General features: G+C 58.2%; 51 protein-coding genes, 2 tRNA genes and 3 pseudogenes (1 of these 56 running past the window's edge). 29 read left to right on the top strand and 27 right to left on the bottom strand.

Annotated elements, in window-relative coordinates; genetic code table 11:
- Both AC4ANK_RS09085 and AC4ANK_RS09080 read right to left on the bottom strand, forming a co-directional pair.
- Positions 1-208: the 5' portion of a patatin-like phospholipase family protein gene (locus AC4ANK_RS09085; RefSeq protein WP_002552657.1), read on the bottom strand. It extends 974 nt beyond the left edge of the window; only the first 208 of its 1,182 coding nucleotides appear in the window; its start codon is at positions 206-208; the stop codon falls past the left edge of the window.
- A gap of 33 nt (positions 209-241) precedes the next feature.
- Positions 242-1,174 carry a lipid A biosynthesis lauroyl acyltransferase gene (locus AC4ANK_RS09080; protein WP_002552656.1) on the bottom strand — a complete coding sequence of 311 codons (933 nt, stop codon included), beginning with the start codon at positions 1,172-1,174 and terminating at the stop codon, positions 242-244.
- A 120-nt stretch (positions 1,175-1,294) separates the two neighbouring features.
- On the opposite strand from AC4ANK_RS09080, the gene minC reads away from it, so the two are divergent.
- The 5 genes from minC (at position 1,295) to AC4ANK_RS09055 (ending at position 6,048) form a co-directional block, all read left to right on the top strand.
- Positions 1,295-2,035: a septum site-determining protein MinC gene (gene minC / locus AC4ANK_RS09075; RefSeq protein ID WP_002552655.1), complete on the top strand. Its 741-nt coding sequence runs from the start codon at positions 1,295-1,297 to the stop codon at positions 2,033-2,035.
- Positions 2,036-2,266: 231 nt separating this feature from the next.
- The gene (gene minD / locus AC4ANK_RS09070) at positions 2,267-3,079 is read left to right on the top strand and encodes a septum site-determining protein MinD (RefSeq protein ID WP_002552654.1); all 813 of its coding nucleotides are present in this window, start codon (positions 2,267-2,269) and stop codon (positions 3,077-3,079) included.
- Positions 3,079-3,333: a cell division topological specificity factor MinE gene (gene minE, locus AC4ANK_RS09065; protein WP_002552653.1), complete on the top strand. Its 255-nt coding sequence runs from the start codon at positions 3,079-3,081 to the stop codon at positions 3,331-3,333. Before minD ends, minE begins: the two co-directional genes overlap by 1 nt.
- Before the next feature lie 90 nt (positions 3,334-3,423).
- Complete coding sequence (locus AC4ANK_RS09060; RefSeq protein WP_002552652.1) at positions 3,424-4,059, top strand: RluA family pseudouridine synthase; 636 nt, start codon at positions 3,424-3,426, stop codon at positions 4,057-4,059.
- A 699-nt stretch (positions 4,060-4,758) separates the two neighbouring features.
- Positions 4,759-6,048, top strand: coding sequence for a M18 family aminopeptidase (locus tag AC4ANK_RS09055; RefSeq protein WP_002552650.1), 1,290 nt, complete (start codon positions 4,759-4,761; stop codon positions 6,046-6,048).
- Between the two features lie 252 nt (positions 6,049-6,300).
- On the opposite strand, the gene AC4ANK_RS09050 is transcribed toward AC4ANK_RS09055, so the two are convergent.
- Together AC4ANK_RS09050 and AC4ANK_RS09045 are read right to left on the bottom strand one after the other, a co-directional pair.
- Positions 6,301-8,958 (bottom strand): beta strand repeat-containing protein, encoded by a 2,658-nt coding sequence (locus tag AC4ANK_RS09050; RefSeq protein WP_460414685.1) that lies wholly within the window; start codon positions 8,956-8,958, stop codon positions 6,301-6,303.
- A 658-nt stretch (positions 8,959-9,616) separates the two neighbouring features.
- Positions 9,617-10,339 (bottom strand): UTRA domain-containing protein, encoded by a 723-nt coding sequence (locus AC4ANK_RS09045; protein WP_002552648.1) that lies wholly within the window; start codon positions 10,337-10,339, stop codon positions 9,617-9,619.
- A gap of 354 nt (positions 10,340-10,693) precedes the next feature.
- Here AC4ANK_RS09045 and AC4ANK_RS09040 point away from each other — a divergent pair, with 354 nt between their 5' ends.
- From AC4ANK_RS09040 to AC4ANK_RS09015, 6 genes are all read left to right on the top strand, one after another.
- Positions 10,694-11,761, top strand: coding sequence for an ABC transporter substrate-binding protein (locus tag AC4ANK_RS09040; protein ID WP_460383122.1), 1,068 nt, complete (start codon positions 10,694-10,696; stop codon positions 11,759-11,761).
- Between the two features lie 78 nt (positions 11,762-11,839).
- Positions 11,840-12,643, top strand: a complete 804-nt coding sequence (locus AC4ANK_RS09035) for an alkaline phosphatase family protein (RefSeq protein ID WP_002552646.1) — start codon at positions 11,840-11,842, stop codon at positions 12,641-12,643.
- The gene (locus AC4ANK_RS09030) at positions 12,640-13,482 is read left to right on the top strand and encodes an ABC transporter permease (RefSeq protein WP_460383125.1); all 843 of its coding nucleotides are present in this window, start codon (positions 12,640-12,642) and stop codon (positions 13,480-13,482) included. The genes AC4ANK_RS09035 and AC4ANK_RS09030 overlap by 4 nt, the downstream gene beginning before the upstream one ends.
- Entirely contained in the window at positions 13,469-14,266 is a 798-nt protein-coding gene (locus tag AC4ANK_RS09025) for an ABC transporter permease (RefSeq protein ID WP_002552644.1), read from the top strand. Before AC4ANK_RS09030 ends, AC4ANK_RS09025 begins: the two co-directional genes overlap by 14 nt.
- A gap of 1 nt (position 14,267) precedes the next feature.
- Positions 14,268-15,257 carry an ABC transporter ATP-binding protein gene (locus AC4ANK_RS09020; protein ID WP_002552643.1) on the top strand — a complete coding sequence of 330 codons (990 nt, stop codon included), beginning with the start codon at positions 14,268-14,270 and terminating at the stop codon, positions 15,255-15,257.
- 110 nt (positions 15,258-15,367) lie between these two features.
- Positions 15,368-16,021: an HAD family hydrolase gene (locus AC4ANK_RS09015; protein ID WP_002552642.1), complete on the top strand. Its 654-nt coding sequence runs from the start codon at positions 15,368-15,370 to the stop codon at positions 16,019-16,021.
- Positions 16,022-16,040: 19 nt separating this feature from the next.
- Here the strand turns inward: AC4ANK_RS09015 and AC4ANK_RS09010 are convergent, their stop codons facing one another.
- Positions 16,041-17,003 (bottom strand): NAD(P)H-quinone oxidoreductase, encoded by a 963-nt coding sequence (locus AC4ANK_RS09010; RefSeq protein WP_002552641.1) that lies wholly within the window; start codon positions 17,001-17,003, stop codon positions 16,041-16,043.
- Positions 17,004-17,141: 138 nt separating this feature from the next.
- Here AC4ANK_RS09010 and AC4ANK_RS09005 point away from each other — a divergent pair, with 138 nt between their 5' ends.
- Positions 17,142-19,223 carry a carboxy terminal-processing peptidase gene (locus AC4ANK_RS09005; RefSeq protein WP_004657761.1) on the top strand — a complete coding sequence of 694 codons (2,082 nt, stop codon included), beginning with the start codon at positions 17,142-17,144 and terminating at the stop codon, positions 19,221-19,223.
- Positions 19,224-19,340: 117 nt separating this feature from the next.
- Entirely contained in the window at positions 19,341-21,113 is a 1,773-nt protein-coding gene (locus tag AC4ANK_RS09000; protein WP_002552639.1) for a bifunctional diguanylate cyclase/phosphodiesterase, read from the top strand.
- A gap of 136 nt (positions 21,114-21,249) precedes the next feature.
- Here the strand turns inward: AC4ANK_RS09000 and AC4ANK_RS08995 are convergent, their stop codons facing one another.
- From AC4ANK_RS08995 to AC4ANK_RS08975, 5 genes are all read right to left on the bottom strand, one after another.
- Complete coding sequence (locus tag AC4ANK_RS08995; RefSeq protein ID WP_002552638.1) at positions 21,250-21,621, bottom strand: hypothetical protein; 372 nt, start codon at positions 21,619-21,621, stop codon at positions 21,250-21,252.
- Complete coding sequence (locus AC4ANK_RS08990; protein ID WP_002552637.1) at positions 21,618-21,959, bottom strand: helix-turn-helix domain-containing protein; 342 nt, start codon at positions 21,957-21,959, stop codon at positions 21,618-21,620. Before AC4ANK_RS08990 ends, AC4ANK_RS08995 begins: the two co-directional genes overlap by 4 nt.
- A 100-nt stretch (positions 21,960-22,059) precedes the next feature.
- A complete protein-coding gene (locus AC4ANK_RS08985) occupies positions 22,060-22,512 on the bottom strand; it encodes a YkvA family protein (RefSeq protein ID WP_002552636.1) in 453 nt (150 codons plus the stop codon).
- A gap of 365 nt (positions 22,513-22,877) precedes the next feature.
- Positions 22,878-23,651: a BamJ family beta-barrel-assembly machinery protein gene (bamJ, locus tag AC4ANK_RS08980; protein ID WP_002552635.1), complete on the bottom strand. Its 774-nt coding sequence runs from the start codon at positions 23,649-23,651 to the stop codon at positions 22,878-22,880.
- A gap of 206 nt (positions 23,652-23,857) precedes the next feature.
- The gene (locus AC4ANK_RS08975; RefSeq protein ID WP_002552634.1) at positions 23,858-25,267 is read right to left on the bottom strand and encodes a DUF4329 domain-containing protein; all 1,410 of its coding nucleotides are present in this window, start codon (positions 25,265-25,267) and stop codon (positions 23,858-23,860) included.
- Positions 25,268-25,513: 246 nt separating this feature from the next.
- Between AC4ANK_RS08975 and AC4ANK_RS08970 the strand changes: the two genes are divergently transcribed.
- A complete protein-coding gene (locus AC4ANK_RS08970) occupies positions 25,514-26,032 on the top strand; it encodes a cupin domain-containing protein (RefSeq protein WP_002552633.1) in 519 nt (172 codons plus the stop codon).
- Positions 26,033-26,042: 10 nt separating this feature from the next.
- On the opposite strand, the gene AC4ANK_RS08965 is transcribed toward AC4ANK_RS08970, so the two are convergent.
- Positions 26,043-26,963: a LysR family transcriptional regulator gene (locus AC4ANK_RS08965; protein WP_002552632.1), complete on the bottom strand. Its 921-nt coding sequence runs from the start codon at positions 26,961-26,963 to the stop codon at positions 26,043-26,045.
- Positions 26,964-27,097: 134 nt separating this feature from the next.
- Here AC4ANK_RS08965 and AC4ANK_RS08960 point away from each other — a divergent pair, with 134 nt between their 5' ends.
- The gene (locus AC4ANK_RS08960; protein WP_002552631.1) at positions 27,098-28,153 is read left to right on the top strand and encodes a tartrate dehydrogenase; all 1,056 of its coding nucleotides are present in this window, start codon (positions 27,098-27,100) and stop codon (positions 28,151-28,153) included.
- A gap of 105 nt (positions 28,154-28,258) precedes the next feature.
- A complete protein-coding gene (locus AC4ANK_RS08955) occupies positions 28,259-29,602 on the top strand; it encodes a dicarboxylate/amino acid:cation symporter (protein WP_002552630.1) in 1,344 nt (447 codons plus the stop codon).
- 1 nt (position 29,603) lies between these two features.
- Here the strand turns inward: AC4ANK_RS08955 and AC4ANK_RS08950 are convergent, their stop codons facing one another.
- From AC4ANK_RS08950 to AC4ANK_RS08930, 5 genes are all read right to left on the bottom strand, one after another.
- Positions 29,604-29,981 carry a VOC family protein gene (locus tag AC4ANK_RS08950; RefSeq protein WP_002552629.1) on the bottom strand — a complete coding sequence of 126 codons (378 nt, stop codon included), beginning with the start codon at positions 29,979-29,981 and terminating at the stop codon, positions 29,604-29,606.
- A 55-nt stretch (positions 29,982-30,036) separates the two neighbouring features.
- Positions 30,037-31,227, bottom strand: a complete 1,191-nt coding sequence (locus tag AC4ANK_RS08945) for a CaiB/BaiF CoA transferase family protein (RefSeq protein WP_031594860.1) — start codon at positions 31,225-31,227, stop codon at positions 30,037-30,039.
- Positions 31,228-31,349: 122 nt separating this feature from the next.
- On the bottom strand, positions 31,350-31,730 hold the full coding sequence (locus tag AC4ANK_RS08940; RefSeq protein WP_002552627.1) for a hypothetical protein: 381 nt from the start codon (positions 31,728-31,730) through the stop codon (positions 31,350-31,352).
- Positions 31,731-31,911: 181 nt separating this feature from the next.
- Positions 31,912-31,988: transfer RNA gene (locus tag AC4ANK_RS08935), tRNA-Asp, on the bottom strand.
- Positions 31,989-32,009: 21 nt separating this feature from the next.
- Positions 32,010-32,085, bottom strand: a tRNA-Val gene (locus tag AC4ANK_RS08930).
- A 171-nt stretch (positions 32,086-32,256) separates the two neighbouring features.
- Here AC4ANK_RS08930 and rdgC point away from each other — a divergent pair.
- Positions 32,257-33,177: a recombination-associated protein RdgC gene (rdgC, locus tag AC4ANK_RS08925; protein WP_002552626.1), complete on the top strand. Its 921-nt coding sequence runs from the start codon at positions 32,257-32,259 to the stop codon at positions 33,175-33,177.
- A gap of 90 nt (positions 33,178-33,267) precedes the next feature.
- Entirely contained in the window at positions 33,268-34,215 is a 948-nt protein-coding gene (locus AC4ANK_RS08920; RefSeq protein WP_002552625.1) for a bile acid:sodium symporter family protein, read from the top strand.
- Between the two features lie 97 nt (positions 34,216-34,312).
- Here AC4ANK_RS08920 and AC4ANK_RS08915 read toward each other — a convergent pair whose 3' ends face one another.
- Complete coding sequence (locus AC4ANK_RS08915) at positions 34,313-36,187, bottom strand: MFS transporter (protein ID WP_002552624.1); 1,875 nt, start codon at positions 36,185-36,187, stop codon at positions 34,313-34,315.
- A gap of 243 nt (positions 36,188-36,430) precedes the next feature.
- Between AC4ANK_RS08915 and AC4ANK_RS08910 the strand changes: the two are divergent.
- Positions 36,431-39,904: pseudogene (locus AC4ANK_RS08910) on the top strand (hybrid sensor histidine kinase/response regulator).
- Between the two features lie 55 nt (positions 39,905-39,959).
- Here the strand turns inward: AC4ANK_RS08910 and AC4ANK_RS08905 are convergent.
- A complete protein-coding gene (locus AC4ANK_RS08905; protein ID WP_002552622.1) occupies positions 39,960-40,898 on the bottom strand; it encodes an aspartyl/asparaginyl beta-hydroxylase domain-containing protein in 939 nt (312 codons plus the stop codon).
- 177 nt (positions 40,899-41,075) lie between these two features.
- The gene (cysK, locus tag AC4ANK_RS08900) at positions 41,076-42,050 is read right to left on the bottom strand and encodes a cysteine synthase A (RefSeq protein WP_002552621.1); all 975 of its coding nucleotides are present in this window, start codon (positions 42,048-42,050) and stop codon (positions 41,076-41,078) included.
- 126 nt (positions 42,051-42,176) lie between these two features.
- Here cysK and AC4ANK_RS08895 point away from each other — a divergent pair, with 126 nt between their 5' ends.
- The gene (locus AC4ANK_RS08895) at positions 42,177-43,244 is read left to right on the top strand and encodes a DUF748 domain-containing protein (RefSeq protein WP_002552620.1); all 1,068 of its coding nucleotides are present in this window, start codon (positions 42,177-42,179) and stop codon (positions 43,242-43,244) included.
- Here the strand turns inward: AC4ANK_RS08895 and AC4ANK_RS08890 are convergent.
- Together AC4ANK_RS08890 and AC4ANK_RS08885 are read right to left on the bottom strand one after the other, a co-directional pair.
- Complete coding sequence (locus tag AC4ANK_RS08890) at positions 43,241-43,729, bottom strand: DUF2442 domain-containing protein (RefSeq protein ID WP_031594859.1); 489 nt, start codon at positions 43,727-43,729, stop codon at positions 43,241-43,243. The genes AC4ANK_RS08895 and AC4ANK_RS08890 overlap by 4 nt on opposite strands.
- Complete coding sequence (locus tag AC4ANK_RS08885) at positions 43,726-43,956, bottom strand: DUF4160 domain-containing protein (RefSeq protein WP_044317730.1); 231 nt, start codon at positions 43,954-43,956, stop codon at positions 43,726-43,728. The genes AC4ANK_RS08890 and AC4ANK_RS08885 overlap by 4 nt, the downstream gene beginning before the upstream one ends.
- Positions 43,957-44,161: 205 nt before the next feature.
- On the opposite strand from AC4ANK_RS08885, the gene AC4ANK_RS08880 reads away from it, so the two are divergent.
- Together AC4ANK_RS08880 and AC4ANK_RS08875 are read left to right on the top strand one after the other, a co-directional pair.
- Positions 44,162-45,007 carry an AAA family ATPase gene (locus AC4ANK_RS08880; protein WP_002552618.1) on the top strand — a complete coding sequence of 282 codons (846 nt, stop codon included), beginning with the start codon at positions 44,162-44,164 and terminating at the stop codon, positions 45,005-45,007.
- Between the two features lie 39 nt (positions 45,008-45,046).
- The gene (locus AC4ANK_RS08875) at positions 45,047-46,225 is read left to right on the top strand and encodes a vWA domain-containing protein (RefSeq protein WP_002552617.1); all 1,179 of its coding nucleotides are present in this window, start codon (positions 45,047-45,049) and stop codon (positions 46,223-46,225) included.
- A gap of 61 nt (positions 46,226-46,286) precedes the next feature.
- Here AC4ANK_RS08875 and AC4ANK_RS08870 read toward each other — a convergent pair whose 3' ends face one another.
- The 5 genes and pseudogenes from AC4ANK_RS08870 to AC4ANK_RS08850 all read right to left on the bottom strand — a co-directional run bounded on the left by AC4ANK_RS08870 (position 46,287) and on the right by AC4ANK_RS08850 (position 49,057).
- A complete protein-coding gene (locus tag AC4ANK_RS08870) occupies positions 46,287-46,811 on the bottom strand; it encodes a DUF2937 family protein (protein WP_002552616.1) in 525 nt (174 codons plus the stop codon).
- Between the two features lie 45 nt (positions 46,812-46,856).
- Positions 46,857-47,315, bottom strand: a pseudogene (locus AC4ANK_RS08865) (class II glutamine amidotransferase); the annotation flags it as partial.
- 14 nt (positions 47,316-47,329) lie between these two features.
- Positions 47,330-48,079, bottom strand: a complete 750-nt coding sequence (locus AC4ANK_RS08860; RefSeq protein WP_460382697.1) for an IS5 family transposase — start codon at positions 48,077-48,079, stop codon at positions 47,330-47,332.
- 92 nt (positions 48,080-48,171) lie between these two features.
- A pseudogene (locus AC4ANK_RS08855) lies at positions 48,172-48,504 on the bottom strand (class II glutamine amidotransferase); the annotation flags it as partial.
- A 76-nt stretch (positions 48,505-48,580) separates the two neighbouring features.
- Positions 48,581-49,057, bottom strand: coding sequence for a hypothetical protein (locus tag AC4ANK_RS08850; protein ID WP_002552614.1), 477 nt, complete (start codon positions 49,055-49,057; stop codon positions 48,581-48,583).
- Positions 49,058-49,188: 131 nt separating this feature from the next.
- Between AC4ANK_RS08850 and AC4ANK_RS08845 the strand changes: the two genes are divergently transcribed.
- The 7 genes from AC4ANK_RS08845 to AC4ANK_RS08815 all read left to right on the top strand — a co-directional run bounded on the left by AC4ANK_RS08845 (position 49,189) and on the right by AC4ANK_RS08815 (position 56,060).
- The gene (locus AC4ANK_RS08845) at positions 49,189-51,249 is read left to right on the top strand and encodes a S9 family peptidase (protein ID WP_460383137.1); all 2,061 of its coding nucleotides are present in this window, start codon (positions 49,189-49,191) and stop codon (positions 51,247-51,249) included.
- A gap of 80 nt (positions 51,250-51,329) precedes the next feature.
- On the top strand, positions 51,330-51,806 hold the full coding sequence (locus AC4ANK_RS08840; RefSeq protein WP_002552612.1) for a cyclic nucleotide-binding domain-containing protein: 477 nt from the start codon (positions 51,330-51,332) through the stop codon (positions 51,804-51,806).
- Positions 51,807-51,872: 66 nt separating this feature from the next.
- On the top strand, positions 51,873-52,247 hold the full coding sequence (locus AC4ANK_RS08835; RefSeq protein ID WP_002552611.1) for a YajD family HNH nuclease: 375 nt from the start codon (positions 51,873-51,875) through the stop codon (positions 52,245-52,247).
- Positions 52,248-52,333: 86 nt separating this feature from the next.
- Complete coding sequence (locus AC4ANK_RS08830) at positions 52,334-54,112, top strand: copper resistance system multicopper oxidase (RefSeq protein ID WP_002552610.1); 1,779 nt, start codon at positions 52,334-52,336, stop codon at positions 54,110-54,112.
- Positions 54,113-54,123: 11 nt separating this feature from the next.
- The gene (locus AC4ANK_RS08825; RefSeq protein ID WP_002552609.1) at positions 54,124-55,008 is read left to right on the top strand and encodes a copper resistance protein B; all 885 of its coding nucleotides are present in this window, start codon (positions 54,124-54,126) and stop codon (positions 55,006-55,008) included.
- Positions 55,009-55,080: 72 nt separating this feature from the next.
- Complete coding sequence (locus AC4ANK_RS08820) at positions 55,081-55,581, top strand: RNA methyltransferase (protein WP_460383140.1); 501 nt, start codon at positions 55,081-55,083, stop codon at positions 55,579-55,581.
- A 98-nt stretch (positions 55,582-55,679) separates the two neighbouring features.
- A complete protein-coding gene (locus AC4ANK_RS08815; protein WP_002552607.1) occupies positions 55,680-56,060 on the top strand; it encodes a YgaP family membrane protein in 381 nt (126 codons plus the stop codon).
- Positions 56,061-56,064: 4 nt separating this feature from the next.
- Here the strand turns inward: AC4ANK_RS08815 and AC4ANK_RS08810 are convergent, their stop codons facing one another.
- Entirely contained in the window at positions 56,065-56,514 is a 450-nt protein-coding gene (locus AC4ANK_RS08810) for a YcgN family cysteine cluster protein (RefSeq protein WP_002552606.1), read from the bottom strand.
- Between the last annotated feature and the right edge of the window lie 168 nt (positions 56,515-56,682).

Below are 56,682 nucleotides of genomic sequence, written 5' to 3'. Positions count from 1 at the left end.
CGCTGGCCAGTTTCACCGCGTTGATTGCCCCGGCTGACGTACCGACAATGACCGGAAAGGGATTGGGAGAACCGGGCGGCAGCAAGTCGGCAATGCCTGCAAGTACGCCAACCTGATACGCAGCACGCGCACCGCCACCTGACAAAATAAGCCCGGTCACGGGCTCGACTTCGGTTACAGCCTGGGTCACTACTGCGGTATCTGGCATCTACAACTGGCCTCGATGGTCAACGACGCTTTTTTATCTACGTTTGTTATATAGCTTCGGTTCGCCAGCCGGTCGACTCTTGAAGCGCCGATGCGCCCAAAGATACTGTTCCGGGCATTCAGTGATAGCACTTTCTACCCATTGATTGATACGCAAGCAATCGGCTTCGTCGCTTTCACCCGGAAAATCCTGCAGCGGTGGGTGAATCACCAGCCTGTAACCGCTGCCGTCAGCCAGACGCTGCTGAGTGAACGGCACCACTTGAGCACGGCCCAGACGCGCAAATTTGCTGGTAGCGGTCACGGTCGCGGCCTGAATGCCGAACAGCGGCACAAAGATGCTCTGTTTAGCGCCATAGTCCTGATCCGGTGCATACCAGATGGCCCGGCCGGCACGCAGCAACTTGAGCATGCCGCGCACGTCATCGCGCTCGACAGCCAGCGAATCAAGGTTGTGCCGCTCGCGTCCGCGACGCTGGACGAAATCGAACAGTGGGCTCTTGTGTTCGCGGTACATGCCGTCGATGGTGTGTTGCTGGCCCAGCAGTGCCGCACCGATCTCCAGCGTGGTGAAGTGCAGCGCCATCAGAATCACGCCCTCGCCTTTCTCCTGAGCATTCTGCAGGTGCTCGAGCCCTTCGATATGGGCAAGTCTGGCCAGACGTTTTTTCGACCACCACCAGCTCATGGCCATCTCGAAGAAGGCGATCCCGGTGGAGGCGAAGTTTTCCTTGAGCAGACGCTTGCGCTCGGCGGCGGACAAATGAGGAAAACACAGCTCAAGATTGCGTGACGCGATATTTTTTCGATCAGTGGCCACTCGGTACATGACCGCACCCAATGCCCGACCGATGGCCAGCAGGGCGCGAAACGGCAACTGGACAACCAGCCATAAAAGCCCCAGCCCCAGCCACAACGGCCAGAAACGGGGGTGAAGGAAACTGGCTTTAAAGCGCGGGCGATCCATTTGGGCTTCCGTCAGAACAAAGGCCGCGCATTCTACAACGGTTCTACCTGCTTGCGGCTCGCGGGCGTTCTCGCTATAAGTCTCGGCACTTTTAGCGACAAGCTGTTGTGTATATCAACCATGAGCCAGATTGAATCGCAAAACCCGGAACCTGTATTTCAGCTCAAGGGCAGCATGCTCGCCATCACTGTGATGGAGCTGGCCCGGACCAACCTTGAAGCGCTCGACAGGCAACTGGCGGCGAAAGTGGCACAAGCCCCCAACTTCTTCAGCAATACGCCGTTGATCCTGGCTCTGGACAAACTCGCGCCGAACGAAGGCCCGGTGGATCTCCCCGGGCTGGTGCGTATCTGTCGCCAGCACGGTCTGCGCACCCTGGCGATCCGTGCCAACCGCATCGAAGACATCGCTGCAGCCATTGCCGTTGATCTTCCGGTGCTGCCGCCGTCCGGCGCACGTGAGCGCGTAATCGACCCGATTGAAGTCGAAGCGCCGAAAAAGATCCCGGAAAAACCACCCGAACCGCTCATCAAGCCGACCCGCGTGATAACCGCTCCGGTGCGCGGCGGTCAGCAGATTTATGCCCAGGGCGGCGATCTGGTTGTGGTTGCGCCGGTCAGTCCCGGTGCGGAACTTCTGGCCGATGGAAACATCCATGTGTACGGCCCAATGCGCGGCAGGGCACTGGCGGGAATAAAAGGCGACACGAAAGCACGAATCTTCTGTCAGCAGTTGAGTGCAGAGCTGATTTCGATTGCCGGGCAATACAAGGTTTCCGAGGACTTGCGCAGGGACCCTCTATGGGGCTCGCCGGTCCAGGTCAGCCTGTCAGGTGATGTGTTGAACATCATTCGTCTTTAACGGATACTGCCGCAATTTTCAAAGTATCTCTGATTCGTCGCGAAACCGTCGTGAAGGCGGCAGGAAGTTCTGACAAGCACTGCTTTTCAGCGGGTATATGAGTTGAAAGTAATAGCTTAACGCTACCTTTCCGGAATCAGACCCCAGAATTGACACAATGCTTCGACGGGCGCGGCGCCAGGAGATGCTCTTCAGGGACTTAATGTCCTTTTCCTCTAGGGGTGATACACCTTGGCCAAGATTCTCGTTGTTACATCCGGCAAGGGTGGTGTGGGCAAGACCACCACCAGCGCCGCTATCGGTACCGGTCTCGCATTGCGTGGTCACAAGACAGTCATCGTCGACTTCGACGTCGGCCTGCGTAACCTCGACCTGATCATGGGTTGCGAGCGTCGGGTCGTGTATGACTTCGTCAACGTGGTCAATGGCGAAGCCAACCTGCAACAGGCGCTGATCAAGGACAAGAAGATCGAAGGCCTGTACGTGCTGGCTGCCAGCCAGACCCGTGACAAGGAAGCACTGACCAAGGAGGGCGTTGAAAAAGTCCTCATGGAGCTGAAGGAATCGTTCGAATACATCGTCTGCGATTCGCCGGCAGGTATCGAGACCGGTGCTCACCTGGCCATGTATTTCGCCGATGAAGCGATCGTCGTGACCAACCCCGAAGTATCCTCTGTACGTGACTCCGACCGTATGCTGGGCCTGCTGGCCAGCAAATCACGTCGTGCCGAACGCGGCGAAGACCCGATCAAGGAACACCTGCTGCTGACTCGCTACAACCCTGAGCGTGTCAGCAAGGGCGAAATGCTTGGTGTGGAAGACGTCAAGGAAATCCTTGCTGTTACCCTGCTCGGCGTGATCCCCGAATCCCAGGCTGTCCTGAAAGCCTCCAACCAGGGCGTGCCGGTCATCCTCGATGACCAGAGCGATGCTGGCCAGGCCTACAGCGATGCCGTTGACCGCCTGCTGGGCAAAGACCGGGAACATCGCTTCCTGGATGTGCAGAAGAAAGGATTCTTTGAACGTCTGTTCGGGGGTAATTAATGAATATTTTTGACTTCTTTCGTGACCGCAAAAAAGAAAGCACGGCCTCGGTAGCGAAAGAGCGTCTGCAGATCATCGTTGCGCACGAACGCGGCCAGCGCAGTACCCCGGACTACCTTCCTGCACTGCAGAAAGAGCTGGTGGAAGTGATCCGTAAATACGTCAATATCGAGTCCGATCAAGTTCAGGTTGCTTTGGAAAGCCAAGGCAGCTGCTCGATTCTGGAACTCAATATCACCCTGCCAGATCGCTGATCAGGCAGTCGCTTGCGGCGGTATCGGCGCACTTCTCAGGAAGCTGCGCCCTTACCGCCGTTGGCGTTTCTAGCGTTTCGAGGCCGTTGCATGCCGTTGTCGAACATCCGCATCATTTATCAGGACGCAGCCGTTCTGGTAATCGATAAGCCTACCCTGCTGCTTTCCGTCCCCGGCCGCGCCGATGACAACAAGGATTGCCTGATTACCCGCCTGCAGGAAAACGGCTTCCCCGAAGCCCGCATCGTCCATCGTCTGGACTGGGAAACGTCGGGCATCATCCTGCTGGCCCGCGATCCCGACACGCACCGCGAGCTGTCGCGGCAGTTTCATGATCGCGAAACCGAAAAAGCCTACACCGCACTGTGCTGGGGCCAGCCGTCGCTGGACAGCGGCAGTATCGACCTGCCGCTACGCTACGACCCGCCTACCAAGCCCCGGCATGTGGTGGATCACCAGGGTGGCAAACACGCGCTGACATTCTGGAAAGTCGTCGAACGTCACGACACCTACTGTCGGGTCGAACTTACCCCTATTACCGGCCGCTCGCACCAACTGCGGGTGCACATGCTGTCGATCGGTCATCCGCTGTTGGGCGATGGTCTGTATGCCCACCCCGAAGCGCTGGCGGCGTACCCGCGCCTGTGCCTGCATGCCAGCATGTTGAGCTTTACCCATCCGGGCACCGGCGAGCGGTTGACCTTCGAGTGCCCCGCGCCTTTCTGATCTGAATGACACGCTGGCTATCGTGCAGATGCTCCGCGTCATACAGCTGCTCTGACTATCGTTCCCACGCTCCGCGTGGCAATGCCGTTCGTGACGCTCCGCGTCACACAGCGGTTCTGCGACTTCAGGTGGATTTAGGGTCGACTCAGGTCACCTTTTCGCCCCTCGGCGAGTTACTTTGATGGGGCCAAAGTAACCAAAGCCCCCCGCTCCTGTTTCCGGCCCGACTTCGTCGGGTTCCTTCGCCCTGTCACTGATCCGGGGGTCGCCGCAACGGGCCATCCATGGCCCGGTGCGGCTAGCCTGGCGTCCTGCCAGGCTACCCCCGGATCAGCGCCAGGACTCAGCCGTCACTAACGTCGCACTCTGCGTCGTCAGTGCCACCGCGGTTGAAAAGCGCTTTTACTCTCGGCGCTGTGCGTCAGCTTAGACTATCGTGCCTGCGCTCCGCGTAGGCATGCAGTTCGTTACGCTTCGCGTCACACAGCGGTTCTGCGACTTCAGGTGGATTGGCGTTCGGCTCAAGTTACCTTTTTGCCTCTCGGCGACTCACTTTGAGGGACCAAAGCGAGCAAGGCCCTTGGCTCCGGTTTCCGGCTCAACTTCGTCAGGCCCTTCGCGGTCGAAAAGCGTTTCTGTGGCAGCGGCAACGACTGAGCCAATGGGGTAAACTCGCGCCATTGCTGTCTGGAGCTATTTATGCGCGCAGAGTTGAACAACGGCCTCATCGATTTTCTGAAGGCTTCTCCCACCCCGTTCCACGCCACCGCCACCCTCGTGCAACACTTCGAAGCTGCGGGTTTTCAGCGGCTGGATGAACGTGATACCTGGGCAATAGAAACTGGAGGTCGTTACTTCGTCACCCGTAATGACTCCTCTATCGTCGCCTTCCGCATGGGCCGTCAGTCGCCACTCACCGGCGGGATTCGCATGGTTGGCGCACACACGGACAGCCCGTGCCTGCGGGTCAAACCGCAACCGGAACTGCAACGCCAGGGCTTCTGGCAACTGGGCGTCGAAGTCTACGGCGGCGCGCTGCTGGCACCGTGGTTTGACCGTGATCTGTCGCTGGCAGGTCGCGTCACCTTCCGCCGCGATGGCAAGGTTGAAAGTCAGTTAATCGACTTCAAGCTGCCGATTGCCGTGATTCCCAATCTGGCCATACACTTGAACCGCACTGCCAATGAAGGTTGGGCGATCAATGCGCAAAACGAACTGCCGCCAATCCTCGCACAAGTGGCTGGCGACGAACGCGCGGACTTCCGTGCACTTCTGACTGATCAACTGGCCCGCGAACACGGGCTGAATGCAGACGTGGTGCTCGATTACGAGCTGAGCTTCTATGACACACAGAGTGCCGCCGTTGTCGGCCTCAATGGGGACTTCCTGGCAGGCGCACGCCTGGACAACCTGCTGTCGTGTTATGCCGGGATGCAAGCGCTGCTGAACAGCGAAAGTGACGAAACCGCTCTGCTGGTATGCACCGATCATGAAGAAGTCGGTTCGTCGTCGACCTGTGGCGCAGACGGCGCAATGCTTGAGCAGATCGTCCAGCGCCTGCTGCCGAGCAGCGAAGACTACGTACGAACCATTCAGAAATCGCTGCTGATATCGGCCGACAACGCTCACGGCATACACCCCAACTACGCCGAAAAACATGACGCCAATCATGGTCCCAAGCTCAACGCCGGGCCGGTGATCAAGGTCAACAGTAACCAGCGCTACGCCACAAACAGTGAAACAGCCGGTTTCTTCCGCCATCTGTGCATGGCTGAAGAAGTACCGGTGCAGAGTTTCGTGGTGCGCAGCGACATGGCCTGCGGCTCGACTATCGGGCCAATCACCGCCAGCCATTTGGGGATTCGCACGGTAGACATCGGCCTGCCGACGTTCGCCATGCATTCGATTCGCGAGCTGGCTGGCAGTCATGATCTGGCGCATCTGGTCAAAGTATTGAGCGCGTTCTATGCCAGCCACGAGCTGCCATAACGCCTGCAATGATTGATTCTCGTGGGGGCGGCGTGCTGCTCCCGCGTAACAGTTCTGACGCCCGGTCGAATACCCTGATTGAAAAAATAAAGTTTCGCGGCTTACACATAAAAAACAACGCAGGTTTTATCGGTTTTACCCCTGGCACCTTTGTGCCGTACACCGTTGATTCGTTTATAAAGGGACATCATGTCCCGAACCGCATCGACGTACCCTGTCGATGATTCAGTACGAATAACCCGGTTACGTGACTCAGGTATCGTCCTCGTCGGTTTTATTGACGATATCGTCATCGTCGTTCACGTAATACGGAATGTCGGCTTCGACACCGTTCTCTCCCGTCCTGGCCACCAATTGTCTGTACCGCTTACCGTCCCAGAGCCTGAAAACAAGCGTGGAGTCTTCTCCTGCCGATAACGTGGAACCTTCACTGCCAATAAGTTTGCTGCGAGCGCCTGCTGTCAACACACTGTTCTTTCCAGCGGTCAGTCTGCTTTGGTCTCCCGCCATCAACGTGCAGTCATGTCCGCCGGTCAACTTGCTTCTGTCTCCAGCGGTGAGGTAACTGTTGTTACCGGCCAGTAGTTTACTGCGGTCTCCCGCCGTCTGATTACTGTCTGCACCGGCGATAAGTCTGCTGCGGTCACCTGCCAGCTGTACGCTGCCTGCACCGGCTATCAGCGTGCTGCGAAAACCTGCGGTCTGCGAACTGCCCTTGCCGGCGATAAGCATGCTTTTGTGTCCGGCCACCTGAATACTTTCATGGCCCGCAATCAACGAGCTGCCATAACTTGCAATCTGGTTACTGCCGTAGCCCGCAGTCAATGTGCTGCGAATGCCCGATGTGAGACTGCTGCCATAACCGGCAATCAACACACTGCGAAGTCCGGCGATCAACGTACTGCCATAGCCTGCCGTCAGAAAACTTCGGATTCCGCTGGTCAGGGAACTGCCATAACCGGCGATCAATGAGCTGTCCTGCCCGGCTGTTGCCGTACTGCCATACCCCGCCGTCAGTGAACTTCCATGCTCGGCAGTCTGGGTACTGCCATAACCTGCCGTGAGCGTACTTTTATAGCCTGCCGTCTGCGTACTGCCATAGCCCGCGATCAGCGAACTCTCATAGCCGGCGGTAGAGGTACTTCCGTAGCCGGTGGTGAGCAAGCTTTTTTCCTGCGCGGTTTGCGTACTGCCATAACCGGCTGTCAACGTGCTCTCGTAACCTGCCGTCTGCGTGCTGCCGTAACCCGCGATCAGCGAACTTGCATAACCTGCGGTGGAAGTGCTTCCGTAGCCTGTAACCAGGTCACTGCGTTCCTGCGCCGTTTGCGTACTGCCATAACCCGCAGTCAATGTGCTCTCGTAACCTGCCGTCTGCGTACTGCCGTAACCCGCAATCAGCGAACTTGCATAGCCCGCAGTGGAAGTACTTCCGTAACCAGTGGTCAGCGAGCTGCTGTCCTGTGCGGTTTGCGTACTGCCGTAACCGGCGGTCAACGTGCTCTCGTAGCCTGCCGTCTGCGTACTGCCATAGCCAGCAATCAGGGAGCTTGCGTAACCCGCAGTCGACGTGCTTCCGTAACCTGTGACCAGGTCACTGCGTTCCTGTGCCGTCTGGGTACTCCCATAACCGGCAGTCAATATGCTTTTGAAACTCGCCGTTTGGGTGCTTCCATATCCGGCGATAAGCGAACTGTTTGAGCCTGCCGTTGAAGTGCTGCCATAACCTGCGACCAGGTCACTGTACTCTCTGGCCGTCTGATTACTCCCATAACCGGCGGTCAGCATGCTTCTGTAACTCGCGGTCTGGGTGCTGCCATACCCTGCGATCAGCGAACTGCCCGAACCTGCTGTTCCAGTACTGCCATAGCCCGCGATCAGGTCGCTACCGTCCCTGGCAGTCTGAGTGCTTCCGTAGCCAGCGGTCAGAATACTTTTGTGGCCTGCTGTCTGCGTACTTCCATAGCCCGCAATGATGAAGCTCTCATGACCCGCGGTGCCCGTGCTTCCATAGCCTGCTGTCAGGTTACTGTCAGCGCCGGCCGTTTGCGTGCTGCCGTAACCGGCAATCAGAGAACTGTCAGAGCCTGCTGTGCCGGTGCTACCGTATCCAGCGGTCAGGTTGCTGCCCTCCTGCGCAGTCTGCGTACTGCCGTAGCCTGCCGTCAGTGCGCTGTCCCCTCCTGACGTTTGCGTACTGCCGTATCCGGCGGTCAGGTTGCTGCCCTCCTGCGCAGTCTGCGTACTGCCGTAGCCTGCCGTCAGTGCGCTGTCACTTCCTGATGTCTGGGTGCTGCCATATCCGGCGATCAATGAGCTATCCGCGCCTGCCGTGCCGGTGCTGCCGTACCCAGCCGTCAGGTTGCTGCCTTCCTGTGCAGTCTGGGTACTGCCATAACCAGCCCTGAGCGAGCTGTCACTCCCGGAAGTTTGCGTACTGCCATAACCTGCAGTCAGCGAGCTGTCGGAGCCTGCCGTGCCGGTGCTGCCGTACCCAGCGGTCAGATCACTATGGCTTCCCGCCGTTTCGGTGCTGCCGTAACCCGCGACAAGCTGGCTGTGGCTGTCACCAATCAACGTGCTGCCGTAGGTCGCTGTCTGCAGCGTCTGCGTGGTGACGGCGGGAAGATTACCCTCCGCGCCGACAGCGGCACTCACTGATGCCACGTCAAATACTTCATGACTGACAACAAGCTCGCCACTGGCCGGACGAACCTCGACAGCCGCAGGGGGACTTGTCGATGAGTAACTGGCCCGGTGCATCAAGAGGTAATGTGCAGCACTGCTTTTGTCACCGACATGAACGACTTGCGCCCGCTGGAATTTCACCATTCCGCTCTCGGACAACGCAATGAGGTCGGCAACGGCCACTTCACAGACAACCCATCGCGCATCGGCATGAACACTCAAAAAGGCGCTGGTTCCAACACCCCACAATAAACCTGCCAGTCAATTTTCATGTGCTTTTGTGGGTTGCCAGTGCCTGCACTCAACGGTCCCTGAGACAGGCCACACCAAACCACAGTGATCGGCCATGTTATTTGCACATGTCCGTAATACCAACGCTTTTTCGAGATTCATTACAGCGCCCTCATAGATCCTTTAAATGAAAGTAGCCGCACTCATCAATTCACACGTTAACGGCCAGCTACGATATCAACCTTCACATCCCACACACGAAACTGCGCCAGGTAATCCACTTACCGACCACGCGCAATGACGCTCTAAAAACGTATCACACCCAAATAATAAATATTAATCAATACGGATTTTTACTATTTATTTTCGACAACCGGAATAAAAAAACCTTAACTTTTTCACCTCAAAAACTTTTTAAATTACGCTCACCCCTTTGCAGCTTAAAGTTATTTTCTGATTAAATTTTTAAATAAGCCGGACGTCTGCGCGCATGTACTCGACCTGAGCGCCCCGCACAGCCAAGGTTTTCAATGAAGAGGAAGGTCACGTCTTACTGGCTGGCACCCGCAACTAACAACGCGCTGAATACACCGATATTAATTTACTGAAACTTGCCGCATGCCCGGAGTTTTTGAAGAGCCGCACTCAACTACAACTTGCCACGCACATTGGCGCGCACATGAATAGCATCATGACGCCAGTATTCAAGATCGCAATCAATCAGTCGATCACGCTGGTCATAGTTTATTCTTGCAATACGCAGGCCGGGGCTGCCCAGGGAAACCTTCAAGGCGGCTGCAGCGTCGGCATGCAGTGCCGTGGGGACCATATCGAAACGTACTTGTCCGTAATGCAGGTCATAACAGCGGGCATAAAGCTCGGTGAGTGACTCGTTCAGGTCGTGATCGAGGATGCCGGGGAATAATTCCGGCCTCAGGTAATGCTCGACATAGAGCACCAGCCGCTGATCGATACGCCGGGCGCGGCAGATCTGGATCACGCTCGACAGCGCAGGCAGTTCGAGCATTTCGCAGATCATCGCCGAAGCCGGTTGCAGACGTGCCGACAGCAGCTGAGTGTGAGCCACTCTTCCCTGCGCGCAGACCATTGCGTGAAAATGGCTGCGCCGAATCAAGTCATACGCCAGTCGTGGCGGGGAAATGAACCAGCCGCGACGCTCTTCACGGTAAATAATCCCTTGCGCCTCCAGTTGCACGAGGGCCTCACGCAACGTGATACGGGTGGTAGCAAACACCTCGCTAAGCTTGCGTTCCGCAGGCAGCTTGCTGCCATGCGGCAACAAGCCATGTTCGATCTGCTCCTGCAGAGCACTGCAAATCGTTGTTACCGCCCGTGGCACATCTTCGCGCATTCCGGTATCCGTCTGGACTAGACCAGCTCTATTGCGGGGCACACATCAGTGCAACCGACGCCATTAACTCCATTGCTTCAAGCCTAGGCCGGGCACATGACCATTCTGTGACATGACAAAACACGATACATGCCAACTGCTCCGAAAAAAGGCCTTTAGCCGTTGAAAAGCAAGCACGATCCCATGGTCTACGCTTAGCGCCAGGCACTGCCGAACCACGTTAAAAACAGCTTCTGGCACTGAACACGACACGAAAATGTCATGCAAAAAGCCTAACTTGGCTCAGGTATTGCTGATCTAGACCAAACAATCCGAAACGAACACTTCTTGCAAGAAGTGCACTAGGAGCTCCGAATGAAACATCTTTTGTTGGCATCACTCCTCGGTTCAGCCATGGCAATGAGTTCGCTGGTCATGGCTGCGGACACAGACCTTAAAACGCTGGAGGCTGCGGCCAAGGCTGAAGGTGCGGTCAATAGTCTCGGCATGCCGGATGACTGGGCTAACTGGGGTGGCATCTGGAAAGACCTGGAAACCAAATACGGCCTCAAGCACATGGACACCGACATGAGTTCGGCCCAGGAGATCGCCAAATTCGATGCGGAGAAAGACAACGCCAGCGGTGACATCGGCGACGTGGGTGCCGCGTTCGGCCCTATAGCCGTCGCCAAAGGCGTGACCCAGCCTTACAAGCCAACCACTTGGGAGCAGATTCCGGACTGGGCCAAGGACAAGGACGGCCATTGGGCGCTGGCCTATACCGGCACCATCGCCTTTATCGTCAACAAGAACCTGTTGCACGGCTCTGAAATACCGAAAAGCTGGGCCGACCTGAAAACCGGTAAATACAAGGTTTCCATTGGTGATGTAAGCACTGCTGCGCAAGCAACCAATGGTGTACTGGCCGCAGCCATTGCCATGAAAGGCGACGAAAGCAACATCGAGCCAGGCCTGGCACTGTTCACCGACCTGGCCAAGCAGAAACGCCTGTCACTGGCCAACCCGACCATTCAAACCATCGAAAAAGGCGAAATCGAAGTCGGCGTGGTCTGGGACTTCAACGGTCTCAACTACAAAGCCAAGATGGCCAAACCGGATGACTACGTGGTGCTGATCCCGTCGGACGGCTCGGTGGTTTCCGGCTACACCACCATCATCAACAAATACGCCAAGCACCCGAACGCCGCCAAACTGGCGCGTGAATACACCTTCAGCGATGCCGGTCAGATCAACCTGGCCAAAGGCAATGCGCGTCCGATTCGCGTTGAACACATCAAGCTGCCAGACGACGTGAAAGCCCAGTTGCTGCCGCATGAGCAATACCTCAATGCCAAGCCGATCAAGGACGCGGATGCCTGGAAAAAAACCTCCAAAGCGCTGCCTCAGAAGTGGAACGAGCAGGTCATCATTGAGATGAACTGATTCTCTCCTGCGGCTCAGGGATGAAGTCGTGTACATCGGGCGAGCCAGACTCGCCCGTTCTTTTAAAGCGAGTCGCCCATGAAACACAACGTCATCCTGATCGTGCTCGATGGCCTCAACTACGACGTGGCGCGCCACGCAATGGGCCATCTTCAAGCCTGGCATGATGCTGGCCGTGCCGCGCTCTACAAGCTGGAATGCGAGCTACCCGCCCTCTCCCGCCCCCTGTACGAATGCATATTGACCGGGGTCGCGCCTATCGACAGCGGCATCGTGCATAACAACGTTTCACGCCTGTCTAACCAGCGCAGCGTCTTTCACTACGCTCGTGACGCCGGCCTGACCACCGCAGCGGCGGCCTATCACTGGTTCAGCGAGCTGTATAACCGCACGCCGTTCGACACGGCACGCGATCGTCATACCGAGGCAACGGAACTACCCATTCAGCACGGGCTGTTCTACTGGGCCGATCACTACCCGGACTCGCACCTGTTCGCCGACGCTGAAAGCCTGCGCCTGAAACATGCACCGAACTTTCTGCTGATTCACCCCATGAACATCGACGACGCCGGGCACAAGCACGGCCTCGACACTGCGCAATATCGCAACACCGCCCGCAATGCCGACATCATTCTGGCTGACTACCTGCAACGCTGGCTGGACGCGGGTTATCAAGTGCTGGTGACCGCCGACCACGGCATGAACAACGACCGCTCGCACAATGGCCTGCTGCCGGAGGAACGCGAAGTGCCGCTGTTCGTGCTGGGTGATGCGTTCAGCCTGAATGATGCAGCGCCACGCCAGACCGACCTGTGCGGCACCATCTGCGAATTGCTCGGCATACATCACGACAAACCGGTCTGCCGGGAGATGCTCAATTGACCCGATTTTCCCGAGGCAAGTGGCTGGGGCTGTTGTGCCTGGTGCCCTTTGCCGTGTTCTTCATTGTGTTTCAGATTGCGCCGCTGCTCTGGGTGGCGATTCACAGCCTGCAAAGCGACGCCGGTTGGGGCTGGGAAAACTTCACCAAAGCGTTCAGCTCGAAGTTCTATCGGCAGGCGATCCAGTACAGCCTGGAGATCAGCTTCTGGTCGAGCCTGTTCGGCATCATCATCTCTGTGCTGGGTGCCTATTCGCTGCGCAAGGTAGACTCGCGGCTGCGCGATTTCGTCAATTCGTTCGCCAACATGACCAGCAACTTTGCCGGCGTTCCATTGGCGTTCGCATTCATCATTCTGCTGGGTTTCAACGGCGCATTGACCCTGATCCTCAAGCAAACCGGGATCATTGATGACTTCAACCTGTACTCCAAGACCGGGTTGATCATCCTCTACACCTACTTCCAGATCCCGCTTGGCGTGCTGCTGCTCTACCCGGCATTTGACGCGGTGAGCGAGGACTGGAACGAGTCGGCGGCGCTATTGGGTGCCAGCAGTTATCAATTCTGGCGCTATATCGGCCTGCCGGTCCTGACCCCTGCGCTGCTCGGTACGTTCGTGATTCTGCTGGCCAACGCGCTGGGCGCGTATGCCACGGTGTACGCCCTGACCACCGGCAATTTCAACGTGCTGCCGATCCGCATTGCCGCGATGGTGGCAGGCGATATCACTCTGGACCCGAACATGGCCAGCGCTCTGGCGATGATTCTGGTCGGCCTCATGACTCTGGTCACAGTCGTCCATCAGTGGCTGTTGAAGAGGAGCTACCATGTCGCGCGCTGAACGACGGCCTGCGGGCATTTACCACAAAACCGTGGTTTACCTGCTGTTCCTGATCCTGTTATTACCGCTGGCCGGGACCTTTCTGTACTCGATTTCCACCAGTTGGTCGGCGACCATTCTGCCCAGTGGCCTGACCTTCAAGTGGTACGTGGCGCTGTGGAGCGATCCGCGTTTTCTGGCGGCGTTCGGCCAGTCACTACTGGTATGCGTCGGCGCGTTGATACTCTCGGTGGTGCTGATTCTGCCGCTGCTGTTTGTCGTCCATTACTACTTCCCGCGCCTCGACGGGCTGATGAACATCCTGATCCTGCTGCCGTTCGCCGTGCCTCCCGTGGTCTCGTCGGTCGGCCTGCTGCAACTCTATGGCTCCGGCCCCATGGCCATGGTCGGCACGCCGTGGATTCTGATCGGCTGCTATTTCACTGTTGCCCTGCCTTTCATGTACCGCGCCATCACCAATAACCTGCAGGCCATCAACCTCACGGACCTGATGGATGCCGCCCAGTTGCTCGGCGCCAGCACCTGGCAGGCGGCTTTCATGGTCGTGCTGCCTAACCTGCGCAAGGGCTTGATGATTGCCCTGCTGCTGTCGTTCTCGTTCCTGTTTGGCGAATTCGTGTTCGCCAACCTGCTGGTCGGCACCCGCTATGAAACCTTGCAGGTCTACCTGAACAACATGCGCAACAGCAGCGGTCACTTCAACAGCGCGCTGGTGATTTCCTATTTCCTCTTCGTGCTGGTGCTGACCTGGGCCGCCAATCGACTGAACAAGGACAAAGACTGAAATGAGTTTTGTCAGCATTGAAAACCTGCAGAAAAGCTATGCCAGCACGTCAGTGTTCAGCGACATCAACTGCAGTATCACGAAAGGCGAGTTTGTCACCTTGCTCGGCCCGTCCGGCTGTGGCAAGTCCACGTTATTGCGCTGCATTGCCGGGCTGACGCCAGTCAATAGCGGGCGCATCCTGCTTGATGGCACTGACCTGGTGCCGCTCACACCACAAAAACGCAACATCGGCATGGTGTTCCAGAGCTACGCGCTGTTTCCCAACATGACCGTCGAGCAAAACGTCGCGTTTGGCCTGCGAATTCAGAAAGTCAGTGCGGCCGACAGCGAAAAGCGCGTTGCCGATATTCTGCGTATGGTCGAGCTGCACGACTTTGCCACGCGTTATCCGCATCAGTTATCCGGCGGGCAATGCCAGCGCGTGGCTCTGGCGCGCTCGCTGGTCACTCGCCCACGCCTGCTGTTGCTTGATGAGCCGCTGTCGGCACTGGATGCGCGAATTCGCAAAAACCTGCGTGAGCAGATCCGCGCCATTCAGCGCGAGCTGGGCCTTACCACGATCTTCGTGACCCACGATCAGGAGGAGGCGCTCACCATGTCCGACCGCATCTTCCTGATGAACGAAGGCCGGATCGTGCAGAGTGGTGACGCAGAAACCCTTTACACCGCTCCGGTTGACGTGTTCGCTGCGGGCTTCATCGGCAACTACAACCTGCTGGAAGCCGAAGACGCCACGCGCCTGATGCAACGCCCGATCACCAGCCGTATTGCGATTCGCCCTGAATCGATCCAATTGAGCCTGACCGGCGAACTGGAAGGCGAAGTACGCAGTCACAGTCTGCTCGGCAACGTCATCCGCTACCGGATACAGGCCCGCGGCGTGGAACTGGTGGTCGACGTACTGAACCGCAGCGCCGACGACCTGCACCCGGATGGAAGGCGTGTAACACTGAACATCGAACCGTCGGCGCTCTGTGCTCTGAACTAACCGTGCTCTGAACTGATTTTGTTCTGCACGGATAACGCCACACGCTTGCCGATCAAGACGCCAAGCGTGAAGCTGACAGCTGATTCAACAGACTTTTAGGAGAAACGCACATGCCCCTGGCAATTTTCGACCTGGACGAGACCCTGATCGGCGGCGACTGTGCCACGCTCTGGAGCGAGCAGATGGGTCGCCTGGGCTGGGTCGACTCAACCTCGTTCATGCAGCGCAACGACGAACTGATGGCCGCCTACAGCGCAGGTGAGCTGGCAATGGAAGACTACATGGCGTTCAGCCTTGAACCCATGGCTGGCCGTACGCCTGAAGAAATCGATCATCTGGTCGGCCCGTGGGTTGAGGACGTCATCGAGCCGATCATCTACAGCGACGCCTGCAAATGTATTGCTCAGCATCGCGCCAAAGGCGACCGGATTCTGGTGATCTCGGCGTCAGGTGTGCACTTGGTAAAACCCATCGCAGAACGCCTCGGGATCGACGAAGTGCTGGGTATCGAACTGGACGTGCAACATGGCGTGTACAGCGGTGCCACGGTCGGCGTGCTGACCTATCGGGAAGGCAAGATCACGCGCCTGATGGAGTGGCTGGACGCCGAAGGGGAAAACCTTGAGGGGGCGAGCTTCTACTCGGATTCACGCAATGACCTGCCGCTGCTGCTCAAGGTTGACCACCCCAATGTGGTCAACCCCGATGCCGTGTTACTGGAACACGCGCAGAAAGCAGGCTGGCCGGTGCACGACTGGAGCTGAGTCCAGAGGCACCGACGGGTCAGACCAGGCTTTCGTCGATGACCAGCACGATCTTGCCGGACACCGTGTTGGTCGCCAGCTCTTCGAACGCAGCGTCGGCATCCTTGATCGCAAAGGATTTCGCCAGTTGCGGCTTGAGGCGGCCTTCAGTGAACAGCGGCCAGACGTGCTGGCCCAGGTCGCTGAGCAGGTCGGCCTTGAATGTGTCATCGCGACTGCGCAAGGTCGAACCCATCAACTGGATACGTTTGCCCAGCACGTGCGCCAGATCCACCTGCGCCTCGCGCCCGCTCATGATACCGATCAGCACCCAGCGACCGTCCAGAGCCAACAGTTTGACGTTGAGTTCGGCGTAGCTTGCGCCCACCGGGTCGAGAATGACGTTGAACGGTGCAAAATCGTTCAGGCCTTCAAGACTTTCGCTACGTACTACGCCCCCCTGTGCTCCCAGTTCGACGCAATAGGCCAGACGCTCGGTCGAACCGACACTGACCCAGACCGGGTTGCCGAACGCTTTGCAAAGCTGAATACCGGCTGAACCAACCCCACTTGCGCCTGCGTGCAACAACACCTTTTCACCCGGCTTGAGGCCTGCCAGCTGAAACAGATTGAGCCACGCGGTGGCATACACCTCAGGGATGGCGGCGGCCTCATGCAGCGACAGCCCTTCTGGAACTGGCAGTACATGTCGCCCGTCGACCACCACTTCTTCAGCCATCGCCCCGCCCGCCAACAGCGCGCAGACGCGGTCTCCGACCACCCAGGACGTGCCCGGACCCACTTCGGCGATCACACCCGAGCACTCCAGACCGAGCGTTTGAGTGACCCCGGGCGGCGGCGGATAATTGCCCTCGCGCTGTAACAGATCGGCTCGATTCAAACCTGCCGCAGCCACTTTGATACGTACCTGCCCCACATCAAGGGCCGGACTCGGCTCCTCGACCCATTCCACATGTCCTTCAACGCCTTGCAATGCCTTCACGGTGCCTCCATAGTGAGTCCAGACTGAGCCCGTGGCTGTTTTGCCCGGGCTTTTGCATTATGCGGCCGGGTCCGAAGGAACCGGCGACCTCAAAGACGGCCTAATATGCGTTATCAATTGTCCTCGCGTCGAATCAGCATGAAGCAATTATTCCCCAGCACTGCCCTCGCACTGTTTGTCGGCCTTAGCGTTTTGCCGATGTCAGCCAGTACCTTTGCCGCCAACAGCTGGGATAATCTTCAGCCGGACCGCGACGAAGTGATTGCCAGCCTCAACGTGGTTGAGCTGCTCAAACGACATCACTACAGCAAGCCGCCCCTGGACGACAAGCGTTCAGCGATTATTTACCAGAGCTACATCAAGCAACTGGACCCCTCGCGCAGCTATTTCATGGCCAGCGACATTGCCGAATTCGACAAATGGCAGTTCCAGTTCGACGACTTCCTCAAAAGTGGCGACCTGAATCCGGGTTTCACTATCTACAAGCGCTACCTGGACCGCATCAAGGCGCGTCTGGACTTCGCGCTGGCTGAGTTGAGCAAGGGCGTCGACAAGCTTGACTTCAATACCAAGGAAACCCTGCTGGTGGACCGCAAGGACGCCGCATGGCCCAAGGACACTGCCGAGCTCGACGAGCTATGGCGCAAGCGCATAAAAGATGAAGTCCTGCGCCTGAAGATCGCAGGCAAGGACCCGGCGAAGATCCAGGAAACCCTGACCAAGCGCTACAAGAATCAGCAGGCCCGTCTGAACCAGACTCGCGCCGAAGATATCTTCCAGGCCTACATCAACACCTTCGCCATGTCTTACGACCCGCACACCAACTACCTGTCGCCTGACAGCGCAGAAAACTTCGACATCAACATGAGCCTGTCGCTGGAAGGCATCGGCGCTGTGTTGCAGAGCGATAACGACAACGTGAAAATCGTGCGTCTGGTCCCGGCAGGCCCTGCGGCCAAAACCAAGCAGGTCGCGCCAGCCGACAAGATCGTGGCCGTTGCCCAGGGCGACAAGGAAATGGTCGATGTAATCGGCTGGCGTCTGGATGAAGTCGTCAAGCTGATCCGCGGTCCGAAAGGTTCCGTGGTCCGTCTGGAGATCATCCCGGCCAGCAATGCGCCGAATGACCAGACCAGCAAGATTGTCGCCATCACCCGTGAAGCGGTGAAACTTGAAGAGCAGGCGGCCAAGAAGTCGATCCTGCACCTCAAACAGGATGGCAAGGACTACAAACTCGGGGTCATCGACATCCCTGCGTTCTATCTGGACTTCAAGGCCTACCGTGCTGGCGATCCGGAATACAAGAGCACCACCCGTGACGTGAAGAAACTGCTTACCGAGCTGCAGGCCGAGAAGGTCGATGGCGTGGTACTGGATCTGCGTAACAATGGTGGCGGTTCGTTGCAGGAAGCGACCGAGCTGACCAGTCTGTTCATCGACAAGGGCCCGACCGTGCTGGTGCGTAATGCCGACGGCAAGGTCGATGTGCTGGAAGACGAAGCCAAAGGCGCGTTCTACAAAGGCCCTATGGCCTTGCTGGTCAACCGTCTGTCCGCTTCGGCGTCGGAGATTTTCGCTGGCGCGATGCAGGATTATCACCGCGCACTGGTGATCGGTGGCCAGACCTTCGGTAAAGGCACCGTGCAGACCATTCAGCCGCTCAATCATGGCGAACTGAAGCTGACACTGGCCAAGTTCTACCGGGTTTCCGGTCAGAGCACCCAGCATCAGGGTGTAGTGCCGGACATCACTTACCCGTCGCTGATCGATACCAAGGAAATCGGCGAGAGCGCGCTGCCCGAGGCCATGCCGTGGGACAGCATCAAACCGGCGATCAAGCCGGCAATTGACCCGTTCAAGCCGTTCCTGGCGCAGTTGCAGGCACGTCATGAAGCACGTTCGGCGAAAGACGCCGAGTTCGTGTTCATTGAAGACCGTCTGGCGCTGGCCAAGAAGCTGATGAACGAAAAAACGGTCAGCCTCAATGAAGCCGACCGTCGTGCAGAGCATGCGTCCATCGAAAGCAAGCAGCTCGCGCTGGAAAACACCCGCCGCAAGGCCAAGGGTGAAGAGCCGCTCAAAGAGTTGAAGAAGGAAGACGAAGACGCGCTGCCGGTGGAAGACGAGAAAACCAAACCCGAGGACGATGCCTACCTGGCAGAGACCGGGCGTATTCTGATCGACTATCTGGGGCTAAGCGCCGCTGTGGCAAAAAAATAAGACAGACTCATTGATGGCCATTTAGCTTCAACGTCATCAAACAGTCATGAAGCTGTCGTGAAATACGGGGCTGAACGCGCAAGCGCTCAGCCCTTTTTTATCCTCTTCGAGACGACCATGACCCTAACCGAGCAGTTGAGCACACTGAGTTCAATTCTGGCTCGTGGTGATTTGCACAGCTTGTTCCAGCCCATCGTGTCGCTATCGGAACGTCGCATTCTGGGTTATGAAGCCTTGACCCGCGGACCGTCCAACAGCGCGTTGCATTCGCCCCTGAACCTGTTTTCCATCGCTCGACAGGCAGGCCGCCTGAGTGAGCTGGAACTGAGTTGCCGTGACAGCGCCTGCCGGCGTTTCAGCCAGCAGAAGTTGCCGGGCAAGCTGTTTCTCAACGTCTCTCCCGAATCGCTGCTCGAAACGTCTCATCCACCGGGCCGCACCCTGGAAATGCTGCGCCGTTATCAAATCGCGCCCAAGGATGTAGTCATCGAACTGACCGAGCAGATGCCCACCGATGATTTCGACCTGCTGTACAACGCGCTGCACCACTACCGCGACATGGGCTTCTCCATCGCGCTGGATGACCTGGGTGCCGGTTATTCGAGCTTGCGACTCTGGTCGGAGCTGCGCCCGGACTACGTGAAAATCGATCGGCACTTCATCGACGGAATTCACCAGGATGCGGTGAAGCGCGAGTTCGTTGGCTCGATGCTGCAGATGGCCAAGGCTTCCAGAGCGACCGTGATTGCTGAAGGCATCGAATTGCCCGAAGAGCTGGCGGCGCTGAAGGACATGGGCGTGGATCTGGTTCAGGGCTATCTGCTTGCCCGTCCGCAAGAGCGCCCGCCACGCGAAACCCGCGCCATGCTGCCCAAGGCAGAGACCACCAGCGCGCCGTTGAACGAAGAAGCGGCAGACCTTTCTGCCCTGCTCAACCCGCAACCATCAGTCAGCCAGTCCACGCCCACAGCTGAGGTGCTGGAAGCGTTTCGCAGGCAGGCCAATCTCAATTCGCTGGCCGTGCTGGACGACGAGGCCAGGCCCTGCGGCATCGTCCATAGGCATTCATTGTCCGTGGCACTGCTCAAGCCCTTTGGTACCGAACTGTTTGCCCGCAAGCCAATCAGCCGCCTGATGAGTGATGACTTTCTGGCCGTGGAAGTCAGCCAGTCACTGCAACAGGTCAGCCGACTGTTGACCAGCCGAGCCCGGCAGCGCATCGAAGAGGATTTCATCATCACCTCCAACGGTACCTATCTGGGCCTGGGACGGGTAATCGATGTTCTGAAGCTGATTACCGAGATGAAAATCCAGCAGGCACGTTACGCTAACCCGCTGACCCTGCTGCCCGGCAATGTTCCGATACAGCAATGCCTGACGCGTCTGCTGCAACAGGGCCGCGAATCGGTGATCTGCTACGTGGACATTGACAGCTTCAAGCCTTTCAACGACATCTACGGTTACGCCCGTGGTGATGAAGTGCTGCTGTGTCTCGCGCAGTGCCTGAACGACCGTATCGACCCAAGCAGGGACTTTGTCGGACACATCGGCGGGGATGATTTTCTGATGGTGCTGGGCGTCGAGGATTGGGAGCGGCGCCTGAAAACCCTGCTGGATGATTTCCAGAATCAATGCCGACGTTTCTACCGCGCGGAGCATCTGGAAGCCGGTTGCTTCGTCGCCCTCAACCGGCAGGCGCAGCGTCAGGAGTTCCCGTTGTTATCACTGTCGATTGGCGTAGTACATCTGCACGAAGAAAGCTGCACGCTGGTCGATGCCAGCCAGCTGTCCGACCTGGCCTCACAAGCCAAACATTTCGCCAAGGACGTTGCTGGCGCGAGCATTCATGTGATCGATTCGACGCGGCTGGATTTATTGGTACAAGCGTGAGGGTAAATGAGCTGAACGTGCGACTTCGCGAGCAAGCTCGCTCCCTCAGGTTCGCTGTTGTGGGAGTGACCGGGCGGCGATCCGCATTACCCACGAAGGGGTCGATACAACCACTGAAGATTCGGGGGCCGAATCGCTACTGCACCTCCACTTCCGGGTAGCTGTATTCAAACACCCGAACCACTTCGGCGGCGTGCCATGAAGCGGCGGCGACGCCATCTGACGGGCCAGAGAAGCGTCCGAGACGCTCTGCGCATTCAAAAAAACCTGGGCGCGGCAAGCGGCTTGCGCCCTGGCTGATCACCAGCGAGCTGCGCAAAGGCTGTTCCGCGCGGGCGTCCATGGCGGCCAGATGCTCCAGAGCTGCGGTCAGAGTCTGCATGGCCGGACTGGGCAATTGCAAACGCTCGACCAACGCGCGATAGGTCAGCAGATGACGCTGGCGGCGCGCCTGATCGAGCTCATTGAGCAGGCCGTCCCAATGCTGACGGCTGATGCGCACGCTCACGACTCACCTCGCCAGCCCGGCACTCCAAGCTCCCATGCCAGGCTGCGCTTGATTGCAGCATCCGGCTGACGAGTACCATTCTCGATCAACTCCAGATAAGACGGACTGATGCCGACCGTACGGGCCAGGCTGGCCACTTCAAGACCTTTGGCCTCGCGCAGCGCCCGCAACTCATCGAACCCTGGAAGCTCACCGGCAGCGATGCCGGAAGTCGATGCAACCGGTTCCTGGCGCGCCTTGCCGACCAACCCGGCAGCCTTGAGCAGTGCCTGGTACTGAGCCCAGGGCAGCACTGCATATTCCGGCTCACCGTCACGGGATATCACTTGAAGATCCATAGAGTCACCTTGTAGTACACGACCGCACACTGATCAGGCTTGATTCATAGGCTGGCATCTTAACAGCGGAACGCTATGGCTTGTGTTCAATCGGTGAGACTTACACCTTACCCCGCTCTTTCTCCAACAGCGCCTGAGTCTTGGGCAACTGCTCGACCACGATGAGTTTCTCGGGCGGTTGCTGCTCGCGCCATGCACGAAAAGCATCCAGTTCGTCGCTCAAGTGCTTGGTGACCCAAGCCAGCACTGCGATGTCATCGAACATACCCAACCCTGGAATCCAGTCAGGAATAGCGTCCAGCGGGCTGAGGAAATACATCAGGCCCGCGACAATGGACAAAATGGCTTTAGGACTGATGCTTCGGTACTCACCACGCCAGTAAGCCAGACACAAGGCCTGGAGCAAACGCAGATCGTCCTTGAGCTTGCCCAGACGATTACCTTCACTGTTGCCCTTGCGTGCGACTGCAAACAACAACCCTGGCAGTCGCCCCGCTGCCAGCAGACGCCGGGCTCCGGGCAGATAACGAATAAAATTCCACGGCGCTTTCATACCCACTCCCGTTCAGCAAAATGTCTTTCGATAAAAGCAGATCCGACGAACCTGCCTGGCCGGTACCACAAGGTTATCCACAATAATTGTGGATAACCTTGTGAACAGTGGCTTTTTTCATGCCTGAACTCCCCGTTATCGGGGGACCACAGTCAAATCGGGCGTTTTTTACTCACAAAAAAGCTACAAAGGTGTGAAACCGCCCCCACGCTCAAGCGAGTGCCGTTACCTTGCCGGACTGTCGGACAATGCTACTGCGCGCTTCCATGATAGTGGGACTGCCCGAATGGCCAAGCGTTCGGGAAATAAGCCGGACACAAAAACGCCCTGTCGAGACAGGGCGTTTTCTGTAGCCAGGTAGTGCGTTACTTCTTGGCCGGAGCCGAAGCGGCAGGAGCTGCCTCTTCTTCTTCGTCAGCATCAGCACCAGCTGTCGGAGCAGCTGCCGGGTCTTTGATGCCAAGCAACTCAAGGTCAAAGACCAGTACCGAATTTGCCGGGATCGCAGGGCTCGGGCTCTGCGCGCCGTACGCCAGATCACTAGGGATGAAGAGTTTGATCTTCTCGCCTACGTGCATCAGTTGCAGACCTTCGACCCAACCCGGGATAACGCCGCCTACAGGCAGGTCAATCGGGCTGCCGCGTTCAACGGAACTGTCGAAGACCTTGCCGTCAATCAGTTTGCCTTCGTAGTGAACAGTCACAACATCGGTAGGCTTAGGCTGAGCGCCATCCGCTTTCTTGATGATTTGATACTGCAAGCCGGAAGCAGTGGTGACCACGCCATCCTTTTTGCCGTTCTCTTCGAGGAATTTCTTGCCAGCGGCCGATGCCTCTTCGCTCATCTTGGCCAGACGCTCCTCGGAGCGCTTCTGCAGGGCCGAGAAGGCTTCAACCAGCTCTTCGTCTTTGAGTTTCTGATCTTTCTTGCCGACTGCGTCTTCGATACCCAGGGCCACAGCCTTGGAATCCAGATCATCCATACCTTCCTGAGCCAGGCTTTTGCCCATGTTCAGACCGATGCCATAAGACGCTTTTTGTGCCGGAGTTTTCAGCTCTACGGTGCTGGCTTGCTTGTCACAACCTGCGAGTACCAGACCGACCAGGGCAATCGCCGCTGCCAACCGATGCTGTTTCATGCTAATTCCTTGTTCATGCGCCAAAAGGGCAAACGAGTAAAGCCGCGAGCTTATCAGGCCGCCGCGATCAATGGCTACCGGCATGAGAGGGAGAAAACGCCGATAAGTTCAGGTATCCAAAGGTTTTCCCGGCGCGGCACTGGATTGTTCAGTTGCAGTTCAGTTTGTGATTCGCATGGGAAACACGCGGGTTTGCAGCGAAGGGCTCATGACACGGGGCTGACCACCCCGGCATGAGGCCAGCGCTTACTGGTCTGCAGCACGCGCAGGTGCCCGGCTCGTGCCACTGCGCGAACAAAGTCCTGCACATTGATCGTACCTGCGGCGAGTTGCGCCTGGATGGACTCAGCCCCCGAGTACACGCGCGATACGCTTCGTAAAAGCCGAAGCTCCTCGTCGGACCGGCTGGGTGTGTACGCGAGCAGCGCACCATCGGCTGCCGAGAAATAAACTGCCGACATCTCGAAGCCGTAACGAATTGGCGAGCCTTTGGGTCGCTGTGCAGGCTTGTAACGATAACTGAACATGCGATGCAGATCGTCCGGGTCGAAGAAATCACTCACTACTTCACGCCCGCCCTCAGCTACGAGGTTGGCAGATGAAAAATACATGCCGTCAACACGATAGCCATCAGGTAATGCAGGCCGGTAGTAAGCATCGGGGTGAAACGCCGAACAGGGTGCGTAGACCGGAGCGCCATCTTCAAGGATCGGCTCGGCGATCAGGTAAGCGCGCGTTACCGGGTTGAACAGTAGGAAACCGATGATCTGCGAATGAATGCGAGTACCGATCCGGCCGTGCGCGTAACGTGCAGCTTCATCAGCACGGGTAAACGGCACGCTGAGGCTCAGAGGCCTGGGTGGCCATTGCACGGCGCAGCTTGCAGGCGATGTCACAGGAGGCGTGCGAGTGGCGGCATCGTCCGGATAAGGGCGCCAGTCTGTAGACACTTTCCCGACCCGCCCCCACAGACGACTGGGCACTATCACTTCCAGATCCCCGGCACCTGCCAGCAACCGGACCACATCACTGGGCAGCATGGTGAGGTTCTGCAGCGCCTTGTGGATCTGACTGAGTTCACTCAGGTGCGGCATGCCTGGCGGTCCGGCTACGCGCGCGAACAGCGTGTCTTCGGCGGCAGAACGGGACAGCGTGTATTTGATCAAGGAGCCGTCAGGTCCGGAAAGATAAGTCGCCGGACAAACCTCCTGGTCATCGATCGCTGCATAGATGTCGCCCGCTGAAAAACTGTCCGGGTAAGTAACCTTTTCACGCTCCGGCCATTCTTCAAGCCCGGCCTGAAGTGACGGGTGAGAATGGTAAATCGCATAGTCGTCATACCCTTGCGGGTAGAGCACATACCCCTCCTCATCGTTGCGCGGAAAGACTTCGTCGGGGTCAAAGCTGAACCGGCTGCCGTTCATGGGTTCGGTCGCAACGTACTTGCCATCCTTGCGAACCAGAATAAAGCCGCCGTATTCACGGTCACGCCGATTGCCGATCCGCTCATGGGCATAGCGCGCCGCATCATCAGGATGATCGAAAGGCACGCTAAACGCTGGCATGCCGGGATGATGGTCAACGGACCGTTTTTCAATTCTTTTTCTGGGGTGCATCCAAGGCTCCTTGAAAGCCTGACTGATTGAGTCATTAGCGTAAGGAAACTCAGGGTGGCGGGTGACATAGATGAATATGACAACAGGTAGACGCCGCGGCACCCGGCAACATGAAACTAAAGATAATTTTTAACCGTTAACGGATGTGGTTCGATCCGCTGCGTGGGCGAATCTGCCCAGCCCCTGTTTCGATCACCACGACTGGCGATCAGGGCTTATGCAGTTTGTCGTGCTCAGGAACGTATTATGCAATCGAACAATCGTTTTCGCCTGATGCGCTCGACGGCTTGCCAATTGGCAGGCCTTGCAGCCATCACCACAGCAGTCATGTTGCCGGTCAGCTCAGCCTACGCGACCAAGAAGCCACCTATCGTTGTAACCGAGGGCATCAAGGCATACAGGCTGTGCACAGGCCCCGACAATCTGTCACACGTCATCGAAGGCTCGATTGATCAAAAGGCAATGACCGATGTCAACGCCCTGCACTTCAAGGAAACCCCGGCGCACTCGCAATATGACTGGCACGCCGCACCGGAAGAGCAATACGTGATCACCCTTTCAGGCACGCTCGAATTTTCCACCACGGGTGGAGAGAATTTCGTACTGCGCCCAGGGGAAATATTATTGGCACAGGACACCACCGGCCCTGGCCATCGCTGGAAACTGATAGACGACCAGCCGTGGCGACGCGCTTACGTCATTACCAAACCGGGCGACAAGGCTGCATTCGTACCAAAGGACGGAGCTGCTTCGAAGGGCTGCTGACGTCCAGAGCTCAATGCGGGTCTTGCAGCGGGACAACCTGATCCAGACTGGCAAAACGCTCCACCAGAAAATCGATCAGACAACGCACCCTGGCGGACAAATGCAACTGCTGCGGATAGACCGCGTAGACGTCCGCCCGAGTGGGTGTCTGGTCTTCAAGCACCAGACGCAGACGGCCACTGCGCACGTACCGGGCAATGTCCCATTCGGCGCGCAGCAAAATGCCGAACCCTTCCAGCGCCCAGTTCAGCGCGACCTCACCGTCGTTGCAGCCCAATGCGCCATGTACCTTGACGTTCTGCGTACGCCCCCCGTTGCTGAAGCTCCACACCCCGTAGGGTGTTTCGTTCTGACGCAGAAAAATACAATTGTGGTGCTGCAGTTCCGCCAGACGTGTCGGCGTACCGTGCTTTTCCAGATACAGCGGTGATGCGCAGAGCAGACGCCGATTGGATGCGATCTTGCGCGCATGAAAGGCCGCGTCCGGAAGGCTGCCGAAACGAATGCCCAGATCAAAACCATGGGTGGCCAAATCCAGTGGATGGTCACTGATTTCCAGCTGGATCTGAACCTCGGGGTAACGGGCAAAAAAAGCCGCCAGTGCCGGGCCTATATGGCGGCGACCGAAACCCAGTGAAGCGTTGACCCTGATGAGCCCTTTGGGGCTGGCAGAACTGCTGGTGATCAACTGCTCGACTTCATCGATCTGGGTCAGAATCCGCGCCGCATGGCTGAAATACAACTCGCCCTCGGCAGTCAGACTCATGGACCGCGTGGTGCGATTCACCAGGCGTGTGCCGAGCCGCGCTTCCAGAAGGCTCAAGCGTTTGCTGATGGCAGGCGGCGTCACGCCCAGTTCGCGGGCTGTCGCGGCAAGACTGCCCTGCTGAGCCAACAGATGGAAAAACGACAGGTCCTGTGTCTGATTCATTGGTAACTCAAAGTTAATTATGTAGTGATTTCGAGTAACTCATACGTTCCGGTTCACTACATATACTCCTTCCACACCCTGTCGAACAGAGCGTTCGCAGGCACAACAAAAAGCACCGGACAGTGGAGTGGACCATGAGCAGTTACAACATTGCAGCAGTACCCGGCGACGGCATTGGCGTGGAAGTGATCGCCGCAGGTGTTGAAGTCCTGCAGGCGCTGTCGAAAAAATCCGGCTTCGACCTGACCTTCAAACACTTTGACTGGAATTCGGATAACTACCTGAAGAACGGCCACTACATTCCTGAAGGCGGTCTGGCCGAACTCAAGACATTCGATGCGATTTTCTTCGGCGCAGTGGGTGCCTTGAATGTACCCGACCATATTTCCCTGTGGGGTTTGCGCCTGCCGATCTGCCAGGGCTTTGACCAATACGCCAACGTACGTCCAGCGCGCGTTCTGCCTGGCGTAAAGAGCCCGCTGCACAACGGCCACGAGATCGACTGGGTCGTCGTTCGCGAAAACTCCGAGGGCGAGTACTCCGGCAATGGCGGGCGCGTGCATCGTGGTTTGCCAGAGGAAGTCGCAACCGAGGTTTCGGTGTTCACACGGGCCGGTGTAGAGCGCATTCATCGCTTCGCTTTCGAACTGGCGCGCACTCGCCCGCGCAAGCACCTGACCATGGTCACCAAGTCCAACGCGCAGCGCCATGGCATGGTGTTGTGGGACGAGATTTTCTACGAAGTGGCCAAGGACTTCCCGGACGTCAGGATCGACAAGGAGCTGGTGGATGCCGTGACCACGCGCATGGTGCTCAAGCCATCGTCGCTGGATGTCATCGTTGCCACCAACCTGCACGCCGACATCCTTTCCGATCTGGCTGCCGCCCTGTCCGGCAGCCTGGGCATCGCCCCTACCGCGAACCTCAACCCAGGCCGCAACTTCCCGTCGATGTTCGAACCGATTCACGGCTCGGCCTTCGATATCACCGGCAAAGGCGTCGCCAACCCGATTGCAACGCTCTGGACCGCTGCGATGATGCTTGAGCATCTGGGTGAATCGGCAGCGGCCAAGACCCTGATGTCGGCCATCGAGGCGGTCACCGAAAGCGGTCTGCATACCCCGGACCTCGGCGGCACGGCCACCACCAGGCAGGTCACCGACGCGGTACTGCAACTGATCAACCGCTGAGGCGCGTTCGCCAGATCATCGTCGTATCGCGGTACAACGCCACGGAGACCGACCTGCCGAGTCTCCGGGCATTTCCTGACAACAATAAAAACTCAGGACCCGGTCATGAAAAGCATTCTAGGCAAACTGTACGTACAGGTTTTACTCGCGGTCATTCTAGGCGCCATCGTTGGCGTTGTGGCACCGGAAACCGGCGCAGCGCTCAAACCCATCGGCGATGCATTCATCAAGCTGATCAAGATGCTACTCGCACCAGTGATTTTCCTGACAGTGGTGTCCGGCATCGCGCGCATGGAAAACATGAAGGAGCTGGGCCGCGTCGGGTTTTGGGCACTGATCTATTTTGAAGTGGTGTCGACCCTGGCGCTGGTCATTGGTCTGGTCGTGGTGGATGTATTCAAACCCGGTGCCGGGATGAACATTGATGTGGCAACGCTGGACTCTTCCAGCCTGAGCACCTACACCAGCGCGGCGAAGCATTCGTCGTTCATGGACTTTTTGATGGGCATCATTCCCGACACCATCATCGACGCATTCGCCAAGGGCAATATTCTGCAAATCCTGCTGTTCTCGATCCTGCTCGGGATCGCTCTGGCTCAGGTAGGTCCGCGCGCTAAACCTTTTGTCGATGCGCTGGACAGCCTGATGCAGGGCATGTTCAGAATCGTCAACATGGTCATGCGCCTGGCACCGCTCGGCGCATTCGGCGCAATTGCCTTCACCATAGGTAAATATGGTTTCGGTTCGCTGTTTTCTCTGGGCAAACTGATGGCCTGCGTCTACCTGACCTGCGCAGTGTTCGTGATCTTCGTACTCGGGCCGATATGCCGCTACAGCGGGTTCAGCCTCTGGAAATTTCTGCGTTTCATCAAGGAAGAACTGTTCACGGTGCTGGGCACCAGTTCATCTGAATCGGTGCTGCCACAGATGATCTCGAAAATGGAGAAAGCCGGCGTGTCAAAACCGGTTGCAGGAATGATCATTCCATCCGGCCTGACCTTCAACCCGGACGGACAGGCGATCTACTATACAATTGCCGCGATCTTCATCGCCCAGGCGACCAATACGCCACTGACCCTGGCCGACCAGTTGATCGTACTGGTGGTGCTGATGTTCACCTCCAAGGGGTCGGCGGGTGTCACGGGTTCAGGCTTCATCATTCTCGCCGCGACCCTCGCGTCACTTGGCACCATCCCTGTCGCGGGCATGGTGCTGTTACTGGGCGTGGACCGTTTCATGTCCGAAGCGCGGGCGATCACCAATACCATCGGCAACGGCGTCGGCACCATGGCCATCGCCAAATGGGTCGGCGCACTGGACAGCGAAAAGATGCACCGGGCGCTGAATGGCGAGGACGAGCCGAAACAACCCGAGCCTTTGCCCCTGCCGAAAACCGGTCAGGCCAGACCTGCCGCGATCACGGAAGGGATCAGTCCGTCGCCGACCTGAATCAGGCCAATTCGGAAATTTCGATCAGGTTCAGATCAGGATCGCGCACATACACAGAACGAATCGGCCCGGTGGCGCCGGTACGCTCCACCGGACCTTCAACGATAGGCCAGTCCTGCTCCTGCAGGTGTGCGATGACTTGAGCCAGCGGGATGCTGGCAATGAAACACAAGTCCAGCGCACCTGGCACAGGCAGATGGGCCTTGGGCTCGAACTCTTTACCACGCTCATGGACATTGATTTTCTGATTGCCGAAGCGAAACGCCAGTCGGCCCTGGCGAAAGCGTTCAGGGGCCATACCCATGACACGTACGTAAAAATCCTTGCAGGCGTCAACATCAGCAGTGGTCAATACAAGATGGTCCAGATGATCAATCACGGGATCAGCTCCGTTTGGAATAGAGTTCTGTTTACGGCAAAGGCCGCATTTCGGATCAAATGATGCCAAGCCGACGCCATTCGGCGCGAGTGGCTGCGTCTATACCATGTGCTTCGAGAACGGCGTCGGTGTGCTGACCCAGGGTCGGCGCGGGCGTTCTTACCTGGCCCGGCGTGCCTTGAAGTTTAGGCACAATCCCCGGGAGGGTAACGGGCGTGCCGTCATCCAGCGCGCTCTGCAACAACATGTCACGCGCCTGATAATGCGGGTCGCCGGCGATATCGGCAGCGTCGTAGATCTTGCCTGCCGGGATACGCGCCTCGTTGAGTGCAGCAAGAACTTCGTCCATCGAGCGCTCGGCGGTCCAGGTCGAAATGGCAGCATCAATGCGTGCCACATGCCTGACCCGCCCGTCGTTGTGCTCAAGCTCGGGGTCATTGGCCAGATCCATTCGACCGATTTTTTCCATCAACCGGCGGTAGATACTGTCGCCATTACCTGCGATCAGCGCGTACTTGCCATCATTGCAGCGGTAGGCGTTGGTTGGTGCAATGCCTGGCATGCTGCTGCCTGCTGGCTCACGGACAGTACTGAATACCGAATACTCGGGAATCAGGCTTTCCATCACGTTGAACACTGACTCGTACAACGCGACATCTATCTGCTGCCCATCACCGCCATTCTGTTCTCGGTGACGAAGCGCCAGCAGAATGCCGATCACGCCGTGCAACGCTGCAAGTGAATCGCCGATCGACACACCGACACGCACCGGCGTACGCCCTGGCTCGCCCGACAAATGACGCAAACCGCCCATCGCCTCGCCTATTACGCCAAAACCCGGCCTGTCACGGTACGGGCCGGTCTGCCCATAGCCGGAGACGCGCAGCATGATCAGTTTCGGATTGAGGGCATGTAGCTCTTCCCAACTGAGCCCCCAACCCTCAAGTGTAACGGGGCGGAAATTCTCCACCAGCACATCTGCATCACGGATCAGCTGGCGGGCCATCTCCTGCGCCTTTGGTTGACGCAGGTCGAGGGTCACCGACTGCTTGTTGCGCGACTGCACCGCCCACCATACGGAGGTGCCGTTGTGCAGCAAACGCCATTTGCGCAAAGGATCACCGGTCAGCGGCGGCTCGACCTTGATGACCTCGGCACCGAACTCGGCAAGGATCTTCGCCGCAAAAGGTCCGGCAATAAGCTGGCCCAGCTCCACCACCTTGATGCCCTGAAGAGGTAAGTTCATGACACGTCCGTTCTTGTTGGGAATGGATAGATGATCTGCGCAAATGCGGTGGATGGAAAGCCGGAGGTGTTTAACGAGGTTCTGCCCTCGAGAAAGCCCCGCACCCGGTGAGGCTCATTCAATCAGTTGCTGCACGCCAGCTGAAACCCCATGGAAGCGTCACCCGAGGCACCGTCCTTACCGACCATGAGACCTAACACATTGACTTCTTTTGTGGTGGCAGCCCCACCCAACTTGACGTGACCGTAGAACAGCCGTTCATAGTCACTGGTATCAATAGAAGATGCCGAGCAGAAACCAGGCGAGTGTTTGAAGTGGCCCTCATTGAAAATCACTTTATACGTTGCGAAATAGTCGTTCTTACTACTGTAACTTACGGACTTGATCCACGGAGACGACTGAGTAACGACAGTACCGTGCTGATCGATGGTCGCGGTGTGCAGCACAGGCAAGGCCAACGCGCTGACGGAGGCGGCCATGGCCGATGCAGATGGCCCGCGCATGGTCGAAAGCCTGGGCGGAAATAGCTTGGTCGTATGGTTACCAGGATGGCTCGGTAGCTGCCTGTCACACCCCGATGAATGAACGAAGACTTCATCGTTTCAGGAAAGCAGAAAGCAGAAAGCCCGCACAAGGCGGGCTTTCTGTTTGCTTCAAGGAGTTCAAGGGCCTTGAAGCTGAATATGGCGCAGCGGACGGGACTCGAACCCGCGACCCCCGGCGTGACAGGCCGGTATTCTAACCGACTGAACTACCGCTGCGCATAACACTAAAAGCGAGTTTGGTGGGTGATGACGGGATCGAACCGCCGACCCGCTGCTTGTAAGGCAGCTGCTCTCCCAGCTGAGCTAATCACCCTTCACTCTCGGTGTGGCGCGCATTCTACGGAGCGACCTGCACTCTGGCAAGCACTTTTTTAAATAATTTTTATAATCCTTCCAAAGGCTTACAAACGCTCTGTGCAGGGTTGGCCGCAGCCGCCGAGGAGCGAATAATGCCCGCCTTTGTATAGAAAGAGAGACTCACCTCATGTGGTTCAAAAACCTGCTTGTCTATCGCCTGACCCAGGACGTGCCTTTCGATGCCGAAGCGCTGGAGACAGCACTGGCAACCAAACCGGCTCGTGCCTGCGCCAGCCAGGAGGTGGCCACCTATGGTTTCGTCGCTCCTTTCGGCAAGGGCGAGGACGCTCCATTGGTACACATCAGCCAGGACTTCCTGCTGATTGCTGCACGCAAGGAAGAGCGCATTCTGCCGGGCAGCGTTGTACGCGACGCGCTCAAGGAAAAGGTCGACGAGATCGAAGCCGAGCAGATGCGCAAGGTCTACAAGAAGGAACGTGATCAGCTCAAGGATGAAATCATCCAGGCCTTTCTGCCGCGTGCGTTTATCCGCCGCTCCGCGACCTTCGCTGCCATCGCGCCAAAGCAGGGCCTGATTCTGGTCAACGCCTCCAGCCCGAAACGCGCCGAAGACCTGCTGTCGACCCTGCGTGAAGTGATCGGCTCGTTGCCGGTACGTCCGCTGACCGTCAAGGTTTCGCCAAGTGCGACCATGACCGACTGGGTCAAGACCCAGAAAGCGGCCGACAACTTCTTCGTGCTGGACGAGTGCGAACTGCGCGACACCCACGAAGACGGCGGCATCGTACGTTGCAAGCGTCAGGACCTGACCAGCGACGAAATTCAGCTGCACTTGAACACCGGCAAGGTCGTCACCCAGCTGTCGCTGGCCTGGCAGGACAAGCTGTCGTTCGTGCTGGACGACAAGCTGGTGGTCAAGCGCCTGAAGTTCGAAGACCTGCTGCAGGATCAGGCGGAACAGGACGGTGGCGACGAGGCACTGGGCCAGCTGGACGCCAGCTTCACACTGATGATGTTGACCTTCGGCGAGTTCCTGCCGGAACTGTTCGACGCGCTGGGCGGCGAGGAAATCCCGCAGGGGATCTGATCCCCGCCCGTCGCTGCCTGCAACACCGCGCCGTCCTGTGAGACGGCGCGTTCATTTCACACAGGTTTTTTTTACAGGAGGGAGCACCCCATGCGTGCGTTGGCAGCCTTGAGTCGGTTTGTCGGTAACACCTTTGCTTATTGGGTGCTGCTGTTCGCCATCCTGGCGTTTCTGTTCCCGCAGGCCTTTATCGGTCTGAAAAGCTGGATCGTACCGCTGCTGGGTCTGGTAATGTTCGGCATGGGTCTTACCTTGAAGCTGGAAGACTTCTCTGAGGTGGCGCGAAACCCGTGGCGCGTTGCGCTGGGGGTGGTCGCGCACTTTGTGATCATGCCCGGCGTGGCCTGGTTGCTGTGTCAGGTGTTTCAACTGCCGCCGGAAATCGCTGTGGGTGTGATTCTGGTCGGCTGCTGCCCGAGCGGTACGTCATCCAACGTCATGGCCTGGCTGGCCAAAGGTGATCTGGCGCTGGCGGTGGCAATCGCGGCGGTGACCACCCTGCTCGCCCCGCTGCTGACCCCGACCCTGATCTGGTTACTGGCGTCGGCGTGGCTGCCGGTGTCCTTCCTCGATATGTTCTGGTCGATTCTGCAACTGGTCATGCTGCCGATCGTGCTCGGTGTGGTTGCACAGCGTCTGCTGGGCGCACGGGTCAGCTACGCCGTGGACGTGCTGCCGCTGGTCTCGGTGGTGAGCATCGTGATGATCGTCTGCGCCGTAGTTGCCGCCAGCCAGGCGAAAATCGCCGAATCGGGCTTGTTGATCATGGCCGTGGTGATCCTCCATAACACCTTCGGCTTTTTGCTGGGTTATTTCACCGGCAAGGTCTTCAAGCTGCCATTGGCGCAACGCAAGTCACTGGCGCTGGAAGTCGGCATGCAGAACTCCGGCCTGGGCGCTGCGCTGGCCAGCGCACATTTCTCGCCGTTGGCGGCGGTGCCGAGCGCGCTGTTCAGCGTCTGGCACAACATTTCCGGTGCGTTGCTATCGACGTATTTCAGGAAGATGCCGGAGGAAGAAACCAAACCGGGCCTTTGATCAGCGGCGGCACCTGAAGGTGACGCAGAGCGTCACGAAATGCATGCCTACGAGCATTGGCACGGTAGTCATATCGTGCCAATTCAGCGCGGAGCGCTTATTGCACCTTCCCTCTCAGTGCCTTCACCTCTTCACGCACATCCACCGGCGTTGCAACATCTGCTGCAATGGGCGAACCCGCGACCAGCACCACACGCGACCAGAGGCGACGGAACAGGGTCTTGCTCGGGTCACGGCTGAAAAAGCTGCCCCACAACCCTTGTAGTGCCAGCGGAATGACCGGCACCGGGGTTTCCTCAATGATGCGGCTCATGCCGCTCTTGAAGCCGCTGATCTCGCCGTCGGTGGTCAGCTTGCCTTCCGGGAAGATGCACACCAGCTCGCCTTCCGCGAGGTACTGAGCGATGCGCTTGAACGATTGCTCGTAGATGTCCATGTCCTCGTTGCGCCCGGCAATCGGGATGGTCCCAGCCGTGCGGAAGATAAAGTTGAGGACCGGCAACTGGTAGATCTTGTAGTACATAACAAAACGGATCGGCCGCCGCACTGCACCGGCAATCAGCAACGCATCGACAAAGGACACATGGTTGCAGACCAGCAGCGCTGCGCCCTCATCTGGTATCCGGTTCAAATCGCGATGCTCGACGCGGTACATGGAATGGCCCAGCAGCCAGATCATGAAGCGCATGGTGAACTCGGGGACGATTTTGAAGATGTAGATATTGACGGCGATGTTCATCAGCGACACCGCCAGAAACAGCTGCGGAATCGACAGTTTGGCGAAGCTCAGCAGCAGGATCGAAACAATCGCCGAAACCACCATGAACAGCGCGTTGAGGATGTTGTTGGCAGCAATGACCCGTGAGCGCTCTTTCACCGGTGTTCGCGATTGGATCAGGGCGTACAACGGCACGATATAGAAGCCGCCGAACACGCCAATGCCCAAAATATCGAACAACACCAGCCAGCCCTGCCCGTAGGAAAGGACCGCCAGCCAGTCGTTGGCCTGCACGTTCTGCGGGAAACCACCGGAATGCCACCACAGCAACAGACCGAAAATCGTCAGCCCCATCGAGCCAAACGGCACCAGCCCGATCTCGACCTTATGCCCGGATAACCGCTCGCAAAGCAGCGAGCCCAGCGCGATGCCAATGGAGAACACGGTCAGGATCAGCGTGACGACCGTTTCGTCGCCGTACATCCACTCTTTGGCGTAAGCGGGGATCTGCGTCAGGTAGATAGCACCGACAAACCAGAACCACGAGTTGCCGACAATCGAGCGCGAGACTGCGGGCGTCTGTCCAAGCCCCATGCGCAGGGTCGCCCATGACTGGGTGAAAATATTCCAGTTGAGTTTCATCTCGGGCGAGGCGGCAGTCGCGCGCGGAATACCGAAGCTGGCAACGAACCCCAGGCAGGCGACCAGCACGATAGCGGCCGCAACAACCCAGGCATAGTGCGCAGAAGACATCATCACGCCAGCACTGATGGTGCCGGCCAGAATCGCCAGAAAGGTGCCCATCTCGACCAGCGCGTTGCCGCCGACCAGTTCGCTCTCGCGCAGGTGCTGAGGCAGGATCGAATATTTGACCGGCCCGAACAGCGCCGAATGCGTGCCCATGGCGAACAGCGCCGCCAGCATCAATTCAAGGTGATCGAACAGAAAGCCCGCAGCCCCGACCGCCATGATGACGATCTCGCCGAACTTGATAATGCGGATCAGCGTGTCCTTGGGGTACTTCTCGCCGAACTGCCCGGCCAGCGCCGAGAACAGGAAGAACGGCAGGATGAACAGCAAGGCACACAGATTGACATAGATCGAACGATCCCCGTCGATGCTCAGCTTATAGAGGATGGCGAGGATCAATGACTGCTTGAAAATATTGTCATTGAACGCCCCGAGGGACTGCGTGATGAAAAACGGCAGGAAACGGCGTTTCCCGAGCAAGCTGAATTGTGACTGTTGGCTCATCGTCCGTGGTCCTGAGAGGCTAGGGTGAACTGACGTAGCCGCCAATCCGAGGCACATTGAAGACGTAACGCTGCCGAATGTCGATAGGACATTTCTTTTTACAAAACACCCCGCACCTTTTTTCATCGTTACTAGCGTTTGCGTAACAGCTGCGACACCCCGCCACGCTCGACCTTGGTCGACAAAGACGAAGCGCGGCCATCGTGCGAGACTGCGCGCTATCGATACGGTGTGGAATTTCATATGTCGCTGTCCAGCGGGCTGATTGCGGCCGTTGCCCTTACCTACATGGCCATCATGTTCGCCATCGCCTTTTACGGCGACCGGTACAGCGCATCGCTGCGCCCGACCATGCGCGCCTGGGTCTACAGCCTGTCGCTGGCGGTGTATTGCACCAGCTGGACGTTTTTCGGTGCGGTGGGTCAGGCCGCTGAACAGCTGTGGTCGTTCCTGCCGATTTATCTGGGGCCTATCGTGCTGATGGTGCTGGCACCCTGGGTGCTGCAGAAGATGGTGCTGATCAGCAAGCAGGAGAACATCACCTCCATTGCCGACTTCATCGCGGCACGCTACGGCAAGTCCCAGTCACTGGCGGTCATGGTCGCGCTGATTTGCCTGATCGGCATGCTGCCGTATATCGCGCTGCAACTGAAAGGCATCGTGCTGGGCGTGAATATCCTGATCGGTGCCGTGGCTGATTCCACCGGCACCCGCGCTCAGGACACCGCGCTGGTGGTGTCGCTGATTCTGGCGTTGTTTACCATCGTCTTCGGCGCACGCAATCTGGATGTGACTGAACACCATCGCGGTATGGTGCTGGCTATTGCTTTCGAAGCGCTGGTCAAGCTGTTCGCGTTCATGGCAGTCGGCGTGTTTGTCACGTTCGGCCTGTACGACGGATTCGACGACCTGTTCAATCAGGCCAAACTTGCGCCACGCCTCGAGGAATACTGGCAAGACACGATCAACTGGCCGTCGATGTTCGTGCAGACCGGTGTGGCGATGATGGCGATTGTCTGCCTGCCGCGACAGTTTCACGTCACGGTGGTCGAAAACATCGAGCCTCAGGACCTGAATCTCGCCAAATGGGTGTTCCCGGCCTATCTGGCACTGGCGGCATTGTTCGTCGTGCCGATTGCGCTAGCCGGACAAATGCTGCTGCCCGCGTCCATGCTGCCCGACTCGTTCGTGATCAGTCTGCCACTGGCGCACGCTCACCCGTCACTCGCCCTGCTGGCCTTCATCGGCGGCGCATCGGCGGCAACCGGTATGGTGATCGTCGCCTGCGTGGCGCTGTCGACGATGATATCCAACGACATGCTGCTGCCCTGGCTGTTAAGGCGCAAAAACACCGAGCGGCCGTTCGAAGCGTTTCGTCACTGGATGCTCTCGGTAAGGCGCATCAGCATTGTGATGATTCTCCTGCTGGCCTATGTCAGCTACCGGATGCTGGGCTCAACGGCCAGCCTGGCGACTATCGGGCAGATTGCCTTCGCCGCGATCACCCAGTTGGCACCGGCCATGTTCGGTGCGCTGTACTGGAAGCAGGCTAACCGGCGTGGTGTCTTTGCAGGCCTGGCGGCGGGGATCTTCATCTGGTTCTACACCTTAGTATTGCCGGTCGCGGCGCATGGCATGGGCTGGTCGCTGAGCAATTTCCCGCTACTGTCCTGGCTGCACAGCAACCCGTTCGACCTGCCGATCTCACCGATGACTCAGGGCGTGGTGCTGTCGATGGCCGGCAACTGCACGCTGTTCGCCTGGGTGTCGATGTTGTCGCGCACCCGAGTGGCGGAGCACTGGCAGGCAGGTCGTTTCATTGGCCAGGAAACCCAGGGGCGCGACTTCAGCCGACCGCTGCTCGCCGTCCAGATAGAAGACCTGCTCAACCTCTCGGCGCGCTTTGTTGGTGAAGACCGGGCGCGTCAGAGCTTCATTCGCTTCGCCAACAGACAAGGCAAGGGTTTCAACCCCAGTTTGAATGCCAACGGAGAGTGGATCGCGCACACCGAGCGGCTGCTGGCTGGCGTGCTCGGCACTTCCTCGACCCGCGCCGTGGTCAAGGCTGCTATTGAAGGGCGCGACATGCAGCTGGAAGACGTCGTACGCATCGCCGACGAAGCGTCCGAAGTCTTGCAGTTCAACCGTGCGCTGTTGCAGGGGGCCATCGAAAACATTACCCAGGGCATCAGTGTGGTGGATCAGTCCTTGAGGCTGGTGGCCTGGAATCGCCGCTACCTCGAGCTGTTCAATTACCCCGAAGGCCTGATTGGCGTCGGCCGGCCGATTGCCGACATCATTCGCTACAACGCCGAACGTGGGCTGTGCGGGCCGGGTGAGGCCGAAGTGCATGTAGCGCGACGCCTGCACTAGATGCGTCAGGGCCGCGCGCACACCTCGGAGCGGCTGTTCCCCAACGGGCAGGTGATCGAGCTGATCGGCAATCCGATGCCCGGCGGCGGTTTCGTCATGAGTTTCACCGACATCACCGCGTTTCGTGCCGCCGAACAGGCCCTCAAAGGCGTCAATGAAAGCCTTGAGCAGCGTGTCGCCGCACGTACCCATGAGTTGTCGCAGCTCAATCAGGCGCTGACCGAGGCCAAGGGCACCGCCGAAGCCGCCAACGAATCGAAAACCCGCTTTCTGGCCGCCGTCAGCCATGACCTGATGCAGCCGCTGAATGCTGCAAGGCTGTTTTCTGCTGCGCTGTCGCATCAGCAGGACGGAATTTCCAGCGACGCCCAGCAATTGGTCCAGCATCTGGACAGCTCGTTGCGTTCTGCCGAAGACCTGATCAGCGACCTGCTGGACATCTCGCGCCTGGAAAACGGCAAGATCACCCCGGACCGCCAACCATTCCCGCTCAACGCGCTGTTTGACACCCTGGGCGCCGAATTCAAAGCGCTGGCCCAGGAGCAAGGTCTGAATTTTCGTGTCAGAGGCACTTCACTGCGCGTCGACAGCGACATCAAGCTATTGCGCCGGGTCCTGCAAAACTTCCTGACCAATGCTTTCCGCTATGCCAAAGGCCCTATTCTGCTGGGTGTCAGGCGTTACGGCGACAGCCTGAGCCTTGAGGTCTGGGACCGCGGGCCGGGCATCCCCGAAGACAAGCGCCAGGTGATCTTCGAAGAATTCAAACGCCTCGACAGCCACAAGACTCACGCAGCGAAGGGGCTGGGCCTGGGGCTGGCTATTGCCGATGGTTTGTGTCGCATTCTCGAGCACCCTTTGCAGGTGCGTTCGTGGCTTGGCAAAGGCAGCGTTTTCAGCGTGCGGGTGCCACTGGCAGCAGCCCCGGCGACAATGCCCGACACGCTGCCGGATGTCAGCCGACCCGCGCTGAACGGCACGCAGGTGCTGTGTGTCGACAATGAAGACAGCATCCTGATCGGCATGAACAGCCTGCTATCACGCTGGGGTTGTCAGGTGTGGACCGCTCGCAGTCGTCAGGAATGCGAAGCACTGCTGAACAATGGCGTCAGGCCGCAGATTGCGTTGGTGGATTACCATCTGGATGAGGGAGAGACCGGCACTGAGCTGATGGCCTGGCTAAGAACACGCCTGGGGCAACCAGTGCCGGGCGTGCTGATCAGCGCCGATGGTCGTCCGGAGTTGATCGCTCAGGTGCACGCAGCAGGACTCGATTATCTGCCAAAACCGGTCAAGCCTGCAGCGCTGCGAGCGCTGCTGAGCCGGCATGTGAATCTGGACTGAGAAAGGGCTGACGGTTGTTCGCCGTGACCGCGGACAACCGGATCAAAGCGGTTGCTTAACCAAACAACCAGTAGCCCAGCAATGTCAGCACCACTACCGCCAGCACAGGCCGCAAAACGCGGTAAGCCTTGGGGTTGGCGCGCTTGAACTGCTTGACCTTGCCACTGAAGACGTCGCTGAAGCGCTTGCTGAACGCATACGCCTGATTGATCCCGCCGACCCGCTCGTCGTCCAGATTCTGCGGCGCGGTTGCGCGGCCCAGAAACGCACTGACGCTGCGGTTCACACGCGTCATGAAGCGGTTGGTCAGCGGACGCTCGACGTCACAGAACAGAATCACCCGGGTCTGCGGCGTTTCATTCTTGACCCAGTGCACGTAGGTCTCGTCGAACATCACGTCCTGGCCGTCACGCCAGGCGTATTCCTTGCCATCGACAAAGATCCGGCAGTCATCGGAGTTCGGCGTGGACAGCCCCAGGTGATAACGCAGGGAACCGGCAAACGGATCGCGGTGCGGATTGAGGTGGCTGCCGCCCGGCAACAGCGCGAACATCGCGCCTTTGACGTTGGGAATGCTGTTGACCAACTCAACGGTCTTCGGGCAAAGCGCTTCGGCAGATGGCAGTGCCTTGTCATACCATTTCAGATAAAAACGCTTCCAGCCCTTCTTGAAGAACGAGCCGAAACCGGCGTCGTTATTCTTCTCGGCCGCACGAATGTAGCCTTCATCGAACAGGTGCATGGCTTCGTCGCGAATGGTTTCCCAGTTGTCCTTGAGGATATCCAGCTCAGGGAATTTGCTGCGATCCAGATACGGCTCGGAGGGCACACGGGAAAACAGGTACATCAGTGCGTTGTAAGGCGCGAACAATGCCGAATGGTTGACGAACTGCCGCAACAGGGGCAGCCGGGCCCGACCGCGCAAATGAACGTACAGCGTGCTGCCCAGAAACAGCATCAGGATCGATGCCTTGGCAACAAATGAAAGGGTCATGAAGCTCTCCTTGAAGCGGGCAGATAACGCCAAACGTCACGCGGGCAGTACTGATGCATGATTCTGAATGAAGGACCGCAAGCACCGGACGAACAGAGATAATCGTCCGGTGACGCGTAAGCTGACCATCATAAACCCTTGCGTTGCCCGCATGAAGTGCACACTTGCGAAGATGTGTTACTGGGAAAGCTCCTGATCGGTAAACAGGTCGCTGAACAGCATGCTGGACAGGTAACGTTCGCCAGAGTCAGGCAGGATCACCACGATAGTCTTGCCCTGCATCTCCGGTTTTTCAGCCAGACGGACGGCTGCCGCCATGGCTGCTCCGCAAGAGATACCGCAAAGGATGCCCTCTTCCTGCATCAAGCGCCGCGCCATGGCCTTGGATTCCTCATCGGTGACACGCTCTACGCGGTCCACAATCGACAGATCGAGGTTTTTCGGAATGAAACCGGCACCGATGCCTTGAATCTTGTGCGGGCTGGGTTTGATCTCTTCACCGGCCATCGCCTGGGTGATAATCGGCGAACCGTCTGGCTCGACCGCAACCGACAGGATCGGCTTGCCTGCGGTGTGCTTGATATAGCGGGAAATACCGGTGATAGTCCCGCCAGTCCCGACGCCTGCCACCAGTACGTCGATAGCGCCGTCGGTGTCCGCCCAGATTTCAGGGCCGGTGGTCTTTTCATGGATGGCCGGGTTGGCCGGGTTCTCGAACTGTGCGGGCATGAAATATTTTTCCGGATCGCCCGCCAGCAGCTCTTCTGCCTTGGCAATCGCGCCTTTCATCCCCTTTGCCGGTTCAGTCAACACCAGTTCGGCACCCAACGCCTTGAGTACCTTGCGACGTTCTATGCTCATGGAAGCGGGCATGGTGAGCATCAATTTGTAACCACGGGCGGCGGCAACGAATGCCAGGCCAATCCCGGTATTGCCCGAGGTCGGTTCGACGATGGTCATGCCGGGCTTGAGTTTGCCGCTGCTTTCAGCGTCCCAGATCATGTTGGCGCCGATACGGCACTTGACGGAGTAGCCCGGATTACGCCCCTCGATCTTGGCCAGAATCGTGACACCGCGTGGCGCAATACGATTGATCTGCACCAGCGGCGTATTACCGATGGAATGGGCGTTATCAGCGTAGATACGGCTCATGAAAGTGTCCTTGTGCACATCGGTTAAAGACCCAAAGCCTATGCCGCCAGCCCTGGGGCGTCCAGTCTGACCGAACGGATGACCGCGTGCGTAGTCAATCCCTCATTGAAACAGGAGACTCATGTCATGAAACGTCGCTACAGCTGGCCGCTATGGACCCTGGCCGCTCTGGTAGTTCTGCTGATCGCGATCAATATCGCCTTGCCCTATCTGGTGCGCGACTATCTGAACGACAAACTGGCCGACATGGGCGACTACCGAGGTGAGATCACCGACGTAGACCTCGCACTATGGCGAGGGGCTTACCGGATCAAGGGACTGAAGATCGTCAAGACCGATGGCAAGGTCCCGGTGCCCTTTTTCGACGCACCGATGATCGAACTGGCTGTCAGCTGGCATTCACTCTGGTATGACCATGCAGTGGTGGCGAAAGCCCTCTTCACCGACCCGCAGATCAACTTCGTGGACGGCGGCAGCAAACAGAACTCGCAGACCGGTCAGGGCACCGACTGGCGTACCCAGATGGACAAGCTGCTGCCCATCACCCTCAACGAATTGCGCATCGATAACGGGCGCATCACGTTCAATAACTTCAACTCCACGCCCAAGGTCAAAATCGAGGCGGATCAGGTCAATGCCAGCATCTATAACCTGACCAACGTGGTCGACGTGGAAGGCAACCGCGATGCCGAGTTCAAGGGCAAGGCACGTCTGCTGGGCCATGCCGATCTGGAGAGCACCGCCAGATTCGATCCGTTCAGCAACTTTGAAGATTTCGACTTCAAACTGCGCGCCACCGGCATTCAGCTCAAGAAGCTCAACGACTTCTCGTCGGCGTATGGCAAGTTCGATTTCAACGCCGGCGATGGCGATGTGGTGATTGAAGCGCAGGCCGACAAAGGCCAGCTCAAGGGCTATATAAAGCCGCTGCTGCGCAACGTGGACGTGTTCAACTGGCAGCAGGACGTCGAGAACAAGGACAAGGGCGTTTTCCGCTCGATCTGGGAAGCGCTGGTCGGCACCAGCGAAACCGTATTGAAAAACCAGCGGGAAAACCAGTTCGCCACCCGTGTCGATCTGAGCGGCAGCGTCCATCAGCAGGACATCAGCGGCTTCCAGGCGTTTCTGCAGATCCTGCGCAATGCTTTCGTGCAGGCATTCAATGCGCGTTATGAGAGCAGCAAGGGGTCTTAGTGGTCCTTTTTATCCACGGAATAAACACCCCGCTCCTCGGCGGCATGTGCCTGTTGCTGCAATGCATCCCAGCCCAGGCAAGCCAGCGCAAGGGTACGTGGCGTAGCTTCGCGAGAGTTGCTGTAGCGAGTGATGCTGCGAGGGCTGACACCCAATGCCTGTGCGGCCTTAGCCAAGGGCAAACCCGTGCGGGCACGCCACCCGATGAAAATACGCGTGTTTTCGTCGGTGGCAGCTTGAGCCTGAGCGTCGAGATACAGGGTATCCGCACCGATCTGGATATCCAGTTCAGGCCATTCAACCGTCCAGCCATCATCGCCCACTTGGGCGTGGGCAAAGGCTTCAGCAGCAATCAGGGGTCGTAACCCCGGAAAAGCCTGCACATCAGCGCTCATGTCGAGGACGAATTGTTGATCGTCGATGAATGTCAGGGCCAGCCGGTATCCGGACTGCGCCTGAACATCCCTGAGCCGGGGTCGTTTCATGGATGCCATCGTTTCCACTCCTCCATCAGTTCGTCGCGGTGAATTCGTATCCATTCGAGAGCTTCCTTAAGCACAACAGTCGGGGCATGTCCGCGCATGGGCTCTACGAGCTCAAGGCAAATCAGTACATCCAGACCACCACCGGTCAGATGCACATGCGGCGGCAGGTGGTCTTTTTCCCTCAACTGAATCCTGTATTTATCCCTGAATCTGTATTTAGTCGACATGAAGCGTATGGTATAGCCAAATTAGCCATACCAAAAGCAGCGTTACAATTTCGACCCGGTCACTGCGTGACGCCCCATTCAAGAACTGAATGAGGCGTCTGCGTTCACAGCCGTCCGGAAGCCACGTTATAGTTCCGGCATTGCTTGCCCCTGTTACGGTGTGCGCGCCGACAGGCTGCGCCTACCCACGTGAAAAGGATTGATCATGAAGTTCGAAGGCACCCCGGCATACGTCGCCACTGACGATCTCAAGCTGGCGGTCAACGCGGCAATCACGCTGGAGCGTCCGCTGTTGGTCAAGGGCGAGCCCGGCACCGGCAAGACCATGCTGGCCGAGCAACTGGCCGAGTCCTTTGGCGCGAAGCTGATCACCTGGCACATCAAGTCCACCACCAAGGCACATCAGGGCCTTTACGAATACGATGCCGTCAGCCGTCTGCGTGACTCTCAGTTGGGCGTGGACAAAGTCCACGACGTACGTAACTACCTGAAAAAGGGCAAGCTCTGGGAAGCCTTCGAGTCCGATGAGCGGGTCATTTTGCTGATCGACGAGATCGACAAGGCCGACATCGAGTTCCCCAACGACCTGTTGCAGGAACTCGACAAGATGGAGTTCTACGTCTACGAAATCGATGAAACGATCAAGGCCAAAAAGCGCCCGATCATCATCATTACCTCCAACAACGAAAAGGAATTGCCGGACGCCTTCCTGCGTCGCTGCTTCTTCCACTACATCGCCTTCCCGGACCGTGCCACGCTGCAACGCATCGTCGACGTGCATTACCCGGACATCAAGAAAGACCTGGTGAGTGAAGCGCTGGACGTGTTCTTCGACGTGCGCAAAGTGCCTGGCCTGAAGAAGAAGCCTTCCACGTCCGAGCTGGTGGACTGGCTGAAGCTGCTGATGGCCGACAACATCGGTGAAGCCGTGCTGCGTGAGCGCGACCCGACCAAGGCGATCCCGCCGCTGGCCGGGGCGCTGGTCAAGAACGAACAGGATGTGCATTTGTTGGAGCGTCTGGCGTTCATGAGCCGCCGCGGCAACCGTTGAGCGCCTTCATCCACCCCGTTACGTAAAAGGGCGACAGCCATGCTGCTCAACCTGTTCAACGAAATGCGCGCGGCCAGAGTGCCGGTGTCTCTGCGTGAATTGCTGGACCTGATCAATGCGCTGAAACAGCGGGTTATCTTTGCCGATATCGATGAGTTCTACTTTCTTGCGCGCACGATTCTGGTCAAGGACGAGCGTCATTTCGACAAATTCGACCGGGCCTTCGGTGCGTATTTCAAAGGTCTGGAAAATCTCGACGATCATTTGCAGGCATTGATCCCCGAAGACTGGCTGCGCAAAGAGTTCGAGCGCTCGTTGAGTGACGAGGAACGCGCGCAGATTCAGTCCCTCGGCGGCCTCGACAAGCTGATCGAGGAATTCAAGAAGCGTCTGGAAGAACAGAAGGAACGCCACGCCGGTGGCAACAAATGGATCGGCACAGGGGGCACCAGCCCTTTCGGCTCGGGGGGCTATAACCCTGAAGGCATTCGTGTCGGCGACGCAGGGGAACGCAAGGGCAAGGCAGTCAAGGTGTGGGATCAGCGCGAATATAAAAACCTGGACGATCAGGTCGAGCTGGGTACGCGCAACATCAAGGTGGCCCTGCGCCGTCTGCGCAAGTTTGCCCGCCAGGGCGCTGCGGATGAACTGGACATCGACGGCACCATTGATCACACCGCTCGCGATGCGGGCCTGCTGAACATTCAGATGCGCCCTGAGCGGCGCAACACCATCAAATTATTGCTGCTGTTCGACATCGGCGGTTCGATGGACGCGCACGTCAAGATCTGCGAAGAGCTGTTCTCGGCCTGCAAGACCGAGTTCAAGCATATGGAGTATTTCTACTTCCATAATTTCATCTACGAATCGGTGTGGAAGAACAATCTGCGCCGCAGCTCGGAGCGAACCGCCACTCAAGACCTGCTGCACAAGTACGGCGCAGACTACAAAGTGATTTTCATCGGCGACGCTTCGATGGCACCGTATGAAATCACCCAGCCCGGTGGCAGCGTCGAACACTGGAATGAAGAAGCAGGCTATGTATGGATGCAGCGCTTCATAGCCAAATTCAAGAAGATCATCTGGATCAATCCCTATCCGAAAGATGCCTGGGACTACACCACGTCCACGCATATCGTGCGCGACCTGATTGAAGGACAGATGTACCCGCTAACCCTGCGCGGCCTGGAGGAAGGCATGCGTCATCTGGCGAAATAAGCATGACGGGCGCGTGCTGACTCTACGCAACGCCCGTTCTCGTTATTACCCTCTCCAGCGATCAGCGCCAGTCCCGCTCAAGTTGCGGCTTGCGTCGTCCACCGTGGATCACCCAGCCGAGTAACAGCCCGACGCTTTCCACCACAAGAGCCAGCAGCAATGCACTGATGATGCCCCAGGCAATGACTTCGGGGGCCAGCAGGACTTGCCACGTATAACCGTTGAACGTTTCCCGGCGAATATCCGCATCGGCAGACGTGACGACGAACAGGGCTTTGGAATACCACGGCCCCTGGAGTCCGAGCCACTGACGCTCAAGGATATGGGTACGGCTCATCAACGTATCGATGTTGTCCGCATCGGCTCGGAAAACCGGGTCTTCGCTGCTGCGATAGTGCTGGATCAGCGCCTGTATATCGCCCTTGAAGAACTGCTGCGCAGTTGCGGTGTAGCCCTTGACGGCCTGTTGCGCCTCGATCAGATGCGCTTCGACACGCTTGCTGTAATCACTGATGAATCCGGGGATCTGTACCCCGAACAGCAGGCCTGTGGTGAACAGGACCAATCGCAGATAACTTCGCAGCATCAATATCCCTCTCCTTTTTTATCCAGTATGCCGGTGGAGGCGCTGTTACTGCACTGCTGTCTCGACCGAGCCTTGCGCCACGCACTCACCCTTGCGCCACAGGCTCCACTGGCCCGGTTCATAGCGCTTCCAGTTTTCGTTCTCGGTCAATGGCTCGGTGGCGATCACAGTCACCACGTCGTGCGGCGTTGTTTCAGCCTGAAAATCGACAATCACGTCGACATCTTTCAACCTTGCCGGGCCGAACGGCGCGCGCCGGGTGATCTGAACCAGTTTGGTACTGCAAAAGCAAAACAGCCAGTCGCCATCGCTCAACAGGCAGTTGAACACGCCTTTACTACGGTATTCAGTGCAGGCCTGGATCAGCGAAGGCAGTAATTGCTCGACCTCAACCGGCTCGGGAAAGGCTTCGCGAACGCGATTGAGCAGGTCGCAGAATGCAGCTTCGCTGTCGGTATCGCCCACCGGCCTGTAAAAGGTGGCAACGGGGGTGAAATCGGCTAGGGTCTGTTCCCGTTTCACATTGGCAGCCACAGAAAAGCGCAGGCCATTGCTATGACGCTTTCATAGTTTCTCTTGAGTTTGTCGAACCGAGAAGCCGCCGCCCGGAAATGCTTCAACCGGGCAAAGGCGTTTTCTACGAGATGTCGATTGCGATATAACCCTTTGTCCAGATCTGCGTTCCCTTTCAGAGAATTGCGCTTTCGTGGAATCACCACTTTGCTGCCTTGCTGCTCGACCTGAGCGCGTATCGCTTCAGTGTCGTAGCCCTTGTCCGCAATGATCACTTCTGCATTGGGCATCTTGGCAATCAACGAGGCCGCCTGCGAACAATCATTGGTCTGGCCTCCGGTCACGTCAAATGCAATGGGCAGCCCACAAGCGTCTACAGCCAGGTGAATCTTGCTGGTGTTACCGGCTCGGCTTTTTCCGATGGCCTGGTCCTGCGTGCTGGCAGCACCTGCACTGTGCTGATGAGCCTTTACATAGCTGCCATCAATGAAAACCCACTCCATGTCAGGATCGGTCATCAGCACCTCAAGCACCTTGACCCACTTGCCTGAAGCAGACCAGGCATTGAACCGCTTGTAGACCTTGCTCCAGTTTCCAAACGCTTTCGGCAGGTCTCGCCAAGGGCAACCCACACGCATGCGGTACAGCATGCCTTCAACCGTGGTGCGCAAATCTCGCTTGTTGTAGATCGATTCGTGCAGCAAAATTTCTCGAAGCTTCGGCCAGTGCTCATCACTGAGCATTAATCGGGGCATTGCAGGCTCGTATTGGTGTTGTGTGAGAACTCCAACAATACGGGCCTGTTCTCATAGAGATCAATGGGTTACGTCGAAACGGGAACAGACCCTAGCTGGCCATTGTGCGCAAAGCACCAGTTGCGGCCCCAGAGTTCACGCACGAAAGGATGTGTGTTGGACAGACAGACCTTGCCGACGTTGGCCTGACGAATATGGCCAATCACCACTTCGCTTTTGATCGGATAGCGCTGCACCAGTTGCGCAACTTCAGATTCACTGCTGGCTGCGGGGTCCTGGAACAAGCGCAGGCCGCGACCCTCGTAGAAGGCAATGCCCCAGCCATCGCGATGCGGACCAGTACGCCCGCCACGCTGCATCAGCCCGGTAAAGCTGAAGACTATGTCGGTCGGGACATTGGCGCTCATGCCCAGTAGTTCACACATGCTCAGGTTCTCGCTTCAAGACGTTTTGCAGCAGGTCATGCGCCGACAATGACGGCGCATGCCAACGAAGCGGGATCTACAACCGCGGTTCGACTCGCGCAGCCCTGGTCGGAGGAAGCGGCGCAGCGGATTTGCGAGGGTAGTGATCGTCCTCGGCAAACGGCTCATCAGTGGGGTCTGTGTCGGCAGGCTGAGCGACAGTCCGGGGCTGGCGAGCCTTGCGGCTGCGCTCGATCGGCCAGCGGATGAGCACGAACAGCGCGTACGCAGCGAAGGCGAACATGCCATACATGGCCAGATCCGACACAGCGGTCCAGACATTGCTGCCGACCTTGAACATCAGGTCGAGCGCGGTGATCGCCACGGCTGGCGCCATCGCATCCTTGGCAGGGTCGACCATGGTCGGCGTAAACAGCAGCACCGCGACTGCTACCAGCAACGGTTCCTTGAGATAACGCCACATCCAGCGGGTCATCAGGAACCATACCAGCAGGCAACCCAACGCGGCGAAGGCGTAGACGCTCCAGGCGATCAGATAGTCGTTTTCGGTCATGACGTCCGTGGTAAGGCAGGTAAAGAGGCGCTTATGATAACGGCTTTTGCCTGACGCGGCTTGCCTCGCTTCAGTAATCGGTTCAGCGTGTACCGAATTTCCATGATTGATGCCTAAACAGAGAGCCCAGCATGTCCTTCTCGAATGCAACCTCCAGCGCCCCGATTGCTCGCAAGGCCGACGGTTCCGATCCCTATGCCTGGCTACAGAACCGCGACACTGACGAGGTGCTCGACTACCTCAAGGCGGAAAACGCCTGGCAGGAGCAGCAACTGGCAGAGCAGACCGGGTTGCGCGAAAACCTGTTTCAGGAGATCAAGGGCCGTATCCTTGAAACCGATCTGTCACTGCCCTCCCCTTGGGGGCCGTACCTTTATTACACGCGCACCACACAAGGCGATGAATACGCCCGTCACTATCGCTGCCCGCGCCCGGCCGACGACTCCAATACCGTGGACGAAAGCCGTGAAGAACTGTTGCTGGACCCGAACGCCATGGCCAATGGCGGCTTCTTTTCGCTGGGCGCGTTCAGCATCAGCCCCGACCACCAGCGCCTGGCCTACAGCCTGGACACCAGTGGCGACGAGGTGTACCAGCTTTACGTCAAGGAACTGAGCACCGGCCAGATCAGCAGCCTGCCGTTTGAGGACTGCGACGGCAGCATGACCTGGGCCAACGACAACCTGACCCTGTTTTTCGGTGAGCTGGACGAGACCCATCGCCCCGGCAGGCTGCATCGCCACACATTGGGCAATGCATCGGCAGAGCTGGTGTTCGACGAGCCGGACGGTCGATTCTTCCTGCACTGCTTCCGTAGCAGTTCCGAACGCCAACTGATCATTCTGCTCAATAGCAAAACCACCAGCGAAGCGTGGGTGCTGGACGCCGATTATCCGCAACAGGCCTTCACCTGCCTCGCGCCGCGCAGCGAAGGGCACGAGTATTATCCGGATCACGGGCTGCTCGATGGTGTGTGGAGCTGGTTCATCCGCAGCAATCAGAGCGGCATTAACTTCGCGCTGTATCACGCAGCGGAACAGGCCAGTGGCGCCCCGGTTCGCGAAGACTGGCAGACCCTGGTTGCGCACGATGACAAGGTCATGCTCGAAGGCGTGAGCCTCAACGCCAAGGCCATCAGTCTGAGCCTGCGCGAAGGCGGCCTGCCGATCATCGAAGTACGCCCGCAGGATCTGCCTACCTATCGCGTGCAGTTGCCCGACGCCGCGTACAGCCTGTATGTGCAGGACACCCTGGAGTTCGACAGCGACAGAATTCGCCTGCGTTATCAGTCGCTGAACCGTCCGGCACAGGTGCGTCAACTGACCCTGGCCAGCGGCGAGCAGGTAGTGCTCAAGGAAACGCCGGTGCTGGGCACTTTCAACGCCGACGCCTACGTCAGCCAGCGTCTGTGGGCCACCGCCAGTGATGGCACTCAGGTGCCGATCAGCCTGGTGGTCAAGCGCGAACTGGCCGGCAAGGCGACCCCTCTGTATCTGTACGGCTACGGTGCCTACGGCGAAAGCCTCGACCCGTGGTTTTCCCACGCGCGCCTGAGCCTGCTTGAACGTGGCGTGGCGTTTGCCATCGCCCATGTACGCGGCGGTGGCGAGCTGGGCGAGGCCTGGTATCGCAATGGCAAGCAGGAACACAAGCAGAACACCTTCGGCGACTTCATTGCCTGCGCCGAACATCTTGTTGCACAGGGCCTGACCAGCGCCGAACAGCTTGTGATCAGCGGCGGCAGCGCCGGTGGCCTGCTGATCGGTGCCGTGCTCAATCAGCGACCCGAGCTGTTCAGGGCAGCAATTGCCGAAGTGCCGTTCGTCGATGTGCTGAACACCATGCTCGATCCGGACCTGCCGTTGACCGTCACCGAATACGACGAATGGGGCAACCCGCAGGAGCCTGAGGTCTATGAGCGCATCAAGTCCTACGCGCCTTATGAGAACGTCAGCGCTCAGGCGTACCCGGCCATGCTGGTCATCGCCGGTTACAACGACAGCCGTGTGCAGTATTGGGAAGCCGCCAAATGGGTCGCGAAGTTACGCGCCAGCAAAACCGACGATAATCTGCTGCTGCTCAAGACCGAACTGGGTGCCGGACACGGCGGCATGAGCGGTCGCTATCAAGGGTTGCGTGACGTGGCGCTGGAGTACGCGTTTATCTTCAAGGTATTGCAGATCGCCGAATGAACTTGGCGTGAAACACCTGTCTTACTAGCATCGGGGGGCACGGAGCTGCCCCCTTCGTATCAGGATTGAAAGACCGAACCATGTCAGAACCATTGTCCAACCTGAACAACGCCATACGCGACATGCTGCTGGACTGCGGCCTGTTCGACACGCTGCTGCCCGGCGACTTCGTGACTGTAGCCGGGTATTTCAGCATTACCGACATCGAAAAAGGCGAGACCATCTTTGCCGAGGGCGATGCCGGGACATTCATGTGCATCATTCATCAAGGCACTGTGTCTGTGCAGAAACTTGCCGCAGACGGTCAACAGGTCGAAATCGCCGTTCTGCGGCGCGGGCGGGCGTTCGGGGAAATGGCTGTACTGGATGGCGAACGTCGCTCGGCCAGCTGTATCGCGGCCACCCAATGCCAGTTATTGAACCTGGGACGCGACTCTCTGGACAAGATGCTCGACGAAGCGCCGAAAATCGCCGCCAAGATAATTCGTGCCCTGGCCATCTCGTTGTCCAGGCGCCTGCGCATGGTCGACGGCCAATTACTGTCTCAGCAGGTGTGAGTTTGCCAATCTGGCGCTAAACTTGCCGATATTCCGCTTTCAATGCGCACACGCACAGGTGACACCATGAGCACGGCCAATCCTCCTTCCCATACTGCCAAGCTGGACCGCATTCTGGCCGACGCCCAGCGCGACCGAGAAATGGGTTACCGCGACAAGGCGTTGCGTATGTACCCGCACGTTTGCGGCCGTTGCGCCCGCGAGTTCGCTGGCAAACGTCTCAGCGAACTGACCGTGCACCACCGCGACCACAACCATGACAACAACCCGCAGGACGGTTCCAACTGGGAGCTGCTGTGCCTGTATTGCCACGACAACGAGCACTCGCGTTACACCGATCAGCAGTATTTCGCCGACGGTTCGCTGAGCACTCCGAAAACCGCCAAGGCAACCCACAACCCGTTCGCCGCGCTGGCGGGATTGATGAAGAAGGACGAGTAACCCGGTACTTTCCCGCAACTGTATTTCCCCGCCCCTACCCACGCAGTCTTCGGCCTGCGGCCACCCGACTGACCGGATACTTCGCCATGCCCTCCCGTACCTCAAGACGAACCTTTGTGAAAGGGCTTGCCGCCAGTGGCATCCTCGGCGGCCTGGGGCTGTGGCGCAGTCCGGCATGGGCGGTTCCGAACCCGGGTCAGCCGGCCGGGCTGTCCGGCACCGAGTTCGATCTGTATGTCGGCGAAACCCAGGTCAATATCACGGGTAATACCAGAACCGCGATGACGATCAACGGCGGTATTCCAGGCCCGCTGTTGCGCTGGCGCGAAGGCGATACGGTGACCATCAGGGTAAAAAACCGTCTCGACGAAGCCACCTCGATCCACTGGCACGGCATCATTCTGCCCGCCAACATGGACGGCGTGCCGGGGCTGAGCTTCGACGGTATCGCGGCCGATGGCATGTACGTCTATCGCTTCAAGGTCAAACAGAACGGCACCTATTGGTACCACAGCCACTCGGGCTTTCAGGAACAGTCGGGGGTTTACGGGCCGCTGGTGATCGACGCCAAAGAGCCAGAGCCATTCAAATACGACCGCGAACACGTGATCATGCTCAGCGACTGGACCGACGAAGAGCCGCTTCAACTGATGAAAACGCTCAAGAAACAGTCCGATTATTACAACAATAACAAGCGTACTGTCGGCGACTTCATCAACGACGTCGGTGAGAAAGGCTGGAGCGAGACCACTCGTGATCGCTGGATGTGGGCGAAAATGGGGATGGAGCCGACTGACCTGGCGGATGTCAGCGGCGCGACCTACACCTACCTGATGAACGGCCAGGCCCCGGACATGAACTGGACCGGGCTGTTCAAGCCTGGCGAGCGGATTCGACTGCGCTTGATCAACGGCTCGGCCATGACGTATTTCGACGTGCGTATTCCGGGCCTGAAAATGACCGTAGTCGCCAGCGATGGCTTGCACGTCAAGCCAGTAACGGTCGATGAATTGCGCATCGCAGTGGCAGAAACCTTCGACGTGATCGTCGAGCCTGCCGAAGGTGCCTACACGCTGTTCGCCCAGTCGATGGACCGCACCGGCTACGCCCGCGGCACCCTGGCCAGCAGGCCCGGCTTGCAGGCCGTCGTCCCGCCCCTGGATCCACGCCCATTGCTGAGCATGAATGATGTGGGCATGGCGGGCATGGATCATGGCAGCATGAACCACGGCGCAGCCCCGGCAATGGACGACATGTCAGGCATGGACCACAGCAAGATGGGCCATGACTCGATGCCCGACATGGACCACAGCAAGATGCCAATGAAAGAAACACCTGCCATGCAGCCACACCCGGACAGCGAACAAAACAATCCGCTGGTCGACATGCAGGCCATGAGCACCTCGCCCAAACTCGACGATCCGGGCATCGGCCTCAGGAACAACGGGCGCAGAGTTCTGACTTACGCAGACCTGCGCAGCACCTTCGAAGACCCGGACGGTCGTGAGCCCAGCCGCACGATAGAGCTGCACCTGACCGGGCACATGGAAAAATTCGCCTGGTCGTTCGACGGCGTGAAATTCTCGGACGCCAAACCGCTCATGCTCAAGTACGGCGAGCGAGTGCGTGTCGTGTTGGTCAACGACACGATGATGTCTCACCCCATCCATCTGCACGGCATGTGGAGCGATCTGGAAGACGAAAACGGTCAGTTCATGGTGCGCAAACACACCATCGACATGCCTCCGGGGTCACGCCGCAGCTATCGCGTCACCGCTGACGCACTGGGCCGTTGGGCTTATCACTGTCACATGCTGTACCACATGGAAATGGGCATGTTCCGCGAAGTACGGGTGGAAGAATGAGGATTTTACCGGTGAATGGATTGCGCAACTCGTCCTGCCTGCCAACCCTGCTGCTGACGGCAGGCCTGGCCATAACACCCTGGGCAACCACGCTGGCTGCCGGAATGGATGGCATGGAAGGCATGGATCATGGCAGCCACTCGATGCCTATGGACGCCAGCGAGCACAATGCCGCCCCAATGCAGAGCCGGACACCAATCCCGCCTGTCACCGACGCCGACCGGGCTGCGGTGTACGCCAGCCATAGCGGGCATCAGGTCCACGACAGCGCCATTAACAGTTACTTTCTGGCCGACAAGCTGGAATGGCAGGACGCAAACGACGGCAGCGCGCTGGCCTGGGACCTGTCCGGCTGGATTGGCGGTGATGTCGACCGCTTGCTGCTGCGTTCAGAGGGCGAGCGCACCAACGGCAAGACCGAGGAAGCGGAAGTCCAGGCGTTATGGGGTCATGCCGTCAGCTCATCGTGGGACGTAGTCGCCGGGGCACGCCAGGACTTCAAACCTGGCGCGCCACAAACCTGGGCGGCTTTCGGCCTGCAAGGGCAGGCGATTTCGGATCTTGATATCGAAGCCACCGCATTCATCGGTGAAGCCGGGCAGACCGCGGCGCGCCTGGAAGCTGACTACGACCTGCTGCTGACCAACAATTTGATTCTTCAACCCACTGCCGAGCTGAATTTCTACGGCAAGAACGACCTGCAACGCGGCAATGGCTCGGGCCTGTCGACCAGTGAGTTCGGTCTTCGGCTGCGCTATGAAATCACCCCGCAATTCGCTCCTTACGTTGGCGTAACCTGGGATCGGTCCTACGGCAATACTGCCGATTACGCACGCGAAGACGATGAGGACGTTGCCGACGCGCGGCTGGTCGTCGGTCTACGCATGTGGTTCTGAGCGTCGGAATTGAAAATGGCATTGCTCTGACGCTGCCGTATAATCCGCGGTTTTCTTCAGAGCACCCTCCCCGTGGCCAATAAACGGTACGCCTGCATCGGTCTTTACAACCCCAAGTCCCCGGAAAATGTCGGCTCCGTCATGCGAGCAGCCGGCTGCTACGGTGTGGCATCGGTGTTCTATACCGGTAAACGCTATGAGCGTGCGCGGGATTTCATCACCGACACCAAGAAAATCCATCAGGACATCCCGCTGATCGGCATCGAAGACCTCAAAAGCATTCTGCCGCTGGGTTGCATTCCGGTGGCCGTTGAACTGGTCGACGGCGCCCGTGCCCTGCCTGAATACACGCACCCTGACCGCGCGCTGTATATCTTCGGCCCGGAAGACGGCTCGCTGGATCAGGACATTCGCGACTGGTGTGAAGACGTGATCTATATCCCGACCGAGGGCTGCATGAATCTGGCCGCAACCGTCAACGTGGTGCTCTACGACCGTATGGCCAAAGGCATCAATACCCGCTCGGGGCCACAGTTCGGTCGCGAGAAAATCGATCCGGCCAGCGACCGCTGACGGAAAAGCATTGAACCTGTGTCGCGGGCGAGCAGTCAGTTTCTCTGAACCGGTTTACTACCTACTTCCTGCGAATTACCGCCTCATGGAGAGCCATCATGCGCGACACCCCGATTATCGAACGCATCGACACACCTGAACTGCTGCAGCGCAACCCTGATCAGAACGTCCACGGCTGGGAGCGCATTGGCTCACTGGCTGGCGGTGTACTGATGATGGGCAAAGGTGTCCGTCGTGGCGGCTTTCTGGGCCTGATCCAACTGGCCATCGGCGGCGCAGTGCTGGCTCGCGGCATCAGCGGTCACTGCTCGGCCAAAAGCCTGGTGGAAAAAGGTCGCAGCGACCTGCACAGCGCCCGCTCGACCATCGAACGTGCCGGTGCCCAGTTGAACAACCTGAAAGACGACGCCGAAAACGCGGTGAAAAACGCTGCCGTCAAAGGTGTGGAAGCGCTGGCCGAGCCAAAGCCGGTCGTTTAAACGCTCAACCTGCGCGAAAGATCAGGTAATCCTCCCAGTCGTCTTCAGCCACACTGTTCTCGCTGAGCATGCGGCCTGACTGGGAGATACGCTCGTGATGCACAGCCGTGCGATCACCACACACCAAATGATGCCAGAGCGGCAAATCCTTGCCCTCGCTGACCAGCCGATAGCCACAGGTGGGCGGTAGCCATTTGAATTCATCTGCCTGCCCCGGCGTCAGCTGAATACAGTCAGGCACCGACGCACGACGATTGGCGTAGTCGGAGCACTGGCAGGTCTTCAGGTCCAGCAGCTTGCAAGCGATCCGCGTGTAATAAACGCTGTTGTCTTCTTCGTCTTCCAGCTTCTGCAGGCAGCACAAGCCACAGCCATCGCACAACGATTCCCACTCCTCGGTGTTGAGCTGGTCGAGGGTCTTGCGAATCCAGAAGGGTTCAACTTTAGCGGCCATGGTTCGGACAACGGTATCGAAAATGAAAAGGCCGTCAGTCTAGAGGTACAAGGGGTGCGGGCCAAGCACTTGCGACTGCCGGTAGCCAGGACTTGTCAGCGACAGGGCAAAACAGTAGCGTTAACGGGTTTTCCAGTGCGCTCAAGCGATGCCTGCCGACCACGGCCC

The organism is Pseudomonas sp. Pmew2, from assembly GCF_058129885.1.
Note: the sequence above shows the minus strand (reverse complement) of the source record. Positions and strands in the feature narration are given on the sequence as shown.

What these genes read in the sequence shown, in the direction of transcription:
- AC4ANK_RS08965 (WP_002552632.1), bottom strand. Translation starts at nt 26,963, where the DNA reads ATGAATCAGACACAGGACCTGTCGTTTTTCCATCTGTTGGCTCAGCAG.
- AC4ANK_RS09080 (WP_002552656.1), bottom strand. Translation starts at nt 1,174, where the DNA reads ATGGATCGCCCGCGCTTTAAAGCCAGTTTCCTTCACCCCCGTTTCTGG.
- AC4ANK_RS08975 (WP_002552634.1), bottom strand. Translation starts at nt 25,267, where the DNA reads ATGCACCCCAGAAAAAGAATTGAAAAACGGTCCGTTGACCATCATCCC.
- AC4ANK_RS09035 (WP_002552646.1), top strand. Translation starts at nt 11,840, where the DNA reads ATGAAACACAACGTCATCCTGATCGTGCTCGATGGCCTCAACTACGAC.
- AC4ANK_RS08970 (WP_002552633.1), top strand. Translation starts at nt 25,514, where the DNA reads ATGCAATCGAACAATCGTTTTCGCCTGATGCGCTCGACGGCTTGCCAA.
- cysK (WP_002552621.1), bottom strand. Translation starts at nt 42,050, where the DNA reads ATGAGCCGTATCTACGCTGATAACGCCCATTCCATCGGTAATACGCCG.
- AC4ANK_RS08920 (WP_002552625.1), top strand. Translation starts at nt 33,268, where the DNA reads ATGCGTGCGTTGGCAGCCTTGAGTCGGTTTGTCGGTAACACCTTTGCT.
- AC4ANK_RS09000 (WP_002552639.1), top strand. Translation starts at nt 19,341, where the DNA reads ATGACCCTAACCGAGCAGTTGAGCACACTGAGTTCAATTCTGGCTCGT.
- AC4ANK_RS08815 (WP_002552607.1), top strand. Translation starts at nt 55,680, where the DNA reads ATGCGCGACACCCCGATTATCGAACGCATCGACACACCTGAACTGCTG.
- AC4ANK_RS08960 (WP_002552631.1), top strand. Translation starts at nt 27,098, where the DNA reads ATGAGCAGTTACAACATTGCAGCAGTACCCGGCGACGGCATTGGCGTG.
- AC4ANK_RS08875 (WP_002552617.1), top strand. Translation starts at nt 45,047, where the DNA reads ATGCTGCTCAACCTGTTCAACGAAATGCGCGCGGCCAGAGTGCCGGTG.
- AC4ANK_RS09040 (WP_460383122.1), top strand. Translation starts at nt 10,694, where the DNA reads ATGAAACATCTTTTGTTGGCATCACTCCTCGGTTCAGCCATGGCAATG.
- AC4ANK_RS09045 (WP_002552648.1), bottom strand. Translation starts at nt 10,339, where the DNA reads ATGCGCGAAGATGTGCCACGGGCGGTAACAACGATTTGCAGTGCTCTG.
- AC4ANK_RS08905 (WP_002552622.1), bottom strand. Translation starts at nt 40,898, where the DNA reads ATGACCCTTTCATTTGTTGCCAAGGCATCGATCCTGATGCTGTTTCTG.
- AC4ANK_RS08840 (WP_002552612.1), top strand. Translation starts at nt 51,330, where the DNA reads ATGTCAGAACCATTGTCCAACCTGAACAACGCCATACGCGACATGCTG.
- AC4ANK_RS08860 (WP_460382697.1), bottom strand. Translation starts at nt 48,079, where the DNA reads ATGCCCCGATTAATGCTCAGTGATGAGCACTGGCCGAAGCTTCGAGAA.
- AC4ANK_RS08850 (WP_002552614.1), bottom strand. Translation starts at nt 49,057, where the DNA reads ATGACCGAAAACGACTATCTGATCGCCTGGAGCGTCTACGCCTTCGCC.
- minE (WP_002552653.1), top strand. Translation starts at nt 3,079, where the DNA reads ATGAATATTTTTGACTTCTTTCGTGACCGCAAAAAAGAAAGCACGGCC.
- AC4ANK_RS08990 (WP_002552637.1), bottom strand. Translation starts at nt 21,959, where the DNA reads ATGGATCTTCAAGTGATATCCCGTGACGGTGAGCCGGAATATGCAGTG.
- AC4ANK_RS08915 (WP_002552624.1), bottom strand. Translation starts at nt 36,187, where the DNA reads ATGAGCCAACAGTCACAATTCAGCTTGCTCGGGAAACGCCGTTTCCTG.
- AC4ANK_RS08870 (WP_002552616.1), bottom strand. Translation starts at nt 46,811, where the DNA reads ATGCTGCGAAGTTATCTGCGATTGGTCCTGTTCACCACAGGCCTGCTG.
- AC4ANK_RS08890 (WP_031594859.1), bottom strand. Translation starts at nt 43,729, where the DNA reads ATGAAACGACCCCGGCTCAGGGATGTTCAGGCGCAGTCCGGATACCGG.
- AC4ANK_RS09055 (WP_002552650.1), top strand. Translation starts at nt 4,759, where the DNA reads ATGCGCGCAGAGTTGAACAACGGCCTCATCGATTTTCTGAAGGCTTCT.
- AC4ANK_RS08885 (WP_044317730.1), bottom strand. Translation starts at nt 43,956, where the DNA reads ATGTCGACTAAATACAGATTCAGGGATAAATACAGGATTCAGTTGAGG.
- AC4ANK_RS08835 (WP_002552611.1), top strand. Translation starts at nt 51,873, where the DNA reads ATGAGCACGGCCAATCCTCCTTCCCATACTGCCAAGCTGGACCGCATT.
- minC (WP_002552655.1), top strand. Translation starts at nt 1,295, where the DNA reads ATGAGCCAGATTGAATCGCAAAACCCGGAACCTGTATTTCAGCTCAAG.
- AC4ANK_RS09060 (WP_002552652.1), top strand. Translation starts at nt 3,424, where the DNA reads ATGCCGTTGTCGAACATCCGCATCATTTATCAGGACGCAGCCGTTCTG.
- AC4ANK_RS08895 (WP_002552620.1), top strand. Translation starts at nt 42,177, where the DNA reads ATGAAACGTCGCTACAGCTGGCCGCTATGGACCCTGGCCGCTCTGGTA.
- bamJ (WP_002552635.1), bottom strand. Translation starts at nt 23,651, where the DNA reads ATGAAACAGCATCGGTTGGCAGCGGCGATTGCCCTGGTCGGTCTGGTA.
- AC4ANK_RS09025 (WP_002552644.1), top strand. Translation starts at nt 13,469, where the DNA reads ATGTCGCGCGCTGAACGACGGCCTGCGGGCATTTACCACAAAACCGTG.
- AC4ANK_RS09005 (WP_004657761.1), top strand. Translation starts at nt 17,142, where the DNA reads ATGAAGCAATTATTCCCCAGCACTGCCCTCGCACTGTTTGTCGGCCTT.
- AC4ANK_RS08940 (WP_002552627.1), bottom strand. Translation starts at nt 31,730, where the DNA reads ATGCGCGGGCCATCTGCATCGGCCATGGCCGCCTCCGTCAGCGCGTTG.
- AC4ANK_RS08880 (WP_002552618.1), top strand. Translation starts at nt 44,162, where the DNA reads ATGAAGTTCGAAGGCACCCCGGCATACGTCGCCACTGACGATCTCAAG.
- AC4ANK_RS08985 (WP_002552636.1), bottom strand. Translation starts at nt 22,512, where the DNA reads ATGAAAGCGCCGTGGAATTTTATTCGTTATCTGCCCGGAGCCCGGCGT.
- AC4ANK_RS08845 (WP_460383137.1), top strand. Translation starts at nt 49,189, where the DNA reads ATGTCCTTCTCGAATGCAACCTCCAGCGCCCCGATTGCTCGCAAGGCC.
- AC4ANK_RS09020 (WP_002552643.1), top strand. Translation starts at nt 14,268, where the DNA reads ATGAGTTTTGTCAGCATTGAAAACCTGCAGAAAAGCTATGCCAGCACG.
- AC4ANK_RS08810 (WP_002552606.1), bottom strand. Translation starts at nt 56,514, where the DNA reads ATGGCCGCTAAAGTTGAACCCTTCTGGATTCGCAAGACCCTCGACCAG.
- AC4ANK_RS08830 (WP_002552610.1), top strand. Translation starts at nt 52,334, where the DNA reads ATGCCCTCCCGTACCTCAAGACGAACCTTTGTGAAAGGGCTTGCCGCC.
- AC4ANK_RS09015 (WP_002552642.1), top strand. Translation starts at nt 15,368, where the DNA reads ATGCCCCTGGCAATTTTCGACCTGGACGAGACCCTGATCGGCGGCGAC.
- AC4ANK_RS08955 (WP_002552630.1), top strand. Translation starts at nt 28,259, where the DNA reads ATGAAAAGCATTCTAGGCAAACTGTACGTACAGGTTTTACTCGCGGTC.
- rdgC (WP_002552626.1), top strand. Translation starts at nt 32,257, where the DNA reads ATGTGGTTCAAAAACCTGCTTGTCTATCGCCTGACCCAGGACGTGCCT.
- AC4ANK_RS08945 (WP_031594860.1), bottom strand. Translation starts at nt 31,227, where the DNA reads ATGAACTTACCTCTTCAGGGCATCAAGGTGGTGGAGCTGGGCCAGCTT.